This is a genomic window from Wenjunlia tyrosinilytica (genome assembly GCF_014646055.1).
Classification (GTDB): domain Bacteria; phylum Actinomycetota; class Actinomycetes; order Streptomycetales; family Streptomycetaceae; genus Wenjunlia; species Wenjunlia tyrosinilytica.
In genome coordinates, this window is the sequence record NZ_BMMS01000001.1 from 455,437 (window position 1) to 513,107 (window position 57,671).

General features: G+C 71.4%; 43 protein-coding genes and 2 tRNA genes (1 of these 45 running past the window's edge). 24 read left to right on the forward strand and 21 right to left on the reverse strand.

Annotation, left to right across the window (positions count from 1 at the left end; all coding sequences use genetic code 11):
- Positions 1–6: 6 nt before the first annotated feature.
- The 4 genes from IEY86_RS01985 to IEY86_RS02000 all read right to left on the reverse strand — a co-directional run bounded on the left by IEY86_RS01985 (position 7) and on the right by IEY86_RS02000 (position 3,563).
- Complete coding sequence (locus IEY86_RS01985) at positions 7–666, reverse strand: ATP-dependent Clp protease proteolytic subunit (RefSeq protein ID WP_189129661.1); 660 nt, start codon at positions 664–666, stop codon at positions 7–9.
- 69 nt (positions 667–735) lie between these two features.
- On the reverse strand, positions 736–1,338 hold the full coding sequence (locus tag IEY86_RS01990; protein ID WP_189129662.1) for an ATP-dependent Clp protease proteolytic subunit: 603 nt from the start codon (positions 1,336–1,338) through the stop codon (positions 736–738).
- 333 nt (positions 1,339–1,671) lie between these two features.
- On the reverse strand, positions 1,672–3,120 hold the full coding sequence (tig, locus tag IEY86_RS01995; protein WP_189129663.1) for a trigger factor: 1,449 nt from the start codon (positions 3,118–3,120) through the stop codon (positions 1,672–1,674).
- Positions 3,121–3,486: 366 nt separating this feature from the next.
- Positions 3,487–3,563 (reverse strand) — tRNA-Pro (locus IEY86_RS02000).
- 132 nt (positions 3,564–3,695) lie between these two features.
- On the opposite strand from IEY86_RS02000, the gene IEY86_RS02005 reads away from it, so the two are divergent.
- Positions 3,696–3,769: transfer RNA gene (locus tag IEY86_RS02005), tRNA-Gly, on the forward strand.
- An 89-nt stretch (positions 3,770–3,858) separates the two neighbouring features.
- Here the strand turns inward: IEY86_RS02005 and IEY86_RS02010 are convergent.
- The 3 genes from IEY86_RS02010 to IEY86_RS02020 all read right to left on the reverse strand — a co-directional run bounded on the left by IEY86_RS02010 (position 3,859) and on the right by IEY86_RS02020 (position 5,980).
- Positions 3,859–4,053, reverse strand: coding sequence for a hypothetical protein (locus tag IEY86_RS02010; RefSeq protein WP_189129664.1), 195 nt, complete (start codon positions 4,051–4,053; stop codon positions 3,859–3,861).
- Between the two features lie 168 nt (positions 4,054–4,221).
- The gene (locus tag IEY86_RS02015; RefSeq protein ID WP_189129665.1) at positions 4,222–4,641 is read right to left on the reverse strand and encodes an ATP-binding protein; all 420 of its coding nucleotides are present in this window, start codon (positions 4,639–4,641) and stop codon (positions 4,222–4,224) included.
- A gap of 181 nt (positions 4,642–4,822) precedes the next feature.
- A complete protein-coding gene (locus tag IEY86_RS02020; RefSeq protein WP_189129666.1) occupies positions 4,823–5,980 on the reverse strand; it encodes a PP2C family protein-serine/threonine phosphatase in 1,158 nt (385 codons plus the stop codon).
- A 175-nt stretch (positions 5,981–6,155) separates the two neighbouring features.
- On the opposite strand from IEY86_RS02020, the gene IEY86_RS02025 reads away from it, so the two are divergent.
- A complete protein-coding gene (locus IEY86_RS02025) occupies positions 6,156–7,424 on the forward strand; it encodes a GNAT family N-acetyltransferase (protein WP_229698079.1) in 1,269 nt (422 codons plus the stop codon).
- Positions 7,425–7,560: 136 nt separating this feature from the next.
- Here IEY86_RS02025 and IEY86_RS02030 read toward each other — a convergent pair whose 3' ends face one another.
- Both IEY86_RS02030 and IEY86_RS02035 read right to left on the reverse strand, forming a co-directional pair.
- Positions 7,561–8,376, reverse strand: coding sequence for an Fpg/Nei family DNA glycosylase (locus IEY86_RS02030; protein ID WP_189129667.1), 816 nt, complete (start codon positions 8,374–8,376; stop codon positions 7,561–7,563).
- Between the two features lie 48 nt (positions 8,377–8,424).
- A complete protein-coding gene (locus tag IEY86_RS02035) occupies positions 8,425–8,910 on the reverse strand; it encodes a ribose-5-phosphate isomerase (protein ID WP_189129668.1) in 486 nt (161 codons plus the stop codon).
- 152 nt (positions 8,911–9,062) lie between these two features.
- Between IEY86_RS02035 and IEY86_RS02040 the strand changes: the two genes are divergently transcribed.
- The gene (locus IEY86_RS02040; protein WP_189129669.1) at positions 9,063–10,517 is read left to right on the forward strand and encodes an amino acid permease; all 1,455 of its coding nucleotides are present in this window, start codon (positions 9,063–9,065) and stop codon (positions 10,515–10,517) included.
- Between the two features lie 97 nt (positions 10,518–10,614).
- Here IEY86_RS02040 and IEY86_RS02045 read toward each other — a convergent pair whose 3' ends face one another.
- On the reverse strand, positions 10,615–11,262 hold the full coding sequence (locus IEY86_RS02045; protein WP_265803533.1) for a mycothiol-dependent nitroreductase Rv2466c family protein: 648 nt from the start codon (positions 11,260–11,262) through the stop codon (positions 10,615–10,617).
- Between the two features lie 153 nt (positions 11,263–11,415).
- Between IEY86_RS02045 and pepN (IEY86_RS02050) the strand changes: the two genes are divergently transcribed.
- Both pepN (IEY86_RS02050) and IEY86_RS02055 read left to right on the forward strand, forming a co-directional pair.
- Positions 11,416–14,010, forward strand: coding sequence for an aminopeptidase N (gene pepN / locus IEY86_RS02050; RefSeq protein ID WP_189129670.1), 2,595 nt, complete (start codon positions 11,416–11,418; stop codon positions 14,008–14,010).
- 113 nt (positions 14,011–14,123) lie between these two features.
- Positions 14,124–15,122, forward strand: coding sequence for a hypothetical protein (locus IEY86_RS02055; protein WP_189129671.1), 999 nt, complete (start codon positions 14,124–14,126; stop codon positions 15,120–15,122).
- Between the two features lie 70 nt (positions 15,123–15,192).
- Here IEY86_RS02055 and IEY86_RS02060 read toward each other — a convergent pair whose 3' ends face one another.
- Positions 15,193–16,467 (reverse strand): LPXTG cell wall anchor domain-containing protein, encoded by a 1,275-nt coding sequence (locus tag IEY86_RS02060; RefSeq protein WP_189129672.1) that lies wholly within the window; start codon positions 16,465–16,467, stop codon positions 15,193–15,195.
- 101 nt (positions 16,468–16,568) lie between these two features.
- On the reverse strand, positions 16,569–18,326 hold the full coding sequence (locus IEY86_RS02065) for a TIGR03767 family metallophosphoesterase (protein ID WP_189129673.1): 1,758 nt from the start codon (positions 18,324–18,326) through the stop codon (positions 16,569–16,571).
- Between the two features lie 412 nt (positions 18,327–18,738).
- Here IEY86_RS02065 and IEY86_RS02070 point away from each other — a divergent pair, with 412 nt between their 5' ends.
- Positions 18,739–22,029 (forward strand): S8 family serine peptidase, encoded by a 3,291-nt coding sequence (locus IEY86_RS02070; protein WP_229698080.1) that lies wholly within the window; start codon positions 18,739–18,741, stop codon positions 22,027–22,029.
- A gap of 95 nt (positions 22,030–22,124) precedes the next feature.
- Positions 22,125–24,701 carry an aminopeptidase N gene (pepN, locus tag IEY86_RS02075; RefSeq protein ID WP_189129675.1) on the forward strand — a complete coding sequence of 859 codons (2,577 nt, stop codon included), beginning with the start codon at positions 22,125–22,127 and terminating at the stop codon, positions 24,699–24,701.
- A 93-nt stretch (positions 24,702–24,794) separates the two neighbouring features.
- Here pepN (IEY86_RS02075) and IEY86_RS02080 read toward each other — a convergent pair whose 3' ends face one another.
- From IEY86_RS02080 to IEY86_RS02095, 4 genes are all read right to left on the reverse strand, one after another.
- Positions 24,795–25,019, reverse strand: a complete 225-nt coding sequence (locus tag IEY86_RS02080) for a hypothetical protein (protein WP_189129676.1) — start codon at positions 25,017–25,019, stop codon at positions 24,795–24,797.
- A gap of 55 nt (positions 25,020–25,074) precedes the next feature.
- On the reverse strand, positions 25,075–27,153 hold the full coding sequence (gene malQ / locus IEY86_RS02085) for a 4-alpha-glucanotransferase (RefSeq protein WP_189129677.1): 2,079 nt from the start codon (positions 27,151–27,153) through the stop codon (positions 25,075–25,077).
- Positions 27,153–27,377 (reverse strand): hypothetical protein, encoded by a 225-nt coding sequence (locus tag IEY86_RS02090; protein ID WP_189129678.1) that lies wholly within the window; start codon positions 27,375–27,377, stop codon positions 27,153–27,155. Before IEY86_RS02090 ends, malQ begins: the two co-directional genes overlap by 1 nt.
- Positions 27,378–27,554: 177 nt before the next feature.
- The gene (locus tag IEY86_RS02095) at positions 27,555–28,964 is read right to left on the reverse strand and encodes an amidase (RefSeq protein WP_189129679.1); all 1,410 of its coding nucleotides are present in this window, start codon (positions 28,962–28,964) and stop codon (positions 27,555–27,557) included.
- 142 nt (positions 28,965–29,106) lie between these two features.
- Between IEY86_RS02095 and IEY86_RS02100 the strand changes: the two genes are divergently transcribed.
- Positions 29,107–32,214, forward strand: a complete 3,108-nt coding sequence (locus IEY86_RS02100; RefSeq protein WP_189129680.1) for a glycoside hydrolase family 84 protein — start codon at positions 29,107–29,109, stop codon at positions 32,212–32,214.
- A gap of 126 nt (positions 32,215–32,340) precedes the next feature.
- Here IEY86_RS02100 and IEY86_RS02105 read toward each other — a convergent pair whose 3' ends face one another.
- Positions 32,341–32,877 carry an HNH endonuclease gene (locus IEY86_RS02105; RefSeq protein ID WP_189129681.1) on the reverse strand — a complete coding sequence of 179 codons (537 nt, stop codon included), beginning with the start codon at positions 32,875–32,877 and terminating at the stop codon, positions 32,341–32,343.
- Positions 32,878–33,129: 252 nt separating this feature from the next.
- Here IEY86_RS02105 and IEY86_RS02110 point away from each other — a divergent pair, with 252 nt between their 5' ends.
- The 14 genes from IEY86_RS02110 (at position 33,130) to IEY86_RS02175 (ending at position 52,416) form a co-directional block, all read left to right on the forward strand.
- Entirely contained in the window at positions 33,130–34,227 is a 1,098-nt protein-coding gene (locus IEY86_RS02110) for a mechanosensitive ion channel family protein (protein WP_189129755.1), read from the forward strand.
- Between the two features lie 285 nt (positions 34,228–34,512).
- Entirely contained in the window at positions 34,513–35,730 is a 1,218-nt protein-coding gene (locus IEY86_RS02115; RefSeq protein ID WP_189129682.1) for an ROK family transcriptional regulator, read from the forward strand.
- 188 nt (positions 35,731–35,918) lie between these two features.
- A complete protein-coding gene (locus tag IEY86_RS02120) occupies positions 35,919–37,253 on the forward strand; it encodes an ABC transporter substrate-binding protein (RefSeq protein ID WP_189129683.1) in 1,335 nt (444 codons plus the stop codon).
- A gap of 23 nt (positions 37,254–37,276) precedes the next feature.
- On the forward strand, positions 37,277–38,272 hold the full coding sequence (locus tag IEY86_RS02125) for a carbohydrate ABC transporter permease (RefSeq protein WP_189129684.1): 996 nt from the start codon (positions 37,277–37,279) through the stop codon (positions 38,270–38,272).
- Between the two features lie 17 nt (positions 38,273–38,289).
- On the forward strand, positions 38,290–39,186 hold the full coding sequence (locus IEY86_RS02130; RefSeq protein WP_229698096.1) for a carbohydrate ABC transporter permease: 897 nt from the start codon (positions 38,290–38,292) through the stop codon (positions 39,184–39,186).
- Entirely contained in the window at positions 39,183–40,436 is a 1,254-nt protein-coding gene (locus tag IEY86_RS02135; RefSeq protein ID WP_189129686.1) for a 6-phospho-beta-glucosidase, read from the forward strand. The genes IEY86_RS02130 and IEY86_RS02135 overlap by 4 nt, the downstream gene beginning before the upstream one ends.
- Before the next feature lie 38 nt (positions 40,437–40,474).
- Positions 40,475–41,488 carry an N-acetylglucosamine kinase gene (locus IEY86_RS02140; RefSeq protein ID WP_189129687.1) on the forward strand — a complete coding sequence of 338 codons (1,014 nt, stop codon included), beginning with the start codon at positions 40,475–40,477 and terminating at the stop codon, positions 41,486–41,488.
- Positions 41,489–41,790: 302 nt separating this feature from the next.
- Positions 41,791–43,224: a GlnX family signal transduction membrane protein gene (locus IEY86_RS02145; protein ID WP_189129688.1), complete on the forward strand. Its 1,434-nt coding sequence runs from the start codon at positions 41,791–41,793 to the stop codon at positions 43,222–43,224.
- A gap of 14 nt (positions 43,225–43,238) precedes the next feature.
- Positions 43,239–44,210, forward strand: a complete 972-nt coding sequence (locus tag IEY86_RS02150; protein ID WP_189129689.1) for a glutamate ABC transporter substrate-binding protein — start codon at positions 43,239–43,241, stop codon at positions 44,208–44,210.
- A gap of 203 nt (positions 44,211–44,413) precedes the next feature.
- Entirely contained in the window at positions 44,414–45,712 is a 1,299-nt protein-coding gene (locus IEY86_RS02155) for a hypothetical protein (RefSeq protein ID WP_189129756.1), read from the forward strand.
- Entirely contained in the window at positions 45,709–48,429 is a 2,721-nt protein-coding gene (locus IEY86_RS02160; protein WP_189129690.1) for a serine/threonine-protein kinase, read from the forward strand. Before IEY86_RS02155 ends, IEY86_RS02160 begins: the two co-directional genes overlap by 4 nt.
- A 3-nt stretch (positions 48,430–48,432) precedes the next feature.
- Positions 48,433–49,734 carry a PP2C family protein-serine/threonine phosphatase gene (locus IEY86_RS02165; protein ID WP_189129691.1) on the forward strand — a complete coding sequence of 434 codons (1,302 nt, stop codon included), beginning with the start codon at positions 48,433–48,435 and terminating at the stop codon, positions 49,732–49,734.
- 105 nt (positions 49,735–49,839) lie between these two features.
- Positions 49,840–51,183 carry a vWA domain-containing protein gene (locus IEY86_RS02170; protein ID WP_189129692.1) on the forward strand — a complete coding sequence of 448 codons (1,344 nt, stop codon included), beginning with the start codon at positions 49,840–49,842 and terminating at the stop codon, positions 51,181–51,183.
- A gap of 45 nt (positions 51,184–51,228) precedes the next feature.
- A complete protein-coding gene (locus tag IEY86_RS02175) occupies positions 51,229–52,416 on the forward strand; it encodes an FHA domain-containing protein (protein WP_189129693.1) in 1,188 nt (395 codons plus the stop codon).
- 102 nt (positions 52,417–52,518) lie between these two features.
- Here IEY86_RS02175 and IEY86_RS02180 read toward each other — a convergent pair whose 3' ends face one another.
- A complete protein-coding gene (locus IEY86_RS02180) occupies positions 52,519–53,709 on the reverse strand; it encodes a methyltransferase domain-containing protein (protein ID WP_308425092.1) in 1,191 nt (396 codons plus the stop codon).
- A gap of 92 nt (positions 53,710–53,801) precedes the next feature.
- Here IEY86_RS02180 and IEY86_RS02185 point away from each other — a divergent pair, with 92 nt between their 5' ends.
- Positions 53,802–54,206 (forward strand): globin, encoded by a 405-nt coding sequence (locus IEY86_RS02185; protein ID WP_189129694.1) that lies wholly within the window; start codon positions 53,802–53,804, stop codon positions 54,204–54,206.
- Between the two features lie 290 nt (positions 54,207–54,496).
- On the forward strand, positions 54,497–55,744 hold the full coding sequence (locus tag IEY86_RS02190; protein ID WP_229698082.1) for a cytochrome P450 family protein: 1,248 nt from the start codon (positions 54,497–54,499) through the stop codon (positions 55,742–55,744).
- Here IEY86_RS02190 and IEY86_RS02195 read toward each other — a convergent pair.
- The 3 genes in view from IEY86_RS02195 to ettA are tightly spaced (each overlapping or abutting the next) and all read right to left on the reverse strand, a layout consistent with a single transcriptional unit that may run on beyond the window.
- A complete protein-coding gene (locus tag IEY86_RS02195) occupies positions 55,728–56,435 on the reverse strand; it encodes a DUF8185 domain-containing protein (protein ID WP_189129695.1) in 708 nt (235 codons plus the stop codon). The genes IEY86_RS02190 and IEY86_RS02195 overlap by 17 nt on opposite strands.
- Entirely contained in the window at positions 56,432–56,890 is a 459-nt protein-coding gene (locus IEY86_RS02200) for an acyl-CoA thioesterase (RefSeq protein ID WP_189129696.1), read from the reverse strand. The genes IEY86_RS02195 and IEY86_RS02200 overlap by 4 nt, the downstream gene beginning before the upstream one ends.
- Positions 56,890–57,671 carry the final stretch of an energy-dependent translational throttle protein EttA gene (gene ettA, locus IEY86_RS02205; protein WP_189129697.1) on the reverse strand. 883 nt of this gene lie beyond the right edge of the window, so only the last 782 of its 1,665 coding nucleotides appear in the window; its start codon lies off the right edge, out of view; the stop codon is at positions 56,890–56,892. The genes IEY86_RS02200 and ettA overlap by 1 nt, the downstream gene beginning before the upstream one ends.

Below are 57,671 nucleotides of genomic sequence, written 5' to 3' on the forward strand. Positions count from 1 at the left end.
CATGTGTCAGGCGACCGTGGAGCTGCTCTTGCGGGTGGAGACGATCTGGTCCACCAGACCGTACTCCAGGGCCTCCTCGGCGGTGAGGATCTTGTCGCGCTCGATGTCCTCGCGCACCACCGCGATGTCCTTGTTCGAATGCTTGGCCAGCATCTCCTCGAGCTGCTCGCGCATCCGCAGGATCTCCTTGGCCTGGATCTCCAGGTCGGACACCTGCGCACGCCCGGTCTCGCTGTAGGGCTGGTGAATCAGGATACGGGCGTTGGGCAGTGCCATCCGCTTGCCGGGGGTACCGGCGGCGAGAAGCACCGCCGCGGCGGACGCCGCCTGGCCCATGCACACGGTCTGGATGTCCGGCTTCACGAACTGCATCGTGTCGTAGATCGCGGTGAGCGCGGTGAACGAGCCGCCGGGGCTGTTGATGTAGATCGAGATGTCGCGGTCGGGGTCCATGGACTCCAGGCAGAGCAGCTGGGCCATGACGTCGTTCGCGGAGGCGTCGTCGATCTGCACGCCGAGGAAGATCACGCGCTCTTCGAAGAGCTTCGCGTACGGGTCGTACTCGCGGATGCCCTGCGAGGTGCGCTCGACGAAGCGCGGGACGACGTAGCGGCCCTCGGGGCGCATGCCCTCGTACAGGGAGCTCGGCTGGTTCGGGTTGATCATCGGTGGTTCACCGTCCTGATGGTGAGCGGGCTGGGAGCGGGTGGGTTGGGATGCGGGAGCCTTGCCGGCTCACGCACCTGTGCCGCCCCCGCCGGGAACGCCTGCGGCGGAGTGCATGACCTCGTCGATCAGGCCGTAGGACCTGGCCTCCTCCGCCGAGAACCACCGGTCGCGGTCGGAGTCGCGGGTGATCTGCTCGACGGACTGCCCGCTGTGCTGGGCGATGAGCTCGGCCATGCGGTTCTTGGTGTGCAGAAGCTGCTCCGCCTGGATGCGGATGTCGCTCGCCGAGCCGCCCAGACCGGCCGACGGCTGGTGCATCAGGATGCGGGCGTTGGGGAGCGCGAAGCGCTTGCCCTTGGCTCCCGCGGTCAGCAGGAACTGGCCCATGGAGGCCGCCAGGCCCATTCCGATCGTCACCACGTCGTTCTTGATGTACTGCATGGTGTCGTAGACGGCCATGCCGGCGGTCACGGAGCCGCCCGGGGAATTGATGTAAAGGAAGATGTCCTTGTCCGGGTCCGCGGCCAGGAGAAGCATCTGGGCGGTGATCCGGTTGGCGATGTCGTCGTCGACCGGCTGGCCGAGGAAGATGATGCGCTCGTTGAGCAGTCGGTTGTAGACCTGGTCGCCAAGCCCGCCGATGTTCGGCTCAGTGCTGGCAGTGGGCATCGGGCGCGGAGTCGTCAACTAATCCACCTGCTCGATCTCGGACGGCGGCAGGCCGTCTCAGCGTCTTTATCGAAGGGCCTCGAAGGGCGCGTAGTGCGCGCATGGACTTCGATGCCCTCGTACAAAGGACCCTAACGCGCGGGTCCTGCACTGCCATCCCCCACGCTGAACTGTTCGCTGTGAGCGCAGGGTCCCCGGACAGCGCGGCGGGCCCGGACAGGGCACCTCCCGCCCATCGGGGGGGGTGGGAGGGTCCGTCCGGGCCCGCCGCGCTCAGGCTCCTGCGGTTCGGCGTCCGTACATGGGGCTACCGGCCGCTCGAGGACCGCTGGATCAGGCCTCGTCCGCCTTGCCCTCGGCGTCCTCGGCCTTGTCCTGGACCGTCTCGCCGGCCTTCTCCTCGGCGGCGGGCCCGGTGCCCTCGGAGTCGGCCCGCACGGTCTCGCCGGTCTCGCCGGTCTCGTCCTCGTCGTCCTCGTCGAGGTCGATCTCGACACCGTTGGTGTCGACGACCTTGGCGGACTCGACAACGGTGGCCAGCGCCTTACCGCGGGCGACCTCGCCCACCAGCATCGGGACCTGGCCGCCCTCGACGACCGCCTGCGCGAACTGGTCGGGGCTCATCCCGGAGCCGGCGGCGCGGCGCATGAGGTGCTCGGTGAGCTCCTCCTGGTTGACCGAGAGCTGCTCCTTGGCCACGAGCTCGTCGAGGACGAACTGGGTCTTGATGCCCTTCTTCGCCTGCTCCTCGACCTCGGCGTCGAACTCCTCGCGGCTCTTCTCCTGGATCTTCAGGTAGCCGTCGAGGTCCAGACCCATCTGGCCGAGCTGGTGGTGCTCCAGGTTGTGCTTGCGGGTGTTGATCTCGTCCTCGAGGAGCTTCTCGGGGAGCGGGACGTCCACCAGCTCCAGGAGGGCCTCGAGGACCTTCTCCTGGGCTTGCGTGGCCTGGTCGTACTTCTTCGTCCGCTCGAGGCGCTTGCGGCTGTCGGCGCGCAGCTCCTCGATGGTGTCGAACTCACTCGCGAGCTGGGCGAAGTCGTCGTCGAGCTCGGGCAGCTCCTTGGCCTGGACTGCGGTGATGTCGACCTTGACCTCGGCGGTCTTGCCGGCGGCGGAGCCGCCCTTGAGCTCGGAGGAGAAGGTGGCGGAGCCGCCGGCCTCCAGGCCGGTGACGGCCTCGTCGATGCCGTCGAGCAGCTGGCCGCTGCCGATGGTGTAGGTGACGCCCTTGGCGACACCGTCCTCGAGGACCTCGCCGTCGACCTGGGCCTCGAGGTCCAGCACGACGACGTCACCGTCGGCGGCGGCGCGCTCGACGGTGTTGACGGAGGCGAAGCGCTCACGCAGCTGGTCGATGCTCTCGTCGACGTCCGCGTCGGTGACCTCGACGGGGTCGACGGTGACCTCGATGCCGTCATAGGCCGGCAGCTCGATGGCCGGGCGGACGTCCACCTCGGCGGTGAACTTCAGCTGCTCGCCGTCGTTGAACTCGGTGATGTCGATGTCGGGCTGGCCGAGGACGTTGATCTCACCCTCGTTGACCGCGTCCGTGTAGAACTTCGGCAGGGCCTCGTTCACGGCCTCTTCGAGGACCGCGCCACGGCCGAACCGCTGGTCGATGATCCGGGCGGGGATCTTGCCCCTGCGGAAGCCCGGCACCGAAACCTGCTGGTTGATCTTCTTGTACGCCGCGTCGAGGCTGGGCTTGAGCTCCTCGAAGGGCACCTCGACAGTGAGCCGAACCCGGGTCGGGTTCAGGGTCTCCACGGCGCTCTTCACGGTTGGGTCTCCTTGGGGCTGACATTGGGGGTCTAGATGGACGGGTGAGGTCACCCGTTGAACGCGCCAACAGCCGGTACGGACGTCCGCTGCGATGGAGCAGCCGTGTACCGGTCGCCGACGAGACTCATGGCCGGGCTTGCGTCCGAGCTCGCGTCCGAAGCTTGCGTCCGAAGCCCTGCGTCGCCCCGCATATACAGGCGCGTCTTGCATAGTACCGGTACGGCGGTGAGGGGTGGCGCCCGCTGTCACATCGGCCGCACTGGTCACGTGGGCACCGGGGCCCCGGACGGCCGTACCGCTTCCCTACCTATTGAAGAGGGCGTGAAGAAGCCCCGCCACTGGAGGGCGGGGCCGGCGCTCGACTGGTCGGGGTGGCCGGATTTGAACCGACGACCTTCCGCTCCCAAAGCGGACGCGCTACCAACCTGCGCCACACCCCGTCGGGACGACACGTAGCGTACATGCCGCAGGGGGCGCTGGTCCGCCGATATCGAAGGCTGTCCGACGTGTCCCGTCGCGCCGGGAAAGGCGTGTGCCAAGGACCCGGAAGATGTGCAACAATCTTGGCCGTTGCGGGCGTAGCTCAATGGTAGAGCCCCAGTCTTCCAAACTGGCTACGCGGGTTCGATTCCCGTCGCCCGCTCCATGGGACAGGCCCGGCGCCGCGGATCCTCGCGGGCCGGGCCTGTCGGCGTTCCCGGGTCGCCGTTGCGGGTCGCCCCTCCGAGGGCCGGGTCAGAAGTTTATGTCCGCGATCGTCTTGGCGAGCGAGTCCAGGAAATTCTGGATCTCGTCCGCGGCCCCCGTCGAGGCCAGGAAGAAGCCGAAGAGAACGGCGACGACCGCCGGTCCCGCCTTCAGGGATCCCCCGCGCATGAGGACCACCAGGACGATGGCTAGCAGGAGCACCACGGAGACGGAGATGGCCACACGGATCACTTCCTCGATGGATACGTCTCGCCCGTTTCGGGGTCGTTGACGTCGCCGACCGGATGATCGCCGACATCGGGCCCCGTGCACATCGTGCCATCCCGACGCACCGGGGTGGACCCACCGTCCGCACAATCGACACGCACGGCAGCGGCGCGGGGGACTTGGTCAGCAGGCCAGTTGACACCAGACCACCTTCCCGGCGGCGGTGGGGCGCACTCCCCAACTGCCGCTCAGCGTCTGCACCAGGAACAGCCCGCGCCCGCCGGTCGCCGTCAACTCCGGCGGATGGTGGCGTGGTTGTGCCGTCAGCGGGCGGCCGACGTCGCGCACCTCGATGCGCAGCCACCGCCCGCGCCTGACCACTACGACCGTGAACGCGCCCCTGGGACGGCTGTCCGCGTGCTCGACGGCGTTCCCTGCCAGCTCGGTGACCAGCAGCGCCGCGCGGTCGGCGGTGTCCGCGAGGATCCCGTGCGCGCGCAGGTGGTCGAGGACGGCGTGGCGGCAGCGAGGTACCGAGGACGCCGCCGACGGATACGTCCAGGACCTTGCCCAGTCCCCGGCCGGTGTGATCTGCGGGCTCAACTGTTGCCCCTTGCAATCGGGTTCGCGCGCCGGGCGCGTACTGAACACTCGGGGTAATCGTGCCACCACGGTGCGTGATGACAGGTATTTCCGGCCGTTATCGGGCTCGAACGTGAATGCGCAGGGTCAGTCCCGGAGCGTCCGGTGATCGGATGCCCCCTTCCCGGTCGGCCGGGAGGGCTCAGTCGCGGCAGATCAGCAGCAGGGCCCGGTCGTCGTTGACGTCCTTGGCCACCGCTTCGATGAGCCGCCACGCGGCTCCCTTGAAGCCGCGGGTGATGAATCTCTCCGCCTCCCCGACGAGTCGGTCCATCCCCTCGGTCAGGTCCCGGTCGGGGGCCTCCACGAGCCCGTCGGTGAAGAGCATCAGCACATCGCCGGAGCGCAGTGTGCCGCGCACGCCCTCGAACTTCGCCCCCTCGTAGACGCCCAGCAAGGGGCCCTCGGCGGCCTTCTCCTCCCACCGCCCGGCCCCCGAGACCAGGTGCATGCCCGGCAGGTGCCCGGCGGAGAGCAGTTCGTACTCCCCGGTGTCCAGGTCGAGGACGAGGTGGACGGAGGTGGCGAAGCCCTCCTGCCACTCCTGGCGCAGCAGATGGCCGTTGGCGGCGGGCAGGAACTCGTGCGGCGGCAGGGAGCCCAGGAGCCCGCCGAAGGCGCCGGAGAGCATCAGGGCCCGCGAGCCCGCGTCCATGCCCTTGCCGGAGACGTCGGTGAGCACGGCTTCCAGCACCCGCCCGCCCGAGGTGCGGGAGGCGACGACGAAGTCCCCGGAGAACGACTGCCCGCCGGCCGGGCGCAGCGCCATCTCGGCGTGCCAGCCGGGCGGCAGCGCCGGGATCTTGCTCTGGACGCGCAGCCGCTCGCGCAGGTCGAACAGCATGGTCCCGCCGCGCCGCCAGGGCACTCCCACACGGCTGCGGAACTGGGCGAGCAGGAGCCCGGCGCAGGCGACCGCCCCGACGACGAGGATGCTTCCGGGCCCCATCTCCGGCCGGTCGTTGCGCACCGCTTCGTCCTGCCAGGGGCCGAGATAGGCGGAGTCCACGACGAGGGCGGCCGTGGCGCCCGCGTAGAGCAGGACGAGGCTGGAGGGCCGCAGCAGCAGCCCGCCGAGCAGGACGGGCACGACGAGGGCGCTGGGAGGGCACCACATGGGAGAGGCGACGGTGCACAGTGTGAGCAACGGCACGAGCAGGAGGAGGGCCGCGAAGGCGATCCAGTCGGAGCCGTCGCCCCGGAAGTAGTCCACGGCGGAGCGGCGCAGCGTACGGCGGACCCGGTACAGCGCCCTGCGCGCCCGGGTCCTGGGGCTCTCCGCCGCCGCTTCGCCTGCCATGGAGGGCGACCCTATCCACCTCGGGCCCCGGTCCGCACGGGGTGCCTTCGCGCACACGTCGATTCACGACCCGCTGTGAGCAGCGCCGTTCGCCTCCGATCGCACTCGGACACACTCATGGTGGCTCGGTGTAAATGCGGTCGCAGGCCGCAGGCATCCCTGGTAGGGAGGAAAGATGACACTTGAGGTGACGGACGGCGTTTCCGGTGTACCCGCGGGCCTGAGCATGCGCGTGCTCGAACCGGAGGGCTGGGACGCCTTCTACGACGCGCTGGAGCGGGCCTTCGGCGGTGGTGCGGAATCTGCCGAGGAGCGCGAGGTCTGGCGGTCCGTGAGCAATTGTGACCGGTTCATAGGCGTCTATGACGGAAACGATGTCGTGGGGACCGCGGGTGTGTTCTCTTTCCGGCTCACCGTGCCCGGCGGGGAGTCGGTGCGGGCCGGCGGGGTCACCATGGTCAGCGTGCAGCCCACGCACCGCAGGCGCGGGGTGCTCCGCTCGATGATGCGGCGCCAGCTCGACGACATCCGTGCGGCCGGTGAGCCCCTGGCCATGCTGACCGCCTCCGAACCGCCGATCTACGGGCGGTTCGGCTACGGGAACGCGTCGGACCAGCTCAGCGCCACGATCGACACCGGCAGGGTGCGGCTGGCCCTGCCGGAGGGCACCGACCGGGTGCGGCTGCGGATCGCGGAGCCGGTGGAGGTACGTGGGGAATGCGAGCGGATCTACGCCGCCCGGGTGCCGTCGCGGCCGGGGATGCTGGCCCGGCAGCCCGGGTGGGAGGCGGTCCCCATCCTCGATCCCCCGTCGGGACGCGAGGGGGCCAGTCCATTGCTGTGCGTAACGGCGGAGCTGGACGGCAAGTTGTCCGGATACGCGCGGTACTCGGTGAAGTCGCGGTGGGACAGCGCGGGCCCCAACGGCTCGGTGGTGCTCCGGGACCTCGAGGCCCTGGACCCGGTCTCCGGCGCGGCGCTGTGGGACTTCCTGTTCGGTATCGACCTGACCTCGACGCTGGTCGTGCGCAACCGGCCCTCGGACGACCCGCTGCTGCACCTGGTCTCCGACATCCGCCGCTGCCGGGTGGCGATCCGGGACTCCTGCTACATCCGCCTGGTCGATGTGGGGCGTGCGCTGGCGGCTCGTACGTACACGGCTCCGGTGGACGTCGTCCTCGATGTGGCGGACTCCTTCTGCCCGTGGAACGAGGGGCGGTGGCGGCTGTCCGGCGATGCCAAGGGAGCGGCCTGCGAGCCCTCGAAGGAGCCCGCGGATCTCGCGCTGTCGGTGCGGGAGTTGGCCTCGGTGTACCTCGGCGGTGTGCCGCTGACGGCGCTGGCGGGCGCCGGCCGGGTACGGGAGTTGAGACAGGGTGCGCTGGCGGAGGCCTCCGCGGCCTTCCGCGGGCTCGCGGAGCCCTGGCTGCCGCACGGCTTCTAGGCCGCTACGGCACACGGGAGTCGAGGGGCCCGCCTGCTCGGTTCTTCGGGCGGGTCGGTCGTCCGGCAGGTCGGTTCTTCGGGCAGGTCGGTCTTCCGGCGGGCAGGTCTTCCGGCAAGCCGGACGTTCCGGCAGGTCAGTTCTTCTGGCAGGCGGGGCACCAGAAGAGGTTGCGCGCGGCGAGTTCCTCCCGGCGCACCTCGGTGCCGCACACCAGGCAGGCCGCGCCCGCCCGGCGGTAGACGTAGACCTCGCCGCCGTGGTCGTCGACGCGCGGGGGGCGGCCCATCGCCTCCGGGGTGTGCTCGGGGCGCACGGTGTCGATGCGGTTGTTCCGCACGCCCTCCTTCATCAGGCCGACCAGATCGGCCCAGATCGCCTCCCACTCCTCACGGTCGAGGTCCCGCCCGGCCCGGGTGGGGTCGATGCCGTTGCGGAAGAGGACCTCGGCCCGGTAGACGTTCCCGACCCCGGCGACGACCTTCTGGTCCATGAGGAGGGCGGCCACGCTCGTACGGCTGAGCCGTATCCGCCCCCAGGCCTTCTCCCCGTCGTCGCTGTCGCGCAGCGGGTCGCAGCCGAGGCGGGCGTGGAGGGCGTCCTTGCCCTCCTGGGTGATGAGCTCGCAGGCGGTCGGGCCGCGCAGGTCCGCGTAGGCGTCGTCGTGCGCCAGGCGCAGACGGACGGCGCCGACCGGCGCGGGTGCCGTTCCCTCACCGAAGCCGAACTTCCCGTAGAGGCCGAGGTGGATGTGCACCCAGTCGGCGCCGGGAGTGTCGAAGCCGAGGAAGAGGTGCTTGCCGTGGGCGTCCACACCGTCGAGGACCCGGCCGTCCAGCGCTCTGGCCCCGGCGTCGAAGCGGCCCTGGGGGCTGGAGGCGCGCACGGGCCGACCGCCGAACACCGCGAGGTGGTCGGCTGCCAGGCGGTGGATCGTGTGCCCCTCAGGCATGGGTTTCCTCGGACATCGGTCCCCTCGATGCGTCCGCGCCCCAACCCTTCAGGCCTGGGGGTGCGACTCGGGCAGCGGCGGCAGCTCGCCGGTGGTCTCGTAGCGTGTGAGCATCTCGATGCGGCGGGTGTGCCGCTGCTCACCGGAGTAGGGGGTGGCGAGGAAGACCTCGACGAAGCGGGTGGCCTCTTCCCGCGTGTGCATCCGGGCACCGACGCTGACCACGTTGGCGTTGTTGTGCTCACGCCCGAGGGCGGCGGTCTCCTCGCTCCACGCGAGGGCAGCGCGGACACCCTTGACCTTGTTGGCGGCGATGGCCTCGCCATTGCCGGAGCCACCGATCACGATGCCCAGCGACTCGGGGTCCGCGGCGGTGCGCTCGGCGGCCCGCAGGCAGAACGGCGGGTAGTCGTCGAGGGCGTCGTAGACGAGGGGACCGCAGTCGACGGGCTCATGGCCATTGCTGGTCAGCCACGCGACGAGGTGGTTCTTGAGTTCGAGGCCGGCATGGTCGGAGCCGAGGTACACGCGCATGCCCCAGAGTGTGCCATGGGCCACCGAGAGTGCTGTGCGCGGGCTCGGCCGGGCGCCGCGTTGAGGCTTACTTGAGCGTAGAGCAACGAAACGGACTCATTCATTCGGGGCGTCGTTCCGTTCCCGCGCGGGCTCGGGTTTGATCCGTTTCCATGAGTGCACACCCCTCCCCTCAGTTGACCAAGGACGCCGCCCCGGGCACCCCACCGGGCGGAGAACCGGGTCTCAAGGCCGGTCTCAAGAACCGGCACCTGTCCATGATCGCCATCGGCGGAGTGATCGGCGCCGGCCTGTTCGTCGGCTCCGGCGCGGGGATCAAGGCCGCGGGCCCCGGCATCCTCATCTCCTACGCGCTGGCCGGTGTGCTGGTCGTCCTGGTCATGCGGATGCTGGGCGAGATGGCCGCCGCCAACCCCACCAGCGGTTCCTTCTCGGCCTACGCCGACCGTGCGCTCGGCCGCTGGGCGGGCTTCACCATCGGATGGCTCTACTGGTTCTTCTGGGTGGTCGTCCTGGCGGTCGAGGCGACCGCGGGCGCGGCGATCCTCACGGACTGGATCCCGGCCGTGCCGCAGTGGGCGTTCGCGCTGATCGTGATGGCCCTGCTCACCGCGACCAACCTGTCCTCCGTCGGCTCCTACGGTGAGTTCGAGTTCTGGTTCGCCGGAATCAAGGTCGTGGCTATCGCCGCCTTCATCGTGATCGGCGGCCTCGCGGTCTTCGGTGTGCTCCCCGGTACCGACGCGGTGGGCACCTCCAACCTGCTCGACCACGGCGGCTTCCTGCCCAACGGCTTCGGCGCCGTCCTGTCCGGCATGCTGCTCGTGGTCTTCGCCTTCATGGGCAGCGAGATCGTCACCCTGGCCGCCGGTGAGTCCGAGGACCCGGAGAAGGCGGTCAGCAAGGCGACCAACAGCGTGATCTGGCGGATCGGCGTCTTCTACCTGGGCTCGATCCTGCTCGTCGTGACCCTGCTGCCGTGGGACTCCAGCGCGGTGCTCAAGAGCCCGTACGTGGCGGTGCTCGACACCGTCGGCATCCCGCACGCCGGCCAGGTGATGGACGTGATCGTGCTCACGGCTGTCCTGTCGTGCCTGAACTCCGGCCTCTACACCGCCTCCAGAATGGCGTTCTCGCTCGGACAGCGCGGTGACGCGCCCAGGGCGTTCGCCAAGGTGAACAGCCGTGGGGTGCCCGCGGTGGCGATCCTGTCGTCCGTCGTGTTCGGCTTCATCGCGGTGATCTTCAACTACACCTCGCCCGACAAGGTGTTCAGCTTCCTGCTCAACTCCTCCGGCGCGGTCGCGCTCTTCGTCTGGCTGGTGATCTGCCTGTCCCAGCTGCGGATGCGGCGGATCATCGAGCGGGAGACCCCCGAGCGGCTGACCGTGAAGATGTGGCTCTTCCCGTACCTGACCTGGGCGACGATCGGCATGATCGCCTTTGTCATCGGCTACATGTTCACCGACGCCGACGGGCGCAAGCAGATGATCCTCTCGGTGCTGGTCGGTGCGCTGGTCCTCGCCGTCGCACTGGTCAAACAGCGCCGGGACGCCGCCGCGAAGCTCTCGTCGGACAAGGCCGCCGTGGACACGACCTCCGCCTGAAGTCCCCGGAACTGCGGAGTGCCGGCCCCGCCCAAGGGAGCGGCCCCGCACGGCGGTACCGTGCGGGGCCGCTTCGAGGAGGAGCCAGAGGCGGTCGTCAGTCGAAGACAGGCGGCGAGGTGCGCGTGCGCTTGATCTCGTAGAAGCCCGGTATCGAGGCGACCAGCAGGGTCCCGTCCCACAGCTTCGCCGCCTCGTCGCCCTTGGGCGCCGGGGTGACCACGGGCCCGAAGAACGCCACCCGCTCGCCGTTCGCACCGTCCACGGCGATGACCGGCGTGCCGACCTCCTGGCCGACCAGGTCGATGCCCTCGGCGTGCGAGCGGCGCAGCTCGGTGTCGTACTCGTCGGTGTCGGCGGCGTCCGCCAGCTCCGCGGGCAGCCCGGTCTCCTCCAGCGCGGCCAGGATGGTCTCGCGGGTCTGCGGCTGCTGTTGGTTGTGGAAGCGCGTGCCCAGGGCGGTGTACAGCTTGCCCACCACCTCGTTGCCGAACTTGCGCTCGGCGGCCGTCACCACGCGCACCGGCCCCCAGGCCGTCGTCCGCATCATCTCCTGGTACCTCTCGGGGAGCTGGTCGAGCTTGTTCTCGTTCAGCACCGCCAGGCTCATGACGTGCCAGCGCACGGACACGGGACGGACCTTCTCGACCTCGAGCATCCACCGCGAGGTCATCCAGGCCCACGGGCACAGCGGGTCGAACCAGAAGTCGGCGGTCTTGGTCTGCTCGTCGGCGCTGCCGCTCACGGCCACTCCTTGTGCGTCTACCGATGGTCGCCGGACAGCTGTCCGGCCCTGCCGGGGCAACGCTCACCCGGGTGCGGCGCATTCCCCGGCGCGACGCCGACGGCGGAAGATGTCAGCATTGCAACCCCACCAGCGAAAACACGGGAGCCACGAGTGCCGGGACAGAACCTGACCATCGACGAGGCCCGCGAGCGAGCGCGCCTGCTCGACGTCGAGGCGTACGACGTCGCTCTCGATCTGAGGTCGGCGGCGCGGCCCGAGCCGGACGGGTCGACGGGCACGTTCCGGTCGGTCACGACGATCCGCTTCCGCTGCTCGCAGCCGGGGGCGTCGACGCATGCGGACCTGCTCGCCCCGGCCGTGCACGCGGTCACCCTCAACGGGCGCGCGCTCGACCCGGCCGAGGTCTTCGACGGCTCGCGGATCGCGATCGACGGCCTCGCCGAGTCCAACGAGCTCGTGGTCGACGCGAGTTGCGCCTACAGCCGCACCGGCGAGGGCCTGCACCGGTTCCACGACCCGGTGGACGACGAGACCTACCTCTACACCCAGTACGAGCCCGCCGACGCCCGCCGGGTCTTCGCCAACTTCGAGCAGCCGGATCTGAAGGCCCCGTTCACCTTCACGGTCACCGCACCCTCCCACTGGACGGTGCTGAGCAACGAGGCCGCCACCGGTGAGCCGGAGGACGTGGGCGAGGACGCCGCCGTCCGGCGCTTCGCTCCCACCAAGCCGATCTCGACGTACCTCACGGCGATCGTCGCGGGCCCGTACCACTATGTGCGCGACAGCTACGCGCGTGCCCTGCCCGACGGCTCACGGCTGGAGATCCCGCTGGGCGCGCTGTGCCGGGCCTCGCTGGCCGAGCACTTCGACGCCGACGACATCTTCACCGTCACCAAGCAGGGCCTGGACTTCTTCCACGACAACTTCGACTACCCTTACCCGTTCGGGAAGTACGACCAGGCGTTCGTGCCCGAGTACAACATCGGCGCCATGGAGAACCCCGGCTGCGTCACCTTCCGCGAGGAGTTCGTCTTCCGCGGCAAGGTCACCGACGCCTCCTACGAGGGCCGGGCGGGGGTCGTCCTGCACGAGATGGCGCACATGTGGTTCGGCGACCTGGTCACCATGCGGTGGTGGGACGACCTGTGGCTCAAGGAGTCCTTCGCCGACTTCATGGGCGCACTGGCGACGGTGGAGTCCACCCGGTTCAAGGACGCCTGGATCACCTTTGCCAACCGCCGCAAGGCCTGGGCCTACCGGCAGGACCAGCTGCCCACGACGCACCCGATCACGGCGGACATCCGGGATCTGGAGGACGCCAAGCTCAATTTCGACGGGATCACCTACGCCAAGGGCGCCTCGGTGCTCAAGCAGCTGGTGGCCTACGTCGGCCGGGACGCCTTCCTCGAGGGCGCGCGCCGCTACTTCAAGCGGCACGCCTACGGCAACACCACGCTGCAGGACCTGCTCTCGGTGCTGGAGGAGACCTCGGGCCGGGACATGAGCACCTGGTCGAGGGCGTGGCTGCAGACGGCGGGGGCCAACGCGCTGACCCCCCAGGTGCTCCTGGACTCCTCGGGCCGGGTCACCGAGGTCGCCGTGCTCCAGGAGGCCACCGCCTCCCACCCCGAGCTTCGTCCGCACCGTGTGGCCGTCGGCCTGTACCGGCGGGGCACGGACGGCTCGATCACCAGGACCGGGCGGGCCGAGACCGACGTGGCGCGGCCGCGCACCGTCGTCGCCGACCTCGCGGGCGCCGAGCGCCCCGACCTCGTCCTGGTCAACGACGAGGATCTGACGTACTGCAAGATGCGCTTCGACGAGGCGTCGCTGGAGACGCTGCGCTCCCACCTGGGGGACATCGCGGACCCGATGGCGCGGGCCCTGTGCTGGTCGGCGCTGTGGAACCTCACGCGGGACGCCCTGGTGCCCGCTCGCGACTACATCGGCATGGTGCTGCGCTTCGCCGGGCGCGAGAGCGACATCGGTGTGCTCCAGACCCTGCACCAGCAGGCCCAGACGGCGCTGAACCACTACGCGGACCCGGACTGGCGCGTGGAGGGCGGGCGGCAGCTCGCGGCGGGCGCCGTGCACGAGCTGCGCATGTCCGAGCCGGGCAGCGGACACCAGCTGGCCTGGGCCCGGTTCTTCGCCGCCGTGGCGGGCTCGGAGTCCGACCTGCGCCTGCTGAACGGGCTGCTGGACGGCAGCGCGAAGATCGACGGCCTGGAGGTCGACCAGGAACTGCGCTGGACGTTCCGGGAGGCGCTGGCCTCGCGGGGGGTGGCCGACGAGGCGGCCATCGAGGCCGAGCTCGCCCGGGACGACACCGCCTCCGGCAGGCGCCACCAGGCCCGCTGCCTGGCCGCGCGCCCGTCCGCCGAGGTCAAGGCGCAGGCGTGGCGCAGCGTCGTGGAGTCGGACGAGCTGCCCAACGCGCTGGTGGAGGCGGTCATCTCCGGGTTCAACCAGCCCGGTCAGCGTGAACTCCTCGCACCCTACGCACGGGAGTACTTCGCGGTGATCGAACGGATCTGGTCCACTCGCACCATCGAGATCGCGATGCGCGTCGTCTCCGGGCTCTTCCCGTCGCTCCAGATCTCGCCGTCCACGCTCGAACTCGCGGACGCCTGGCTGGCGCAGGCGCCGCCGGTCCCGTCCCTGCGCCGGCTGGTGCTCGAGGCGAGGGACGACCTGGCACGCGCGCTGCGGGCACAGCAGTGCGATCACCCCGTCGGCTGACCGCCCCCAACTCGGCATCGAACGTTCGAACCTTTAGTTCCTCGATGTCCTGAATTGTCGACGACTGTGTAACAACGGTTCGCGGGAAGGGAGCGTGGGGCAAGTCTGCCGACATGGCACACAACACTCCCCTGCGCGCCCTCCCCCTCCAGCAGCGGCGCAATGTCCAGCGTTCCGTCCTGACCGAGCGTCAGCTCAAGGAGCACGGTGTCCCGGCGGGTCTGATCGCGGACCGCAGCCGCAACGGCGGGCCGTGGCAGCAACTGCTGCCAAAGGTGTACCTGCTCCACCCGGGTCCACCGACGAACGAGCAACGGCTGCAGGCGGCGTTGCTGTACGCGGGCCACTCCTCGAGCCGGGTGCCCGCGCAGCGGCCAGCGATGGTCACGGGACTCGCGGCGCTCGCCCTGCACCGCTTGTCCTCGGTGCCCCCGGTGGGCGAACTCGAGGTGATCGACGTCCTGGTGCCCCACCAGCGCAGGCTGCGCGACGCGGGACAGGTCAGGATCCTGCGCAGCCAGACACTGCCCAACCCGGACGAGATCATGGGCCTGGCCTGCGCGCCCATCCCCCGGGCGCTCGCCGACGCGGCGGCGGTGCTCGACGACATCGACCTCGTGCGCGACCTGCTGGTCGAGGCGGTGCGCAGCGGGCGCTGCGTCCCTTCCGCCGTGCTGCGTGAACTCGACGCGGCCGGGCTCCTGGCGCGGCCGACGATCGCCGAGGCGATGGACGCCGCCGTCGCCGCCGGCCGCGCTGTCGCCGAGGACCACGTATACGAATTGGTGAGGGCGGGCCGCCTGCCGGACCCGCTGTGGAATGTCTCGCTGTACCGGCCGGACGGCACCTTCCTCGCCGCCGTGGACGCGTACTGGCCGGACCAGGGAGTGACCCTGGAGATCGACGTACGCGCCCCCGGCTTCGGTGACGAGGACTGGCACGAGGAGTCACGCAGGCGCGAACACCTCGAAGGGCTCGGGCTGTGCGTGCTCTATGTGACACCGGAGAAACTGCGGGACGCGCCCGAACTCCAGGCGGCCGTCGTCCACACCGCCCTGCGGATCTCGGCCGACCGGCCCCCGGCCGCGCTCGTGGTGGCGCTGCCGCGGTAGGCGCGGCAGCGGACCCGCGGGCTCGGCGGCTCAGCGGCGCACGAGCTCACGGGCTCACGGGCTCACGGGCTCAGGAATCGCTGCCCTTCCGGCGGCGGCGCACCGCGAACAGGGTTCCGCCGCCGAGCGCGGTCGCGGCGGCGGCGATCCCCGCGATCAACGGCATACCGCTCGACCCGGTGTGCGCCAGCCCGCCCGAACCTCCTGAGGACGACGAGCCGGACGAGGAACCGGACGACGTGCCGGACGCCGAGGCGGAACCGCCGGTGCTGCCCGAGGCCGAGGAGCCCGACGAACCGGACGCCGATGAACCGGACGACCCGGAGCCGCCCGAGGAGTCGCCTCCCGTGGTCTGCGGATGCGGGTCGTTGCCCCCGTCGCCGCCCGAGGAGCCGCCGGTGCCACCGGAGCCCCGCACGTCGACGGACAGGAACGCCTGGTCGTTGGCGTGGTTCTTGTCGAAGGCGAGCTTCCCGCCGTACACCGTCGTGGCCCACACCTTCGCCCGCGTGTCCTCGGCGCCCTTGCCGATCTTCAGCTCGAACGGGAACGGGTAGGTCGAGCCGGCCTCCATGAAGCGGGGCAGCGCCGCGCAGATGTACTGGGGCTTGCCGGGCGCGGAGGGGCCGCCCGGGCCGTCGATGTTCCACGGGTAGCAGTCCTTGGGCACCTCGACCGCCGTGGTGCCCTTGGGGACGACGACCATCAGGGCGGGCTGGTCGTCGGTACCGCTGATGCCCACCCAGCCCGGCCCCTGGTTGCGCAGCTTCGCGGTGACGCCCACCGTGTCACCGGGCCTGCCCTTGGCGGAGTCGCCCACGGCGAGCAGGTCTGCGCTGCTGTCGGCGTCCAGGCGCTGCCTGCGGTGGTTGTCGTTGGGGTCGGGCTCACGGGGGTCGCCCTCGGCCCGCGCGTCGACGTCGAAGAGCTCCATCAGGGCGTTCGGCTCGACCTTGACCCCGACGGGGGCGAAGTCGTAGCTCCTGCCGGGCGCGAGGACGGTGTCGATGGTGCACAGCGCCTCGTCGACCATGTGGTCCTGCGGCTCCTTCACCCTGGAGTACTTGCAGCCCTCCAGCCGCTCGGTGTACTTCAGGCCCGGTGTCGTCCTGATGCGCACCACGAGGCCGTCGGCGGCCGCGGTGCCGTGGTTGGTGACGGTGAAGCGGTTCACCTGGGTGGAGCCCAGCTTCACATCGGCGTCGACGAGCGCCGAGACGGCGAGGTCCGGCACTCCCTCGTCCGCCCCGGCCGCGGAGGTGGCGGCGTGCGCCGGGAGGACGAGGAAGCCGGACATCGCGGTGGCGGCCGCGACGGCAATGCTGGTGTGTGTACGCCTGGGCAAGCGAAGCTCCTGGGACGGATTCGGGCGGAGTTGTATGCCTTGGACCGTCCGGGGGCCCATGGAGTTGTAGGCGGTGGCACCCCGGTGGGGCGCCGGCCGGATCAGGCGCGCTTGACCAGCAGTTCGGTGTTGCGGTCCTTGGGGGCGCCGGCCAGGCCCGTGCGCACTCCGGGGGCGTTGTACGACAACTCCCGGTAGAGGGAGGCCAGTCCCACGGACGACAGGTCGCCGAAGTCGGTGCGGACCGGGGCGGCGGACTCGATGAGCGTGGTGAGGATCGACAGCGTCCCGTCGCCGTTGTCCACGAGCTCGATGACGCGGGCGAGCTGCGGATAGTCGATGTGGGAGGCGGTGTTGACCTCCCAGAACGAGCGGGCCGGGTTGGCGTGCGGGTGCGCGGTGATCTGGTTCTTGTGGGTGTGGCCGTTGATCCAGGCGACGACGTTCGGGTACGCGTGCAGCAACGTCACGAGCTCCTGGCCGCCGTGGCGCTTCTCCTTCGGCCGGGCCGGGTCGGTACGCAGGTTCTTCATGCTCGTGCTGGTGTGGTGGCTGAAGACCAGGACGTGGGCGTCCTTGTGGGCCTTGAGGGTCCGCTCGAGCCAGCGCATCTGGTCGGTGCCGATCGATCCCTCGAAGTGGCCGCCCCGGTTGGTGGTGTCGAGGCTGATGCCGATGACGCCGTCGGCGACGGTGAAGGCGTAGTACAGGCGGTCGCCGTCGAGGTTGGCCGAGGTGTAGCCGTGGCCGGCCGGTCCCGCCCCGGCGAAGCGCGGGTCGAGGTGCGCCTTGAGGTAGTCGTGCGGGGTGAACGGGGCCCGGCGCGGGTCGGCGGTGACGGTGCGCGTCTTGCGGGACTTGCCGGTGAGGAAGTCCCGGTACATGGCCGACGCCTGCCTGGGGTCCTTCTTGATGGCCGCCCACAGCTGCGATGCCTCGGCGGCGGGGACGTCCTGGAGCTTCCTGTGGCCGGTGGCGCTGTCGCGGAACACCTTGCCCGCCGGGGTGAAGCAGCCGAGCGGCAGGTCGTCGTGGTTGCCGACCGTGGAGTACCAGGGCATCCGCAGGCCGGGGCTGCGCACCGGGCTGATCGCGGCGCCGAGGAAGCCCGGGATGCGCGGGAAGCCGCGCTTCTTGTCCTGGTCGCGCAGGGCGCTCTCGGGGTGCCAGTACATGGGGTTGTTGCTGTTCTGCACGCCCTCGTACGCCTTGGGGTCACCGGTGTTGGGGGTGATCCGGCCGCCGCTCATGACGGTGAGGAACCACTCCAGCTCGACGCGCGCGTTGTTGTCGCAGTTGTCGCCGGTGGTCATCACGAAGCCGATCGGGTGGCCGGTGTGCGGGCCCCCGCCGAGGGAGTTGACGCGTTCGACGAGCGAGGCCGCTCCGGCGACGGTCAGCGCCTCGTGGGGCCTCCAGGCGCTCGCGGTGTCGGCGCGCATGTACTCCAGGCGCAGCGGGTTCTGCACATCCACCAGGTGCAGGTCGGTGAACTGCACGAAGCACGCGAGGTCGCGGCGGCGGTCCTCGCGGCCCGACTTGGGGGCGGCGAGGTCGGGGCGGACGACCAGGGACCAGCCGGGGCCGGGCCTCAGCCGCCGGTATCCGCTGCCGCCGGGGAGGGTGGAGACGGACGAGAGGGTGGTCCCGGCGTTGGAGGGGCGGCTCGCGTCGAAGGCTCCCTCGACGGCCTCGCGTGCGGCGGCGGGCCGGGCGGGGACGGCGTCGGCGCGGCTGCCCGAGACGGTCTCGGCGACGGCGGCGCCACCGCCCGCGGCGAGGGCGGTGGCCCCCGCGGCGGTGAGGAAGCGGCGCCTGTTGAATGCGTTCGAGGTGCCGACAGATGTGGTGTCAGCCATGGGAAATCCCCCGGTAGCCGTGGTCGCGGACATGACGAGCGGTCACGTTCACTGGAAGGATTGGCACCGGGGGTGGCCTGCGACTGAACGCCTCCGGAACGTCGGACGCCGATCGCCTGTCGACGAACCGGACGGGTGTCCGCCCTTTGTGAAGCGTTCGCCGGGCGTCCACTTCCCCGCGGAGACCACGTCACCGAGAAGGATGAATCCGGGCATACCGGGCGGGAGTTCCCGCGGCCGTGAGCCGCCCGCCACCTCGACCGCTTCATGCGGCTATGCCGGAATCACGTGCTACGCCATTGGCGGGTTACCGCCAACCGTTCACTTCTGCACGTAAACCCCTGGCAAAGCACACGGGTCATCCATAAATGTGAGCGGTCGTCCGATGGCACTGATCCGACCAAGGATGCCGATGCTGACTAACCGAAGTGCGCGCAGACGAATATCTCGTGTCGCGCTCTGCGCCGGGCTGGTGGCCGCGCTCGGCGCGATCGCCCCCCTTCCCGCGTTCGCCCACCCCGGCAACGCCGCCCCGGCGCCCGCCGCCAAGGAGGCCGGCGACAAGCTGGGATCCTCCGACGCGGACCTGCTCGCCAAGGCCAAGGCCAAGGGCGACAAGAACATCACCATGATGATCGCCACCGCCCCCGGCGCCACCGAGAAGGTGGCCGCGGGACTGGACGACTCCGGTGCCTCGGTGGGCCGTGTGTACGACAAGCTCGGATACGTGCGGGCCACCGTCCCGACCGCCAGGGCGGACCGGGCCATCGCCGCGGCGAGCAAACTCTCCTCGGTGCACGGGATCGACCTCAAGCAGGTCATCAAGGTTCCCGACCCGACGCCCGGCGCGGACTCCACCAAGGCCGCCCGCCACAAGGGGAAGAAATCGGCCGCCTACCCCGGCCCCGGCAAGGACACCCCGGCCAAGAACCCGTACCAGCCGGCGTTCGAGACCGGCGCGGTGGACTTCGTCCACGACCACCCCGAGGCCGACGGCCGCGGCGTGACCATCGGCATCCTGGACTCCGGTGTGGACCTCGGCCACCCGGCGCTGCAGAAGACCACCACCGGCGAGCGCAAGATCGTCGACTGGGTGACGGCCACCGACCCGATCGTCGACGGTGACGCCACCTGGCGCCCCATGGTGACCGCGGTCTCCGGCTCCAGCTTCACCTTCAACAAGCGCACCTACACCGCGCCGAACGGTGACTACCTGATCTCGCTGTTCAAGGAGAGCGCCACCACCGGTGGCGACATGGCCGGCGACCTCAACCGCGACGGCGACACCACCGACTCGTGGGCGGTGCTCTACGACGCCGCCGCCGGGACCGTCCGGGTCGACCTGGACGACAACGCCGACTTCGGCGACGACACCGAGATGAAGCCGTACAAGGACGGCTACCGGATCGGGTACTTCGGCAAGGACAACCCGGACACCGCGATCTCCGAGCAGATCCCGTTCGTCGTGCAGATCCGCAAGGACGTGCCGATGGACCCGTTCGGCGGTCCCTGGGTCGGCAAGAAGGCCGACTTCGTCAACATCGGTGTCATCGAGTCCGAGCACGGCACCCACGTCGCGGGCATCACCGCGGCCAACGGCCTGTTCGGCGGCAGGATGAACGGTGCCGCGCCGGGAGCCAAGCTCGTCTCCTCCCGCGCCTGCACCTGGAGCGGCGGCTGCACCAACGTCGCGCTGACCGAGGGCATGATCGACCTCGTCGTCAACCGCGGTGTGGACGTGGTCAACATGTCCATCGGCGGCCTGCCCGCGCTCAACGACGGCAACAACGCCCGCTCCGAGCTCTACACCCGCCTGATCGACACCTACGGTGTCCAGCTGATCATCTCGGCGGGCAACAGCGGCCCGGGTGCCAACACCATCGGCGATCCCGGCCTGGCCAACAAGGTCATCAGCGTCGGCGCCTCGGTGTCCAAGGAGACCTGGGCGGCCAACTACGGATCGCAGGTCGCCAAGAAGTACGCCATGTTCCCCTTCTCCTCGCGCGGCCCGCGTGAGGACGGCGGCTTCACCCCGACGATCACCGCGCCCGGCGCGTCGATCAACACCATCCCGACCTGGGAGCCGGGCGCCCCGGTGGCCGAGGCCGGCTACCAGCTCCCGCCGGGCTACGGCATGCTCCAGGGCACCTCGATGGCCTCGCCGCAGACCACCGGCGCCGCCGCCCTGCTGCTGTCGGCCGCCAAGGCGAAGCACATCGACCTCACCCCGGCCAAGCTGCGCACGGCGCTGATCAGCACCGCGCACAAGATCCCCGGCCACCAGGCGTACGAGCAGGGCTCCGGTCTCATCGACATCAACGAGGCCTGGGACCTGATCGGCGAGGGCGTCTCCGCGAACACCTACTCGGTGCAGGCCCCGGTCAGGACCGCCCTGTCCCAGTTCCTGAAGACCCCTGACACCGGCACCGGCATCTACGACCGCGAGAGCGATCTGAAGCCGAACGAGTCCAAGTCCTACGAGGTCGCGATCACCCGTACCTCCGGTCCCGACCGCCCGGTCAGGCACAGCCTGTCCTGGGAGAACAACGACGGCTCGTTCAAGCTCGCCGGCCCCGGCTCCGTGACCCTGCCGCTGAACCAGCCGGTCAAGGTCAAGGTCACCGCCAAGGGCGGCGCGGGCATCCACAGCGCCATCCTCGACGTGGACGACTACGCCACCGGCGGCGTCGACCACCAGATCCTGGCGACCGTGGTGGTCTCCACCCCGCTGGCCAAGCCGTCGTACACCTTCACCCGGACGAGCACGGTGCAGCGCAACAGCACCAAGTCCTACTTCGTGAAGGTCCCCGCGGGCGCCAAGTCCCTGGAGATCGGCATGGGCGGACTGGCCACCGGCAGCCAGACCCGCTTCATCGCGATCAACCCCTACGGCGTTCCGGTGGACCCCACCTCCACGCCGCTGTGCTACCCGAACTACGACAACCCGGCGAACACCTGCCGTCCCGACCTGCGCTCCTACGCCTCCCCGCTTCCGGGCGTGTGGGAGATCGAGGTCGAGTCGCGCCGTACCTCGCCCGTGCTGGACAACCAGTACACCCTCGGCGCCTCCGTCCTCGGTGTGTCCTTCGACCCGGCCGTCAAGACGGTCGACGAGGCCACACCGGGCACCCCGGCTCCGGTCGGCTGGACGGTGAAGAACGACTTCGCCGCCATCGACGGCAAGCTCAAGGGCGGCGCCCTCGGCTCCGCCGCCGCGAGCCGTCCGTCCATCAAGGAGGGCGAGACCAGGACGAGCACCCTGGTCCTGGGCGCCGGCGCCTCCCGCCTGGACGTGGCCATCGGCGGCACCTCCGACTCCGGAGCGGACCTGGACCTCAACGTCTACCGCGACGGCACGCTCGTCGGCTCCTCCGCCGACGGGGACTCGGAGGAAGCGGTCAGCCTGAAGGACCCGGCCGCGGGCACCTACACCTTCGAGGTCATCGGCTACGCCGTCCCGGCGGGCAGCACCGACTACGACTACCGGGACGTGTTCTTCTCGTCCTCGCTCGGTGAGGTGAAGGTGGACGAGTCCAAGACCGTCAAGCTCTCCAACGGCCAGTCCGCCCCGGTCTCCGCCGAGGTCCTGGTCAACGGGGCGGCACCCGAGGGACGCCAGTTCTTCGGCGAGGTCCGGATCCTCAACGCTCGCGGCACCGCCGCGGGCGCGGGCAGCGTCCTGATCAAGAAGGTCAACGGCTGACCTACCTGCTGGTAGGCGGGGCGGGTGCTCTCCGAGCACCCGCCCCGCTCGCGTGGAAGTATGGCGAGCACGTCACGACGAAGGAGTTGCCGACCGTGCCAGGCACGAATCTCACCCGCGAAGAGGCGCAGCTTCGGGCGCGCCTGCTGACCGTGGACTCGTACGAGATCGACCTCGACCTCACAGGTGCCCAGGAGGGCGGTACTTTCCGGTCCACCACCGTGGTCCGGTTCTCCGCCTCCGAGCCCGGCGCGTCCGCCTTCATCGACCTGGTGGCGCCGACCGTGCTCGAGGTCGTTCTCAACGGTGCCGTGCTCGATCCGGCCGAGGTGTTCCAGGACAGCCGGATCGCGCTGCCGGGCCTGGCCGGGAGCAACGAGCTCAAGATCGTCGCCGAATGCGCCTACACCAACACGGGCGAGGGTCTGCACCGCTTCGTCGACCCGGTCGACAAGCAGGCCTACCTCTACACGCAGTTCGAGGTCCCGGACGCCCGCCGGGTCTTCGCGAGCTTCGAGCAGCCGGATCTCAAGGCCACCTTCCAGTTCACCGTGAAGGCCCCCGAGGGCTGGACGGTCGTCTCGAACTCGCCCACGCCCGAGCCGGCCGGCGGGGTCTGGCGGTTCGAGCCGACTCCGCGTCTGTCGACCTATGTGACCGCGCTGATCGCCGGGCCGTACCACTCGGTGCACAGCGAGTACGTCAACGGTGACCAGAGGGTGCCACTGGGCCTGTACTGCCGTCCCTCGCTCGCCGAGCACCTCGACGCGGACGCGCTCTTCGAGGTCACCCGGCAGGGCTTCGACTGGTTCCAGGAGAAGTTCGACCACCCGTACCCGTTCGCCAAGTACGACCAGCTGTTCGTGCCCGAGTTCAACGCGGGCGCCATGGAGAACGCGGGCGCGGTCACCATCCGCGACCAGTACGTCTTCCGTTCGAAGGTCACCGACGCGGCCTACGAGGCGCGGGCGGAGACCATCCTGCACGAGCTGGCCCACATGTGGTTCGGCGACCTGGTCACCATGGAGTGGTGGAACGACCTGTGGCTGAACGAGTCGTTCGCCACGTACACCTCGATCGCCTGCCAGGCCGACGCCCCGGGCAGCCGGTGGCCGCAGTCGTGGACCAGCTTCGCCAACTCTATGAAGACCTGGGCGTACCGGCAGGACCAGCTGCCCTCCACGCACCCGATCATGGCGGAGATCCGCGACCTCGACGACGTCCTCGTCAACTTCGACGGCATCACCTACGCAAAGGGCGCCTCGGTGCTCAAGCAGCTGGTCGCCTATGTCGGCACGGACGAGTTCTTCACAGGCGTTCAGACGTACTTCAAACGGCACGCCTTCGCCAACACCCGCCTGTCCGACCTGCTCGGCGCGCTGGAGGAGACCTCCGGCCGCGACCTGAAGTCCTGGTCGAAGACATGGCTGGAGACCGCGGGCATCAACATCCTGCGGCCCGAGATCACCACCGACGACAAGGGAGTCCTCACCTCGTTCGCGGTCCGGCAGGAGGCTCCGGCGCTGCCGCCGGGCGCCAAGGGCACCTCGACGCTGCGGCCGCACCGCATCGCGATCGGGGCCTACGACCTGAAGGACGGCAAGCTGGTGCGCACCTTCCGCGTCGAGCTGGACGTGGACGGCGAGCTCACCGAGGTGCCCGAGTTCGTGGGCAGGCCCCGCCCGGCGGTCGTCCTGCTCAACGACGACGACCTCAGCTACGCCAAGGTCCGCCTGGACCCGCGGTCCCTGGCCGCGGTCACCGAGCACCTCGGCGACTTCGAGGAGTCCCTGCCGCGCGCCCTGTGCTGGGCCTCCGCGTGGGACATGGCCCGCGACGGCGAGCTGGCCACACGCGACTACCTGGAGCTGGTGCTGCACGGCATCGGCCGCGAGTCCGACATCGGTGTGGTGCAGTCGCTGCACCGGCAGGTCAAGCTGGCACTGGACCTCTACGCGGACCCGGCCTGGCGCGAGGAGGGCCTGGCCCGCTGGACCGAGGCGTCGCTGGAGCACCTGAGGTCGGCCGCCCCGGGCAGCGACCACCAGCTGGCCTGGGCGCGCGCGTTCACCGCGTCCGCCCGCACCCCCGAGCAGCTGGACCTGGTCGCCGGCCTGCTGGACGGGTCGCAGTCGGTCGCGGGCCTGACCGTCGACGACGAGCTGCGCTGGTCGCTCCTGCAGCGCCTGGCCGCGACCGGCCACGCGGAGGAGCCGACCATCGACGCCGAGCTCAAGCGCGACCCGACCTCGGCCGGTGAGCGCCACGCCCGGACGGCCCGTGCCGCCCGGCCGACGCCGCAGGCCAAGGCCGAGGTGTGGGCGCAGGTCGTGGAGGGCGAGAAGCTTCCGAACGCGGTGCAGGAGGCGGCCATCGCCGGCTTCGTCCAGACCGACCAGCGCGAGCTGCTGGCCCCCTACACGGCCAAGTACTTCGCGGCCCTGAAGAATGTGTGGGACACCCGCAGCCACGAGATGGCGCAGCAGATCGTGATCGGTCTGTACCCGTCGTTGCAGGTCTCGCAGGAGACGCTGGACGCCACCGATGCCTGGCTGGAGTCGGCGGCGCCGGTGCCGGCGCTGCGGCGCCTGGTCGTGGAGTCCCGCGACGGCGTGGCCAGGGCGCTGCGGGCGCAGGCCGCGGACCGTGCGGCGGGCGGGCGCCCCGCCTGACGCGCGCCTGATCCATCGCGGCCGGCCGAGCCGGCGCGCGCGAAAGCCGGGCCCCGGGATCTCCTCGGGGCCCGGCCTCGTTGTCGGCGGGTGCTACTTCTTCTTGCCCATGGAGGGCAGCATCACCAGTCCGGCGATGACGGCGAACGCCAGCACCGGGATGCCCACGAAGAGGCCCAGCGTCTGGGCGACGCTCAGGCCGGAGCCCGGGTCGTCGCCGTCGTCGCGCACGAGGGCGAAGGCGGGGGACGTCATCAGCAGCATGAGCGTCGTACCGGCGGAGACCGCACCGGCGCGCAGGGCGTTCTTGTTGACCACGGTCCAAACGTAGCGAACGGGTCCGCCGGTCGCGCGGCCGGGGGCCGCATTTCGCCTATCCGGAGGCGAAGCCGCAGGTCACCGCCTCCACCAGGGAGTAGAGCCTGGGCGAGGCGGCGAGCTGTTCCAGAGTGAGGGGGCGGCCGGCCGGGTCGGCGAGGGGCAGGCGCCAGTTCGGGTACTGGTCCCAGGTGCCCGGCAGGTTCTGCGGCCTGCGGTCGCCCACGGCGTCCGGCAGCCACACCCCGACCAGGCGCGCCGGGGTCCGCAGCAGGAACCGGTGGATCGCCTTGACCACACCCTCCTCGTCGCAGGCGCCCTCGGGCAGCAGGCTCAGCCGGCCGAGCAGGGCCAGCCACTGGGCCACCTCGGTGGCGTCGTCGGCCTGCTCCTCCTCGAGCGGGCGGGTCAGCAGTCCGAGCCGGTGGCGCAGCCCCACATGCTCGCCGGTCAGCCGGGCGGCGGTGCTGGGCAGGTCATGGGTGGTGGCGGCGGCCAGGCAGTCCGCGCGCCACTCCTCCGGCAGCAGGGGCGGGCCGTCGCCGTCCGCACCCTCCGAGCCGTAGTCCCGTTCGAACCACAGCACCGAGGTGCCGTAGACCCCCCGGTCGGCGAGCTTCTCGCGCACGCCGGACTCCACCGTGCCGAGGTCCTCGCCGATGACGAGGGCGCCATGGCGGTGCGCCTCCAGGGCGAGCACACCCAGCATCGCCTCGGCGTCGTAGCGGACATAGGCGCCCTCGGTCGGTGGCCGCCCCTCGGGCACCCACCAGAGCCGGAACAGACCCATGACGTGGTCCATGCGCAGCGCGCCCGCGTTGCGCAGCCGGCCCCGCAGGAGGTTGCTGAACGGTGCGTAGCCGGTGGCCGCCAGGACGTCGGGCCGCCACGGCGGCAGTCCCCAGTCCTGGCCTCGGGCGTTGAAGGCGTCCGGGGGCGCTCCCACCGACATGCCCGAGGCGAGCACGTCCTGGAGCGCCCAGGCGTCGGATCCCTCGGGGTGGGCGCCCACGGCGAGGTCGTGGACGATGCCGACGGCCATCCCGGCGTCCCTGGCGGCGCGCTGGGCGGCGGCGAGCTGGGTGTCGGTGAGCCAGGCGAGCCAGCAGTGGAAGTCGACGCGGTCGAGGTTCTCGGTGCGGGCGCGGGCGACCTGCGGGCCCCGGGGGTCGCGCAGCCCCGCGGGCCAGGAGCGCCAGTTCGGGCCGTGGATCTCGGCGAGGGCGCACCAGGTGGCGTGGTCGTCGAGGGCCTGGCCCTGCTCGGCGAGGTAGTCGCAGTAGGCGGCGCGGCGGCCGGGCGAGAGCGGGACACGGTGTACGAGTTCGAGGGCGGCACGTTTCAGCTCCCAGACCGCGTCACGGTCGATGAGCGCGTCGTCGTGCAGCACACCGTCGCGCAACTCGGCGGCGCGGCCCGCCAGTTCATGGACCTGCCGGCGCCCGTCGGCGTCGAGGAAGGCGTACTCGGTGATCTCCTCGACCCGCAGGTACACCGGGTCGGGGAAGCGCCGCGAGGACGGACGGTAGGGCGAGGGGTCGGCGGGCGGCACGGGGACGGCGGCGTGCAGGGGGTTGATCTGCACGAATCCGGCTCCGAGGCCGCGGCCCGACCAGGCCGCCAGATCGGCGAGGTCGCCGAGATCGCCCATCCCCCAGGAGCGGGTGGACAGCACGGAGTACAGCTGCGCCATGAAGCCCCAGGAGCGGCCGTGCGCCGAGGGCACCCTGCGCGGAGCGACGATCAGCGGGGCGGCGGCCGTGCGGCTGCCGAGGCGGGCGTGCAGGATGTGGCGGCCGAGCGGGAGGCCCGCCGACAGCGGCAGGGCCCTGCCGTCCTCGGTCTCGACCTCGGCGCGGACCCCTGCGGGCAGGCTCAGCCCCGGCTCCAGGCCCTCCCGGAGCACGGTGCAGACCGGCAGCAACCGCTCCGCCGTCCGCCGCTCGTGCTGGTCGAGGGCGTGCTTGACGGCGTCGGGGGAGCTCGCGTTCACACCGAGCGCTGCCAGCACCGAGACCACGGTGTCCTCCGGCACCCGGACGATCCTGCCCGGCGAGGGCTCGTACGTGCTGTCCACACCGTGCTTGGCTGCCAGGGCGGCGACGTCGGCCGACCGCTCGCCGGGTTCGCCCATCAGATCTCCAACGGGTCCGCGGTGACTCCTACGACTGCGGGTTCACTGGTCAGCGCGGGCTCCGCCGCCATGGGGGGCTCACTGGTCAGGGGTGTGTCCTCGGCGAGGAAGGGCTCAGCCGTGAGCGGGGGCTCGGAGAACCCGGTCGTGCTGGAACCCTCGGCGCCACAGGCGTCGAGGGCGAGTTTGAGTGGCTCGGCGAGGACGGCCACGCTGGCCTCCATGAGGCTCGGCATCGGTCGGACACAGATCCGTTACCCCGTGGGGACGCCGCCAGACGTGAACGCGCCGCAGAGGTGTCGCAGATCACGCCGAAAGCGTGATTGACGTCCGGAAATCGACTCCCGGTACAGCGGGAGCACACCCGCGGTGCACCCGTGCGCGAGCGGGGTGCCACGGGGTCATCTCGGATCCGGGGCGAGCAGCGGCCAGGGACGAGCGGCCTCCAACTGGGCGGCGAGAGCCAGCAGCGGCCCCTCCCCGCCGAACCGGCCGGAGAGCATCATGCCCACCGGCAGCCCTTCGCCGGTCCGCTCCAGCGGCAGCGAGACCGACGGCAGGCCCGCGATGTTCCACGGCGCCGTGAACGGGGTGAATGCGATCTGCGCCTCGAAGTCGGCGGCCGGGTCCCGGTCGTCGCGCAGCGAGCCCACCGGAGCGGGCAACTGGGCGAGGGTCGGGGTCAGCACGGCGTCGTACGGCGCCACCGCCTCCGTGAGCTTGCGCCCCACCGCCTGCAGGGCGGCCATCGCCGTGGCGAAGCCGACCCCGGTCACCGCTGGGCCCCGCGCGCGCAGCCAGCGGGTCAGCGGCATCAGCTCGCTCTCCCGCTCCGGGGCGACGGGCGCCAGCGCGGCCAGGACCGCCCACACGGGGGTGAACGGGTCCCGGTCGCCGGGGGCGAGGGGCTGGGCGATGTCGACGACCTCGTGGCCGAGTTCCGCCAGCAGCGCGGAGGTCTTCTCGTAGGCGTCGAGCACCTCGGGGGCCACCGTGACACCCGCGGGGTCGGGTTCGGCCCAGCGCGCGATCCGCAGCCGACCGGGGGCGTGCTCGGCCCAGCGCAGGAACGGGCGGTCGGGCGCGGGCAGCGAGGTGGGCTCGCCGGGCTCCTGGCGGGCCATCACATCCAGGAGCGCCGCCGTGTCCCGCACGGTGCGGGCGATCGGCCCGTGCACCGCCAGCCCGCTCACGTCCGCGAAGGGGGCGTTGCTGATGCGCCCGCGGCTCGTCTTGAGCCCGACCAGACCGCAGCAGCTCGCCGGGATACGGATCGATCCGCCCCCGTCACTGCCGTGGGCGGCGGGAGCGAGGCCGGTGGCGACGGCGGCGGCCGCACCGCCGCTGGAGCCGCCCGCGCCACGGGAGAGGTCGTAGGGGGTCCGCGCCGGCGGCGCGAAGCCCGGCTCGGTGTAGGCGGGCAGCCCGAACTCGGGGGTGCTGGTCTTGCCGAGCATCACCGTGCCCGCCTCGCGCAACAGCTCCACCAGCCGGGTGTCGATGTCGGCCACGTGGTCGGCGAAGACGCCCGAGCCATAGGTCAGCCGCACTCCCTCGACGGGTGTCAGATCCTTCACCGGCAGCGGCACACCGAGCAGGGGCGGAAGCGGGCCGCCCTCCCTGAGCCTGCGCTGCGCCCGGCGGGCCTCGGCCAGAGCGCGCTCCCCGGTGACGGTCAGATAGGCGCCCACGGCGCCGTTGAACCGCTCGATCCGCCGCAGGTAGTGCTCGGTGAGCTCCACGGGCGACAACTCGCCCGCGCGGACGGCCGCGGCCTGCTCCAGCATCGTCAGCTCATGGGGTTCGGCCATGATTACACCTTAGTCACAGCGGGATCACGAAATCCTCAAGCTCATTTCGGGCATAGCGCACAGTCTCGTTGACACCGGGCCGGCGCGGTGGTGGGCTCGAGCCGCTTCACCAGTCCCCACGAGTACGCCGCGAGGAGGCCGTGTGCACATCCGGCGACGCAGGTCGGTGGCGGCGGCCGGTGCGACAGCCCTCGTCGCGGCCGTGATCAGCGGAACCCCGGCGGCCGTGGCGGAGCCCACGGCCGCGCCTCCCAGACCCGCCGCATCCCCGGCGACGTCACCCGCCGCACCCCCTGCCGCGTCACCCGCCGCGTCACCCGGCCCCGACGTCCGCCCGCAGCCGCAGTCGCTGCGCCGTCAGGGCGCTTCCGTGCCCGTTCCCCGCACGGCCACGGTCTTCGCGGACCCCGACGCCGACCGGTACGCCGTGGAGACGATCCGGTCCGTCCTGCGCTCGGCGGGCGCGACGAGCGTGCGCACGGCCGCACCCGATGGGCCGGTCCCCGCGAGCGGCCTCCTGGTCTACGTGGACGGCCCCGGCGCCGACCGGGTACTGCGCTCGCTGAAGGCGTCCAAGCCCGCCGACCTGCCCGCGGGCGGATACGCTCTGGCCACCGGCCGGACGGGCGCACGCGATGCGGTGGCCCTGTCCGGCGCGGACGCCGAGGGCACCTTCCACGCCGCCCAGACGCTGCGCCAACTCGCCTCGCACCGCTCGTTCCCCGGAGTCGTGGTCGCGGACTGGCCGTCAACACCCGTGCGCGGCACGGTCGAGGGCTTCTTCGGGCAGCCCTGGACGCAGGCCCGGCGCCTCGCCCAGCTCGACTTCCTCGGCCGCACCAAGCAGAACCGCTACCTCTACGCTCCCGGTGACGATCCGTACCGCCAGGCCAAGTGGCGCGCCCCCTACCCGCGGGTGCAGGCGGCGCGGCTGCGGGAGCTGGCCCACCGGGCGGCCCGCAACCATGTCGTCCTCGCCTGGGCGGTCTCCCCCGGACAGCAGCTGTGCTTCTGGTCCGACAAGGATCTCGACGCGCTCACCGCCAAGTTCGAGTCGCTGTGGCGGCTGGGCGTGCGCGCCTTCCAGCTCCAGTTCGCGGACGTCTCCTACGACGAGTGGCACTGCCGCGCCGACCGGATCGCCTACAGGACCGGCCCGGCCGCGGCCGCCGAGGCCCAGGCCCATGTGGCCAACGAGATCGCCGCACGGCTGGCCGCCCGGCACCGCGGCGCGCCCGCCCTGTCCGTCCTGCCCACCGAGTACTACCAGGACGGCAGGACCCCGTACCGCTCCGCCCTGGCCAAGGCCCTCGCTCCGGGCATCGAGGTGGCGTGGACCGGCGTGGGTGTCGTCCCCAGCACCATCACCGGCGGCGAGATCGCCAGGACCCGTGAGATCCTCGGCCACCCCCTGGTCACCATGGACAACTACCCGGTCAACGACTTCGCCGACGACCGGGTCTTCCTCGGCCCCTACACCGGCCGCGACCCGGCCGTGGCCTCCACCTCCGCCGGGCTGATGGCCAATGCCATGGAGGAGCCCCTGGCCTCCCGGGTGGCCCTGTTCACGGCGGCCGACTACGCCTGGAACCCCGGCGCCTACCGGCCGGGGCCGTCGTGGAAGGCGGCGCTTCGCGAGGTGGGCGACGGCTCCGACAGCCACCCGGGCGACGGCTCCGCAGACGCCCTGTCCGTCCTCGCCCGCAACAGCGCCTCCTCCGCCCTCGACCGGCGCGAGTCCGCCTACCTGGTCCCCCTGATCGACGACTTCTGGACCGCGTACCAGCGCCCCGGCGGCGATGTCTCCGCGCTGCGCTCGGCGTTCGAGGACATGGCCCGTGCGCCCCGGCGCCTGTCCGGCCCGCTCGCGCGCGAACTCGGTCCCTGGCTCGACCAGCTCGGCCGCTACGGCGAGGCGGGACGCACTGCCGTCGACATGCTCACGGCCCAGCGACGGGGTGACGGGGCGGCCGCCTGGAAGTCCCAGCTGGCGCTCCTGCGCGTCAAGCGCGAGCTGAACCGCTCCCGCGCCACCGTCGGCGAGGGCGTGCTCGGCCCCTTCCTGGAGCGGGCCCTGAGCGCCGCCAACCGCTGGACGGGGGTGAACGGGGACGGCCGCGCGGCGTCGAGCTCCTACGACACCGTCCGCCCCGAGGTCCGCGGAGGGCGTGGCGCGGGCGCCGCCGCGGACAGCGACCCGGCGACCGCCTACCGCCCCTCCGGACCCGGCACGCTGACCATGCGCTTCGGCACCACCCGCCCGCTGGACAAGGTGACCGTCCTCGCCGGGCCCGCCGCCGACAGCGGCACCGGCACCGGCACCGGCACCGGCACCGACCACGGCACCGCCGCCGGCCCCGTCCCGCACGCGGGAGTCGAGGCCCATGTCCCCGGACGCGGCTGGCGGCGCCTCGGCGGCCTTCGCGCCGACTGGACGGAGCTTTCCGCCCGGGGCGCCGAGGCCGACGCGATCCGGCTGTCCTGGACCTCCGAGGCACCCGCCGTCCATGAGATCGTCCCCTGGTTCGCGGACACCCCGGCGGCCCAGCTCACCCTCCAGCGGTCCCGGGTGGACGTGGAGATAGGCGGGCCTTCGCAGACCCTGGACGCCGAACTCGATGCCACCCGCGCCGACGCCTCCAAGGGCAAGGTCGCGGCCCGCGCGCCCAAGGGCATGCGGGTCGACGCCCACGGCCCGGTCACGCTGCGGCGCGGCGGCAGGGTCACCGTCCCCGTGAAGGTCACCGTGCCCAAGGGCACCGACCCCGGTGACTACTCCGTGCCCGTCCGCTTCGACGCCGGGGGCAGGACGGTCGAGGAGCATGTCCAGGTCCGCGCGTACCCGCGCACCGGCGGCCCCGACCTCGCCCGAGGCGGCAGGGCGGCATCGTCGGGCGACGAGACCCCCGACTTCCCCGCCGCCGCCGTCACCGACGGCGACCCGGGCACCCGCTGGTCCTCACCCGTCGAGAACGACGCCTGGGTCCAGGTCGAGCTGCCGAAGGCGGCACGGATCGGCAGGGTGGTCCTGCGCTGGCAGGACGCCCACGCCTCCTCGTACGAGATCCGGACCTCCCCCGACGGCCGCACCTGGACCACGGCGGCCACGGTCCGCCAGGGGCGCGGCGGCACCGAGTCCGTCCGCATGGACGCTCCCGGCACCCGCTTCGTGCGTGTCCAGGGCAAGCAGCGCGCCACCCGGTACGGCTACTCCCTCTACTCCGTCCAGGCCTACGCGGTCAGCCGCTGACGCCCGGTCGCCACGCGCCGGGGACCCCGCGAGCCCATGCGGACAGAGATCTCGCCGACCGCTGCGAGCGGGCCCCCGCCACCGCCCTGGGGCGGCCACGGGGGCCCGGACACACAAAACCCGGATCTAGGCGGATATGCCGTCGATCCGGGCCAGTGCGTGCTCGGCTCCATAAGGTTGGAGGTATGGCATCCAGCGCGGATCCCGGTGACCCGTGCCGATGATCCGCCAGGCGAGCCCGCTCGGCGGGGCGGGTTGGTGCCGCATTCGCCAGCCGATCTCGGCGAGGTGGCGGTCCGCCTTCACGTGATTGCAGCGGCGGCACGCCGCCACGACATTGTCCCAGGAGTGTTTGCCGCCTCGGCTGCGCGGGACCACGTGATCGACGCTGGTTGCGACGCCTCCGCAGTACACGCACCGGCCGCCGTCGCGCGCGAACAGCGCCCGACGGGTGAGCGGAACGGGACCACGAAAAGGGACCCGCACGAAGCGGGTCAGGCGGACGACACTTGGCGCCGGAACGGCGCAGGTGGCGCTATGCATGAAGACGCCGGACTCCTCGAGGCATACGGCCTTCTTGTTGAGGACGAGGACCAGCGCGCGTCGCATCGGCACGACGCCCAGTGGCTCGTACGACGCGTTGAGGACGAGAACATGCGGCACGACGGATGCCTCCTTTACGCCGGCGGCGCGTGGCTCGCGCCGGGACGATCTCCTCCAGTGTGTCCTTCACCCTGGTCGTGGCGCCACCATGACCGCGTAACGGATCTGGAGTGTTTTCAGCCACACCCCCGGATCCCCTCCGAGCACGGCCGGATGCGCCCCCGGACCCCGGTTAGTGTGGTTGGACGGCCGGACGGGCCACGCCCGCCGCCCTGAAAGGAAGGAAGATTTGTGTCCTGGTCCGCCCCGACCATGGTTCTCGCCGCTTCACCCTCTCCCTCGCCCTCGTCCGAGATGCCCAGTTTGGACGATGCCCACACGTCGGTGACCAATGCCGCCAGCTGGGTGGACGAGAACTGGCAGGGATGGCTGGCGGCGGGGCTGCGCATCGTGCTCATCCTCGTGATAGCGGTGGTGCTGCGGATCGTGGTCCGCCGGATGATCACCAAGCTGATAGCGCGGATGGCGCGCGGCGCCTCCTCGGCTCCCATCGGCCGGGCACTGGACGGACTGCTGGTCAACGCCGAGCGGCGGCGCCAGCGCTCCGAGGCGATCGGTTCGGTGCTGCGCAGCGTGGCCTCGTTCGTGATCCTGGGCACGGCGGCGCTGACCATCCTCTCCGTCCTGCAGATCAACCTCGCCCCGCTGCTCGCCAGCGCCGGTGTGGCGGGCGTCGCCATCGGCTTCGGTGCCCGCAATCTGGTCACGGACTTCCTCTCCGGCGTGTTCATGATCCTCGAGGACCAGTACGGCGTGGGCGATGTCATCGACGCCGGGGTCGCCACCGGAACGGTCATCGAGGTCGGCCTTCGGGTGACCAAGCTGCGCGGCGACAATGGCGAGATCTGGTACGTGCGCAATGGCGAGGTCAAGCGCATCGGCAATATGAGCCAGGGCTGGGCCACCGCCGTCGTGGACGTGCAGGTCGGCTACGGCGAGGACCTCGACCGGGTGCGCGAGGTGATCACCCGCGCGGCGGAGGAGCTGGCCAAGGAGGAGCCGTGGAACGAGGTCCTGTGGGAGCCCGTCGAGGTGCTCGGCCTGGACTCGGTGACCGGGGACATGATGATCGTGCAGGTGCAGGCCAAGACGATGCCGGGCAAGGCGCTGTCCACGGCGCGCGAGCTGCGCTGGCGGATCAAGCGGGCCTTCGACCGGGCGGGCATCCGCATCGTGGGCACCGCTGTGCAGGCCGTGCCCGCGCAGGAGCCCCCGCCGGACCCGTCGGCGGCCGTCGCCCCGCCGTCCGCGATGTCCAATCCGACGTCGCCGCAGGCCCAGTCCGTGGAGCCGCTGCCGAATGTCCCGCCCACGGGGACGCCCCCGGGCGGCGGACCCGCCACCAAGTAGCCCAACGAGCACCGTCCCAGTTCAGGGCCGTACTACAGGACGCCGTTCCGTCCCGTGGTGCGGTCCCTCGGCATTTGCGGCCCCAGCGCCTGAGCCTGGTAACGCTTCGATACAACTCGCCGTACGTCCCATTGACACGTCTCCTCCCCCCACCGTACGTTCGCTGCAACAGAATAGGAAAGTTTCCTAACAGTCCAACGTGCAAAACGCACTGTGATCAGGCACAACGGACCCGAGTGACGTAGCGTACGCGCGAGAATGCCGAGGGAGGGGAACGAACAAGCCATGGCCAGCACCCCGGGAACCCCGCGCCTGCTCAGGGCGATCAACGACCGTGCCGCGCTCGACCTGCTGCTCGAGGAAGGACCCCTCTCGCGCACCAGGCTGGGGGCGCTCACCGGACTGTCCAAGCCCACCGCCTCCCAGCTGCTCGGGCGCCTCGAGGCGGCCGGGCTGGTCGTCCCGACCGGCACCACCGCCGGCCGCCCGGGTCCCAGCGCCCAGCTCTACGAGGTGAACCCGCAGGCCGCCTACGTGGCGGGCCTCGACGTCACCCCCGCGCGCATCCGCGCCGCCGTGGCCGACATCACCGGGAGCACGGTAGGGGGGTTCGAGCTGCCCACCCCCGGCCGCCGCGCCCAGGGCACGGTCGACCGCGTGCTGAAGGCGGTGGACGGGGCCCTCGGTGAGGCGGGTATCGGACGGGAGAAGCTGCACCGGGTGGTCATCGGCACCCCGGGCGCCTTCGACCCCTCGACCGGACGCCTGCGGTACGCCCGCCACCTGCCGGGATGGCACTCCCCGCATCTGCTCGACGAACTCGCGGCCGCCCTCGGGGTGCCGCTCGAGGTCGACAACGACGTGAATCTCGCCGCCGTCGCCGAGCAGCGCATCGGCCACGCCAAGGACGTGGGCGACTTCGTTCTCCTCTGGGGGGAGGAGGGGATCGGCGCCGCGGTGGTCATCGGTGGGAGGCTCCACCGCGGCGCCACCGGGGGCGCGGGCGAGGTCGCCTTCATGCCCCTGCCCGGCACCCCCGTCGTGCGCAATGTCAGCCGGATGAACGAGGGCGGCTTCCAGGCACTCGCCGGCGCCCTGCCCGTTCTCCAGTTGGCCCGCGAACACGGCCTGTCCGCTCCGAACGCCGAGGAGGCACTCGTCGAGGCGCTCAACACCCCGGGCGCGGGTGACGCCGTGCTCGAGGAGTTCGCCCACCGCCTCGCGGTGGGCCTGGCCTCCATGGTCGCCGTCATCGACCCCCACCTGGTGGTCCTGGCGGGCGGAGTGATCACCGCGGGCGGCGAGCGCCTGCGTGCCCTGGTCCAGGCGGAGCTGGCGGAACTCGCCGTGCCCCGGCCCAAGCTCCAACTCACCGCAGTGACCGAGAACCCGGTGCTGTGCGGCGCCCTGCAGAGCGCGTTGTCCACGACCCGGGACGAAGTATTCGACACCACCCTCACCACAGGCGCCACAGGCGTCTCGAAGGCCAGCAGTACCGACTGACCCGCCGGACAAGACCTCTTCACCTCCGACCGCACCGCTTCACCTCGCAGCACCTCGCAGCACCTCGTCACATCCCTCCATATCGCACGGCATCGGAACGGACGGGCCGCCATCCAGGTGGGCGGAACCCGCGCCGTCGGCCTCTCACACCCCGAACAGTCCGAACAAATACCCCGTAGGAGATCGGAATGCCGCGAATTCACCGGGCTGCCGCAGCCGCTGCAGCGGCCACCGCCATAGCCCTGCTCGGCAGCGCGTGTACCGGCAGTAGTAGCGGCAGCGCGACGGACGACGCCAGCAAGGAGACCACCATCACCTTCTGGCACGGCTGGAGTGCCGCGAACGAGGTGAAGGCGATCAACGACAACATCGCGGCCTTCGAGAAGGCGCACCCCAACATCCACGTCAAGGTCGTCAAGAACATGAACGACGAGAAGATCCAGCAAGCGCTTCGGGCCGGCGGCCCCAACGCCCCCGACGTGGTCTCCTCCTTCACCACCGACAACGTCGGCAAGTTCTGCGACTCCAAAGCGTTCGCCGACCTCGACCCCTTCCTGAAGAAGTCGCACGTCGACGTCGTCGACACCTTCCCGAAGCCCATGGCGGACTACACGCAGTTCGAGGGCAAGCGCTGCACCCTGCCCCTGCTGGGCGACGCCTACGGCCTCTACTACAACAAGGACGCGTTCCGGAAGGCGGGCATCAAGGCCCCGCCGAAGACGATGACGGAGTTCAAGAAGGACATCCTGAAGCTGACCAAGGCCAAGGGGGACTCCTTCGAGCAGCTCGGCTTCATGCCGAACTTCCACGGCTACGAGTCCACGGCCACGCACCTCGCGGCGCAGTGGAACCCCACGTACTTCACCCAGGACGGCAAGGCGAACACCGCCAAGGACCCCGCGTTCACCAAGATGTTCAGGTGGCAGGCCGACGTGGTGAAGTCGCTCGGCGGGTACCAGAAGCTGGAGAAGTACCGCAGCACCTTCGGTGACGAGTGGGGGGCGAAGAACCCCTTCCACACCGGCCAGGTGGCCATGGCGATCGACGGCGAGTGGCGCGCGGGCATGGCCAAGTCCGCGGGGGTGAAGTTCGACTTCGGTGTCGCCCCGTTCCCCGTCCCCGACGACCAGTTCGACACCTACGGCAAGGGCTACCTGTCGGGCACGATCATCGGCATCTCGAACACGAGCACCAAGCAGAACGCCTCGTGGGAGCTGCTGAAGTACATGGCCCTCAACACCGAAGCGGTCGTCAACTTCTCCAACGCCATCCACAACGTCCCCTCGACGCTGGCGGCGCTGAAGTCGCCCGCGCTGAACAAGGACCCGGACTTCCAGACGTTCGTGAAGATCGCTCAGCACCCGTACAGCAGTTCCACGCCCGCCAGCATCAACGGCGGCACGTACCAGCTCACCCTCCAGGACTTCGGCTACGCCTTCGAGAAGGGCAAGGAGCCGAACCTGGCCGACGGTCTGAAGGCCGTGGACAAGCAGATCGACAAAGACATCGCCCAGGCGAAGTGACGAGCGGCAACTGGTGAACTGACATGGCATCCGTCCTCGGCACGGCACAGGCGGACGCGACCGTCCCGGCGGCGCCTTCCCCGCAGTACACACTGCGCAGGAAGCGCCGCCGGGAGCGGGTGCGCAACCTGGCCTTCCTGTCCCCCTGGCTGATCGGCTTCAGCGTCTTCTTCGTCTACCCCCTGGTCTCGACCGTCTACTTCTCCTTCATGAAGTACGACGGCTTCAAGCCACCGGTGTGGAACGGGGTCGACAACTGGAAGTACGTCTTCAGCGACTACCCCTTCTTCTGGCCGGCCCTGTGGAACACGCTGTGGCTGGTCGTGGTGATGGTGACCCTGCGGGTGGCCTTCGGCCTCGGCATCGGCCTGCTCATCACCAAGATCAAGAGCGGCGCGGGCTTCTTCCGCACGGCCTTCTACCTGCCCTACCTGGCCCCGCCGGTCGCCGCCACCATGGCGTTCGCGTTCCTGCTCAACCCCGGCACGGGCCCGGCCAACAACATCCTGCACAAGATCGGCCTGCCGCAGCCCGGCTGGTTCAACGACCCGGCCTGGTCCAAGCCGGCACTGACCGTGCTCGCCCTGTGGGGCATCGGCGATCTGATGGTCATCTTCATGGCGTCACTGCTCGACGTGCCCAAGGAGCAGTACGAGGCGGCCGAGCTGGACGGCACGGGACCGTGGCAGAGGTTCCGCTACGTCACCCTGCCGAACATCTCCCCGATCCTGATGTTCGCCGTGGTCACCGGTGTGATCCAGACCATGCAGTACTACACCCAGCCCCTGGTCGCCGGAAAGGTCGCCAGCGGTGTGATCGGCGGCTCCGGCCAGCAGTTCGAACCCGGCTACCCGGACAAGTCCACGCTGACCCTGCCCCAGCTCGTGTACAACCTCGGCTTCCAGCGTTTCGACACCGGATCGGCGTGTGTGATCGCCCTGGTGCTGTTCGCCCTCGCCATGGTGTTCACGGCGCTCCTGATGCGCCGCCGCAGCGGCTTCCTGTCGGCGGAGGACTGAGCGACATGACCGATGTGATGACCCCCGCCACCACCCCCGCGCTCGGCGAGCGCCCGGCCCACAGGTCTGCCGCGGCCCGGACCGCCCGCCGCAGGTCGGCGCTGCACTGGATCGCCGTGCACTCGCTCGGCATCGCCGCCGCGCTGTTCTTCGTCCTGCCGTTCGTCTTCGTCCTCCTCACGGCGCTGATGAGCGATCAGCAGGCGCTGACCCGCGACCTGTGGCCCAGGACCTGGGAGTGGAGCAACTTCTCGACCGTCTGGGACACCCCGGGCTTTCTGACGTGGTGGCGCAACACCCTGCTGTACGCGGGAGCGGGCACGCTCTTGACCGTGGTCTCCAGCATCCCGGTCGCCTACGCGCTGGCGAAGTTCCGCTTCCGCGGCAGAAACGTTGCTCTCATGCTCGTCATCTCCACGATGATGCTGCCGCCGCAGGTGATCATTGTTCCGATGTACTTGTTCTGGGCGAAGCAGCTGCACCTGTCGGGGACGCTGTGGCCGCTGATCATCCCCATGGCCTTCGGCGACGCGTTCACGATCTTCCTGCTGCGGCAGTTCCTGCTCACGATCCCCAAGGAGTACGTGGACGCGGCGAAGGTCGACGGCTGCGGGGAACTGCGCACCCTGGTGCACGTCATCCTGCCGATGGCCAAGCCCGCGATCGCCGCGGTCGCCCTGTTCCAGTTCTTCTACTGCTGGAACGACTACTTCGGACCGCAGATCTACGCCAGTGAGAACCCTGGCGCCTGGACGCTCTCCTACGGCCTCGAGTCGTTCAAGGGCGCCCACCACACCAACTGGAATCTGACGATGGCCGCCACCGTGCTGGTCATGGCACCGGTCATCGTCGTCTTCTTCTTCGCGCAGAAGGCCTTCATCGAAGGCGTGACTCTCACGGGGGTTAAGGGATGAAACTCGCAGTCGTCGGCGGTGGCTCCACCTATACGCCCGAACTCATCGACGGCTTCGCGCGCCTGCGCGAGTCGCTGCCCATCGAGGAACTGGTCCTCGTCGACCCGGCCGCCGACCGCCTGGAGCTGGTCGGGGGCCTGGCCCGGCGGATCTTCGCCAAGCAGGGCCACACGGGGAAGGTCGTCACCACCTCCGACCTGGACGCCGCGGTGGCCGACGCCGACGCCGTGCTGCTGCAACTGCGGGTCGGCGGGCAGGCGGCACGCAACCAGGACGAGACATGGCCGCTGGAGTGCGGCTGCGTCGGCCAGGAGACCACGGGCGCGGGAGGGCTGGCCAAGGCCCTGCGGACCGTCCCGGTGGTGCTCGACATCGCCGAGCGGATCGCCCGCGGCAACCCCGACGCGTGGATCATCGACTTCACCAACCCCGTCGGCATCGTCACACGCGCGCTCCTGCAGGCCGGGCACAGGGCCGTGGGCCTGTGCAACGTCGCCATCGGCTTCCAGCGCAGGTTCGCCGCGCTGCTGGGGGTGACCCCCGACCAGGTCACGCTCGACCACGTGGGGCTCAACCACCTCACCTGGGAGCGGGCCGTCCGCCTCAACGGGGAGGACGTCCTGCCCAAGCTGCTGGTCGAGCACGGCGACGCGGTCGCCGAGGACCTGCGCATGCCGCGCTCCCTGCTCGACCGGCTCGGCGTCGTACCGTCCTACTACCTGCGCTACTTCTACGCGCACGACGAGGTGGTGCGCGAGCTCAAGGTCAAACCGTCGCGCGCGGCCGAGGTCGCCGCCATGGAAAGGCAGTTGCTCGACCTGTACGCCGACCCGTCCCTGGACGAGAAGCCGGAGCTGCTGGCCCAGCGGGGCGGCGCCTTCTACTCGGAGGCCGCGGTGGCGCTGGCGTCCTCGCTCCTGCGGGACACAGGCGACGTCCAGGTGGTCAACACCCTCAACAACGGCACCCTGCCCTTCCTCCCGGACGACGCGGTCATCGAGGTCCCCGCCACGGTGGACGGCTCCGGCACCAAGCCGCTGCCCGTCGCCCCGCTGGAGCCCCTGTACTCGGGCCTGATCGCGAATGTGACCGCGTACGAGCACCTGGCGCTCGAGGCCGCCCTGCACGGGGGCCGCGACCGGGTCTTCAAGGCACTGCTCGCCCATCCGCTGATCGGCCAGACCGAGTACGCGGACGCCCTGACCGACCGGCTCATCGCGCACAACCGCGAGCACCTGGCATGGGCGTGACCCGCTTGACCGCCGCCGTCCAGCAAACCCACGAGGCCATGCCACCCACTCCTCTGCTCCCGCGAGGCGTCCTCGCCGTGGACGCGGGCAACAGCAAGACCGACGTCGCCCTGGTCGCCCCGGACGGCTCGCTGCTCGGCACCGCCCGGGGCGGCGGCTTCCAGCCCCACGAGACGGGCCCGGAGGCCGCGGTCGCCACTTTGGTGCCCCTGGTCACGTCGGCCGCCGCCCAGGCGGGCCTGGCCGTTTCGCGGGCGGTCCCGCTGGTCGAGCACGTCTCGGCGTGCCTGGCCAACGCCGATCTGCCCATTGAGGAACAGCGACTCGAACAGGCCATCAGAAGACATGGCTGGGGCCGTACTGCGCGCGTCGCCAACGACACCTTCGCCCTCCTGCGGGCGGGCGTCGAGGAGCCGCGCGGAGTGGCCGTGGTCTGCGGAGCGGGCATCAACTGCGCGGGACTGCTGCCCGACGGGCGCACGGCCCGCTTCCCCGCCCTCGGCAAGATCTCCGGTGACTGGGGCGGCGGCGGGCATCTCGCCGAGGAGGCCATGTGGTGGGCGGCGCGAGCCGAGGACGGGCGCGGTCCCGGGACATCCCTGGCCACGGCCATGCCGAGGCACTTCGGGCTGACCTCGATGCAGCATCTCATCGAGGCCCTGCACTTGGGGGAGATCGCCTCCGTACGCCGCCACGAACTGACACCCGTGCTGTTCGAGGAGGCGGAGGGGGGTGACCCGGTGTCCGTGGCGCTCATCCACCGGCAGGCGGAGGAGATCGTCGCCCTGGCCGTGGTTGCGCTGCGCCGCCTGGACATGCTCGACGGCCCGGCCGACGTCGTCCTCGGCGGAGGCGTGCTGGCGGCCCGCCGTCCGCTGCTGATGAGCGCCGTGGAGGAACTGCTCAAGGAGCGGGCCCCCCACGCCGTCACCCGGGTGGTCACCACTCCCCCGGTCGTGGGCGCGGCCCTGCTGGGCCTCGACCACACCGAGGCGACACCCGCGGCCCGCGGACGGCTGCGCACCGCCTACGAGAGCGGGCTGACGGCGTAGCCGGGCGCCGCGAGACCGGGGAGGGGCCCCCACCGTCCGGGGGCCCCTCCCCTTCCCCATGTTCCTCGCCCGCTCGGGTGGACGCCGGTAGGGAACCAGTGGGGGCCGTCGGGCGTGGAAGGTACTGAGAGGCCGCTGACTTCGGGTGTTGCCCGTCGTCAGTGCCTTTCGCGCGGCGCAGAAGAAGATCGCGCCATATCGGGTGTGGATGTCGGTCCGTGCGGCGATACTTCTCGCTGACACAGTCAGGCACCCAAGGGGGAGGGGCAGTGGCTGGAGCTCCAACGACAGGCGGGCCGACCATGGGCGGACCCACCGCGGTGCTGCCTGCCCCCGGACCGCAGGCACCCGCAGGGCCGCCGGGAGCCGCCGGACCACCGCGGTCGCCCCGGCCGCCGCGCCGCCCCGCGTACCAGGACGGCCTCGACCGGTTCAAGGACGCCGCGACGACCGAGCCCGGGAGGCTGCGGATCATCGGCGCCGCACTGGTCGTGCTCGTGCTGGTCTTCGGCGCGATGACCGCCTGGCAGGTGATGGACCGGGCATCGTCCGCGAGGGACGTGGTGGAGCGCAGCCAGCCGCTCACCGCGAACGCCGCCGACATCTACCGGTATCTCGCGGACGCCGACGCCACGGCGGCCAGTGGGTTCCTGGCGGGCGGACAGGAGCCCAAGCGGATCCGCGACCGCTACAACGACGACATACGGCGGGCCTCCGGCCTGCTGGCCGAGGCCGCCGCCAACAGCGAGGGGTCCGGCACCGGCAGACGCCAGATCGCCCAGCTCAACCGCGATCTGCCCGTCTACACCGGCCTGGTGGCCTCCGCCCGCGCCAACAACCGCCAGGGGCTTCCGCTGGGCGGCGCCTATCTGCGGTACGCCTCCGAGAAGATGCGCACGCGGCTGCTGCCGGCGGCCGAGAAGCTGTACACGGCGGAGTCGGACCGCCTCGCCGCGGACTACGACGCAGCCGAGGCACTCCCCTGGGCGGCGACGGGCCTCGGGGTGGTGGCGCTGGGCGGACTGCTGTGGGCGCAGCGCAGGATGTTCCGGCGTACCAAGCGGGTGTTCAACGTCGGTCTGCTGGGCGCCACCGCCGCCCTTGCCACCGTGCTGGTGTGGCTGGTCGTGGGGCACACGCTCGCCCGAGGCGGGCTCACCGAGAGCAACGACCACGGAGCCAAGTCCCTCCAGGTGCTCAGTGAGGCGCGGATCACCGCGCTCAAGGCCCGTGGCGACGAGGGCCTGACCCTGGTGGCCCGCGGCTCCGGCGCGGTGTACGAGGAGACGTACAAGGCGGACATGAGGCAGCTCAGCAGCGGAGGCTCGGACCTGCGCGACGGGGCCCTGCTCGAGCGGGCCCTGCTCCTCGCCGACGACACGTCGGGCAGCGGCCCGGTGAATCTGGCGATCGGCGATGTGCGGACCTGGAAGAGCGTCCACGCGCAGGCCCGGCGCAGCGACGACAGCGGCAGTTACGACGAGGCCGTGGCCTACGTCATCGGCGGCAAGGACCGCGACGGCAAGCCCGTTCGGCAGCCCACGGCCACGGTGTTCGACGCCCTCGACCGGAATCTGTCCCTGGCCGCCCGGCAGGAGCAGGCCGAGTTCGAGAAGGCGGCGAACGACGGGCGGGACGCGCTCGGCGGCCTCGCGGTCGGCGCCGGGGTGCTGGCGGTGCTCGCCTCGGCGGCCGTGGTGCTCGGCATCGGCAGACGCCTGTCGGAGTACCGGTGAAGGGGGGAGCACGGATGAGGTCCACGGTGGTGGGTGCGCTGGCCGCCTGCGCGGTGGGGCTGGGCGCGTTCGCCCTGCCCCTCGTGACGGGCGGAACCGGCTCGGGGGAGGGCACCGGCCATGGCGCCTCCTCGTCCGCGGCGAAGAGCGCGTCGGCGCGGCAGGCGGCGGCGGGCACGTGCGATCCCACGGCGAGCCTGCGCCCGTCGGGTGGCTCGGAGGGCTCGGGACCCGGGGTCGACCGGATCAAGAAGCGCGGGAAGCTGGTCGTGGGCGTCGACCAGAACAGCTACCTGTGGGGGTATCGCGACCCCGGCACCGGCCGGATCGAGGGCTTCGACATCGACCTCGTCCGCGCCATCGCCAACGACATCCTCGGCAGCCCCGACAAGGTCACCTACAAGACCGTGCCCACGGACCAGCGCATACCGGCGATCCGGAACGGGACCGTGGACATGGTGGTGCGGACGATGACGATCACCTGCGAGCGGCTGGACCAAGTGGCCTTCTCCACCGTCTACTTCGAGGCCGGGCAGCAGTTGCTGGCCCCGAAGGACTCGGCCGTCACCGGCTTCGACGACAGCCTGTCCGGCAAGCGGGTCTGCGTCGCCAAGGGCTCGACCAACGAGGCGCTGCTGGCCAAGGACAGCCACGGCTCCAAGGCGGTCCTGGTGCCCAACCAGCTGGACTGCCTGGTGCGCGTCCAGCTCGGCGAGGCGGACGCGGTCCTGACCGACAACGCGCTGGCGGCGGGCCAGGCCGCACAGGACCCCTCCATGCACCTCGTGGGCAAGAAGCTCACCGACGAGCCGTACGGCGTCGCGATGAAGAAGGGGGACGACGGCCTCGTCCGCCGGGTCAACAAGGTCCTCGAGGACTACCGCTCGGGAGGCGGCCGCAGCCCCTGGATGCGGTCCTTCGACAAGTGGTTGGGGCACGACCTGGACAAGCCCTCGGCGCCTCCGTCCGCGAAGTACAAGGACTGACAGGACCCGACGGGGACTGGCAAGGGCTGCGGGGAGGACCGGGGGACGGAAGGCCGGGGAGACCGAGGGAGCACGGAAAGCACAGGAGTACGGGCAGAGGGGCGACGGCGGGGTCGGCGAGGGCCGAGACTTGAGCCGACACTTGAGCCGACGGCCGGCGGGGGCGGATCGGCGTCCATGTCTGGGAAAGGGGTTCCATGGCGATGAGCCGGGAGGAGGTGGACCGTGCGCTGGCACGGCTCGGCTCCGAGCACGAGGCGATCGAGAGCTCGCTGCTCACGCTGCAGGACCACGCGGGCCGCAGGCTGCTCGAAGGCGCCCAGCTGACCGGCCTCACCAAGGAACGCTGGACCGCCGCGGAGCAGGCGGTCTCCCTGCTGTGGGCGCACTTCGAGGCGTACACGGTGGCGTTGGACACCGCGAGGGAGCTGCGCGGCCGACGCAACCGCTCCTCGGCGGGAGAGCTCGCCGAGCTGACCGAACTCCTGCGCGGGAGCGGTGTCACCGTTGCGGGTGGCCGTGTGCCGGATGCCGCCCGTTCGCTCACCGGACCTGCCAGGCTCACGGAGCAGTTGAGCCTCGAGGAACTGGTTGACCGGATGAACGGCTGGTACGCCCAGGTGATCGAGGTGGTGACCGCGGCCGACTCGGTGTGGACCGCGCTCCCCGCCAGGATCGACCTGCTCTCGGCGGAGGTGGGACGGGTCCGCTCGCTCGCCCTCTCGGTGGGCGTGCGCCCCGGTGAGCATCCGGCGGGTGACGAACTGGAGCGGATCACCGACGACCTCGGGACGCTGCGTGCCCAGGTCATCGCCGATCCGCTGGAGTTCTGGACCCCGGCCACCGGCAGTGGCCCCGCGGCGCGCGGCGGCCTGGCGGACACCTCGCGCTACGATCGCGCCGCCCGCGCCCTGGAGGAGACCCGTCGCGAGGTGGAGGCGGTGATGCGCGTCCGCGACGAGGCCGACGAGCGTCTCTACCGGCTCCGCGATGTGCTCTCGCGGGCCGACGCCACACTCTCCGAGGCGCGCAACGCGCGTGGAGAGGTCCTGGCGAAGATCGCCGCCTCCGAGGTGCCCGCGGTCAGCGGCCCCGCGAGCCGGTTGCGCGAGCAGATCAGCGCCGCCGTGGACTACCGCAGGACCGGCCAGTGGCACCGCCTGTCACCACTGCTGGATGTGCTGGAGCAGGGCGCGGACGAGGAGTTGGTCAGGGCCCGCGAGTCGCTGACCGCCGTGACCGAGCCACTGGCGGTGCGCGCGGAGCTGCGCGGGCGGCTGGACGGATACAAGGCCAAGGCGGCACGCCTGGGCTACGCCGAGGATCCGGAGATCCTCGAACGGTACGACCACGCCCGCCGGTTGCTGTGGAGTGCGCCCTGTGATCTGCGGGCGGCCGAGCAGGCGGTGCGGCGCTACCAGCACGCCGTCACCGACGCGCTGGCACAGCCGCAGGAGCAGGGCGCGGCGCAGCGGGACACGAACCAGTGGGGGAGAACATGAGCCAGTGCGGGCGTCCGGGCTGCGCCGGGACCGTCGAGGACGACGGGCTGGGCAATCTGTACTGCGACACATGCGGCCTGGCGCCGGTCGGCGGGGGCGCGGCGGGCAGGGGCGCGGCGGGCAGGGGTGCGGGCGGCGGTGGTGCGGGCGGCGGTGGTGCGGGGGGCGGTGGTGCGGGCGGCAGCCGTTCGGGCGCCGGGTCGGGCAGCGGTGGTGCGGGGGGCAGCGGTGCGGGGGGCAGCGGTGCGGCGGCGGGCGGAGCCTGCGGCTCCTCCGGCTCGCGATTGCCCGGTCCGGCTTCCCCGGGGTCGTCGCGGTCGTCGTCCTCCTCCGTCCGTTCCTCGCGGTCGTCCACCCGCTCGTCCCGGTCCACCAACTCGTCCCGCTCGGTGTCGGGCAGGCTGTCGCGCTCGTTGTCCGGCCGGTCCTCCACCTCGGTCTCGGTGCGCAGTTCCCGGTCCGGCGGCAGCGGGGCGACCCGCGGGCGGCTGGGTGTCGGCCTGGTGTCCGTTCCGGCCGTGCCGAGCGCGGATCCCCGTGCCGCGGTGCTGGCCGATCCGCAGGTGCCCGAGCGCAAGCGGTTCTGCAGCAGATGCGACGCCCCGGTGGGACGCGGCCGGAGCGATCGTCCGGGCCGCACCGAGGGTTTCTGCACGAAGTGCGGCAACGCCTACTCGTTCAGCCCGAAGCTGCGCCCCGGTGACGTGGTGCACGGGCAGTACGAGGTCGCGGGCTGCATCGCCCACGGCGGCCTCGGCTGGATCTATCTCGCCGTCGACCACGCCGTGGACGACAAATGGGTCGTGCTCAAGGGCCTGCTGGACACCGGTGACCAGGACGCGCTCGCCGCCGCCGTGGCCGAGCGCCGCTTCCTCGCCCAGATCGACCACCCCAACATCGTCGGCATCATCAACTTCGTCGAGCACCTCGATCAGAGCACCGGCACCATGGACGGCTACATCGTCATGGACTACGTCGGCGGCAAGTCGCTCAAGGACATCGCCAACGAGCGGCGCGGCCCCGACGGCCGCCGCGAGCCGCTCCCGGTCGAGCAGGCGATCGCCTACGCGCTGGAGTCCCTGGACGCCCTGGGATATCTGCACAGCCGGGGCCTGGTGTACTGCGACTTCAAGGTCGACAACGCGATCCAGCAGGAGGACCGCCTCAAGATCATCGACCTGGGCGCGGTCCGCCACGTCAACGACGAGGACAGCGCGATCTACGGCACGGTCGGCTACCAGGCCCCCGAAGTCGCCGAGATCGGCCCGTCCGTGGCCTCGGACCTGTACACGGTGGCGCGCACCCTCGCCGTGCTCACCTTCGACTTCCAGGGGTACACCACCACATACGTGGACAGCCTCCCGGACCCCGGGGGGATCGAGGTCTTCTCGCGGTACGAGTCGTTCTACCGGCTGCTCGTGCGTGCCACCGACCCCGATCACGAGCGGCGCTTCTCCTCGGCCGAGGAGATGTCGGAACAGCTCACCGGCGTGCTGCGGGAGGTCGTGGCGCTCCAGACCGGGCGGCCCCGCCCCGCGCTGTCCACGCTGTTCGGTCCCGAACTGCGGGTGGTGGACACCGAGCTGATGCCGCCGGACTCCGGGGGCACGCGGGGCGCGCTCGGGGCGCTCCCGAACTCGAACGGCACGTCGGGCACGGGCTCCGGGACCGCGGCCAACGCATCGCTGCCCGCGCAGCGGACGGGCGCCGGGCCGGCCGGCCGGCCGGCGGGGGCTCCCACTGTCGTCGAGCTCGACACCGCGGCCGCCGCGCTCGCGCTGCCGGTCCCCCGTGTCGACCCCGACGATCCCAACGCGGGCTTCCTGGCCGCCCTGATGACCACCGCCCCCGCCGAACTGATCACGGCGCTGCGGTCCGCGCCGGCCAACTCCCCCGAGAAACGCCTGCGCGAGCTGCGGGCCAGGATCGAGCTGGGCGACCTGCCCGCGGCCCACCGCGCCCTGGAGTCCCTGGAGGCCGACCGGGGCGAGGACTGGCGGGTGGTCTGGTACCGGGGTCTGCTGGGCCTGGTCTCCGGCGACAAGGAGACGGCCGCTCTCGCCTTCGACGCGGTGTACGACGCCTTCCCCGGTGAGCCCGCGCCGAAGCTGGCCCTCGGTGTGTGCGCCGAGCTCCTGGGCCAGTTGGACAACGCCGCCGAGTACTACCGCCTGGTGTGGACGACCGACCAGTCCTATGTGAGCGCGGCGTTCGGGCTGGCCAGGGTCCGGCTCGCCACCGGCGACCGCGCGGGCGCGGTGCAGGTGCTGGAGTCGGTCCCCGACTCCTCGATCCACTACACGGCGGCCCGGGTGGCGGCCGTACGGGCCCGGCTGCGTGAGCGGTCGGCCGAGGAGCGCTTGCTGGACGACCTCCGGGCGGCGGCCGAGCAGACGGAGCGACTGGGCCTGGACCAGCAGCGGCGTGAACTGCTCGCGGTGGAGGTGCTCGGCAGCGCGTTGCGGTGGGTGCTGGCCGGGCGCAATGGGGCGGCTTGGTCCTCCGGGGTTTCGGGGCCGCCCGGCTCCTCGGCGTCGTCGGGCTCCTCGGGCTCCTCGGGCGGGCAGTCGCTGCTGGGCAGCGAGCTGTCCGAGCGGGGGCTGAGATTCGGGTTGGAGCGCTCGTACCGCGTGCTGGCTCGCCTGGCGCAGCAGGGCCGGGAGAGAATCGAACTGGTGGAGAGGGCGAACCTGCTGCGTCCCAGGACGTGGGTGTAAGCGATGCGACAACTGACCACCTGCCCGGCGTGCGCCGAGCCGTGCGAACCGGACGACAAGTTCTGCGGGGCCTGCGGCGGGGATCTGTCCGCGGCGTCCGCCCCCGTGGCTCCTGCCCCTGCCCCTCCCCATGCCCCTGTCTCCGTCCCTGCCCCTGCCGCTGTCCCTGCCTCGACGCCCGTGCCCCGTCAGGCACCCGCCGAGGGCTCCGGCGGCGCGACACCGCCGGACTGGACGCTCGCCCCACCGGACTCGTCCGCCCCGCCACCTGCCCCGGCGGCGCCCGCGCAGCCCGTTGCGCCGCCCTCGCCGGCTCCCCCGGTGGCACCTCCGGCGAGCGGACCGGCCGCGGCTGCCCAGGCGGATCCCCGTCAGCCCGCCGGGCAGCCGGCCACCGACGGACCCTGGGCGGGCAGGCTGTGCGTCGCCTGCGGCACCGGCGGCATCGACCGCGACGGGTACTGCGAGAACTGCGGACACGCCCAGCCACGGGAGCGGGACCACATGGAACGCCAGTTGGACGGGGTCGCCGCCGTCAGTGACCGGGGTCTGCGGCACCACAGGAACGAGGACGCGTTCAAGGTGTCCGCGACCACCCTGCCCGACGGCGGTCCCGCGATCGTGGCCGTCGTGTGCGACGGCGTCTCCTCGGCCACCCGGCCCGACGAGGCGTCCGCGGCCGCCTCCGAGGCCGCCACGGACGCGCTGTTGGAGGCACTTGAGGCGGGCACCAGTCCCAAGGCGGCCATGCACGACGCCCTGCTGTCGGCGGCCGACGCGGTGGACGCGCTCTCCGACGGCCCGAGCCGGGATCACAACGCCCCCGCCTGCACCTGCGTCAGCGCCATCGCCGCGGGCGACGCGGTCACGGTCGGCTGGATCGGGGACAGCCGCGCCTACTGGATACCGGACGACCGCCGCGAGCCGCAGCGCCTGACCGAGGACGACTCCTGGGCGGCCCGGATGGTGGCCGCGGGCCTGATGTCCGAGCAGGACGCCTACGCGGACGAGCGAGCCCACGCCATCACCGGCTGGCTGGGCGCCGACGCCGTCGAGATCGACCCGCACACCTCCTCGTTCCGTCCGGACCGCCCCGGCGTGGTGGTGGTGTGCACGGACGGGCTGTGGAACTACGCCGAGTCCGCGCGGGAGATGGCCTCGATCGTCCCCAAGGACGCCCGCGCCAAGCCGCTGCGCTCGGCCCAGCACCTGGTGGGCTTCGCCCTGGACGGCGGCGGGCACGACAACATCACCGTCGCCGTGCTCCCGTTCCCGCCCGCCACGGGACGGCCGCCGGAGAGCTGAGCGGCGGCCGGCGCCGGGGCCGGCCGCTTCCCGTACGCGTAGCCGTGCAGTTCACAGATCACCGGGGGCCGTCGCGCTTCCCGCCCATGCTAAGGAGCTCCCACGATGGCCAGGCTGGCGAAGTCGAACCTGCCCACGTTCAGCGTCGACGTCTACCAGAACGAATTCCTGCCCGAGGGTGGCCGCGAGGTCAACGCCATCGTCACCGTCACCTCCACGGGAGGCGGCACCAGCGGCGGGGCACCGCTGACGGCCGCAGCCCCGCGTGACTCGGGCGTCACCGACGCCGGTGTCGTCATCATGGTCGACTGCTCGGGTTCGATGGACTACCCGCCGACCAAGATGCGCGCCGCGCGCGAGGCGACCGCCGCCGCCATCGACACGGTGCGGGACGGTGTGGCGTTCGCGGTGGTGGCGGGCACCCACCAGGCACAGGAGATCTACCCCGGCGGTGGGCGGCTCGCCGTCGCCGACGCCACCAGCAGGAGCCAGGCCAAGGAGGCGCTGCGCCGCCTCGGCGCCAGCGGCGGCACGGCGATCGGCACCTGGCTGACCCTGGCCGACACCCTGCTGCGCTCGCGCGATGTGTCGATCCGCCACGGCATCCTGCTCACCGACGGCCGCAACGAGCACGAGAGCCCCGCGGACCTGCAGTCCACGCTGAACGCGGTCAGCGGCCGGTTCACCTGCGACTGCCGTGGCGTGGGCACCGACTGGGAGGTCCAGGAGCTGCGCCGAATATCCTCCGCGCTGCTCGGCTCCGTCGACATCGTGGCCGACCCCTCGGGGCTGGAGGCCGACTTCCGGTCCATGATGGAGACGGCGATGGGCAAGGAGGTCGCTGATGTCCAACTGCGTCTGTGGACACCCCAGAACGCCAGGATCAAGTTTGTGAAGCAGGTCGCCCCGACCGTTGAGGACATCACGGCACGACGGACCCAGGCGGCGGCGCAGGCGGGCGACTACCCGACCGGTTCGTGGGGCGACGAGAGCCGCGACTACCACGTGTGCGTCGAGGTCCCGGCCGCCGACGTGGGCAATGAGATGCTGGCCGCCCGCCTCAGCCTGGTCCTCCCCCAGCCCGACGGGACGGTGCAGGTGCTCGGGCAGGGGCTGGTGCGGGCGCTGTGGACCGACGACATGGCGATGTCGACGCGGATGAACGCTCAGGTGGCCCACTACACCGGGCAGGCCGAGCTGGCCCAGATGATCCAGCAGGGCCTCGAGGAGCGGAAGGCGGGGCGGCTCGACTCGGCCACCGCCAAGCTCGGCCGGGCGGTCCAGCTCGCGAACGCCTCCGGCAACGCGGACACCGCGAAACTGCTGGCGAAGGTGGTGGACGTCGTCGACGCCGCTGAGGGTACTGTTCGACTCAAGTCCGGCGTGACCGAGGCGGACGAGATGACGCTCGAGACGCGTTCGACGAAGACAGTTCGGGTCAAGAAGTGAACCGGTTGAGCAGCGCTGAGCAGCACAAAGGCGGAGGGGGAGCCCATGCCGACCTGTCCCATCGGCCATGAATCGGGGACGGACGACTACTGCGAGGTGTGCGGGCGCCTGATGTCGGGCGGACCGCCGTCGACCCCGCGGCCGTTCCCACCGCCGTCGGGGAACCCGTACCCCTATGCGGCTCCCTACACGGCCCCGGACCAGTCCGAGCCGTCGGGCCCCGAGCTGCTGGGGCCCGACCCGGACGCCACGGCCGCGGTCGAGCTGTGCCCCCGGTGCAAGACACCGAGGGAGGGCAGCGAGCCGTTCTGCGAGGGGTGCCGCTGGCACTTCGCCTCCGGCTCCGGTGCCGGTGTTGGTGGCGCCGACGGCGGGCAGGCTCCCGCGCCGGGCCCGCACCAGCAGCACCACCCGCTCGCCCCGCCGTCGTGGACGGCAGCGCCCCAGGGCCCGCTCCAGGCGCCCCCGCCGCCACCGGCACCGCACATGGCTCCGGCGCCTGCGCCTCCTGTATCCCATACGCCGCACGCGCCCCACGCACCCCATGCACCTGGACCCCACGAGCCCCACGCACCCCAGGGGATGCCGCACGGCGGGCCGCAGGCAGGGCCGTACCACCAGGGCCCGGCAACGCCTTCGGCGCCCGTTCACCCGCAGTCGGCCGCTCCGGCGGCACCGGCCGTCTCCGGTGCTTCCGGTGCTTCGGTGGCTTCGGGGTCTTCGGGGGTCTCGGGTGCGGACTTCCAGCTGGCGCCGCCCGCGCCGCCGCAGCCGAGCGCGCAGACGCAGCCGCCCGCCGGCTCGCGGAGCGAGCACGGGCGCAGGAACAGCTGGTACATAACGGTCGCCGCCGACCGCGAGTACTTCACGGCGATGATGGGCCGCAGCGGGCCGGAGGCGCAGAGCCTGTTCTTCCCGCCCTACTGCCCCGAGCGCCGCTTCGAACTGACCGGCAACCAGCTGCGCATAGGACGCCTGCGGCACCGTCCGGGCGAGGAGACCCCGGACATCGACCTGTCCAAGCCGCCGGAGGACCCGGGTGTGTCGCACAAGCACGCCGTGCTGGTGCAGCAGCCGGACGGCACCTGGGCGGTTGTCGACCAGGACTCCATGAACGGCACCACGGTCAACGGAGGAGAGGACCCGATCTCCGCCTTCGTCCCCGTGCCGCTCAAGGACGGCGACCGCATCCACGTGGGGGCATGGACCACCATCACCGTCCACGAGGCCTGACCTCCGTCCACCGGCCCGGCCCGGGAGAGCGGCCGCCACCGCCCCGGGCCCACCGCCGCGTGTCCACCATCCCGGGCCCACGGCCGCGGGTCAGGTGGCGGGTCAGGTGGCGGCTCCGTCGCTGGGCCGGCTTGCGCCGGTCAGCGGCCAGGAGTCGCCGCCCGGATCGTCCAGCCAGATCCACTGGCGGCCGCCCTCCACGGTCAGACCGAATCGTGACCGTTCCGGGCGGCGGCGGCGCTCCCACAGGTCGTACGCCTCCTCGACCAGCGCCCAGAGATCACGTCGGCCTTCGAGCAGGACGGTGCCGCCCCGGTCCGCGCTCGCCGTCGAACCGTCGGGGGCGCTCAGGTCCACCCCGCTCAGGCGCCGGGTCTCGTCGTAGGACCAGCGCACGCCCAACTCCCCGGCGGCCAGCCCGAGGACGAACCGGAAGCTCTCGCTGTCCAGCGCCCTCGGCCCGGTCCGTGTCTCGCGCTCACGGATGTCCTCGCCCTCCCCCTCACCGGGGGACTGCGGCGGCTGGGCGCGCCGTAGCTGGACGAAGTACGCGGGGGTGTCGAGGAAACGCCCCTCGGCCCGTCCGGTGGGCGACACCCGCAGCTTGATCAGGCTGTTCGCCATGGGGGCCAGGATCAGCGCACCCGCCCGGCACTGGGCCGGCCAGCTCGGCGGGATGAACGGCATGGCGCACGTCGCCATGATCCGGTCGTACGGTGCGCGGTCCGGGCAACCGAGGGCACCGTCCCCGGTGACGACGGCGACCGTTCTGGGGCCGTACCCCGCGGCGGTCAGGTGGTCACGGGCGGAATCCGTGATCGCTTCCTCCAGGTCCATGGTCGTCACGCGGCCGTCGTCGCCGAGGCGGTGGGCGATCAGGGCGGCGTTGTACCCGGTGCCCGCGCCGATCTCGAGCACCGAGTCGGCGTCCCGCACCTCCAGCGCCTCGAGCATCGAGGCCATGAGGGAGGGCTGGCTGCTGGAGGAGACGGCGCTGCCCGCGCGCAGGTGGGTCACCAGGGGGACGTCCTCGTAGGCGCCGCTCAGCCACCGCAGGCGCCTGCGGGGGTCGGGGTCGTCGTGGCGCAGCGTCTCGAAGCCGCCGCCGCGCACCGGGTGGTAGTAGCGGGGCACGAACAGATGCCGGGGAACGTCCTCGAACGCCTTGCGCCACACCGCGTTCTCGAGTCCTCCGGCGTCGGCGATGCGCTGCACCATGCGCCAGCGCAGCCGGGCCCCGGCATCGGCCATGGGGTCGGCTGCCCGGACGGGAGGATCGAGGCTGCCGGTCATGAGGAGCTCCTTTTCCAGTATGGGCGATGTCCGGCCGCCGGCGATCGCACGGGCCTTCCGGGAACGGTCGCCGCGTCTGAGACCATGGACGGGTGAATGAGATCCCGCGCGGCACTTTGGAGCAGCAGACGTTCTTCGAGTCGGTGGGCGGCGAAGAGACGTTCCGCCGCCTGGTGCACCGCTTCTACGAGGGTGTGGCCGAGGACCCGGTGCTGCGGCCCATGTACCCCGAGGAGGACCTCGGCCCGGCCGAGGAGCGGCTGACCCTGTTCCTCATGCAGTACTGGGGCGGCCCGCGGACCTACAGCGACGAGCGAGGGCACCCTCGGCTGCGGATGCGGCACACGCCCTTCCGGGTGGACCGCGCGGCCCACGACGCGTGGCTGCGGCACATGCGGGACGCGGTGGACAGCCTGGGACTCGCCCCCGAGCACGAGCGGCAGCTCTGGGACTACCTCGTGTACGCCGCCGCTTCGATGATCAACACGGCCGAGTAGGCGGGCCGGGCGTTCGGGGCGCGGGGGTCCTTCGCCGGGTCCCGGGGGCCTTCACCGGGGCGCGGGTCCCTCGCGGGGGCGCGGCCTCGGCCGGGGGCGCGGGCGGTCGCCGGGGCTGGGGCGTTCAGCGGGCGTTCAGCGGCGCGGGCATCGGCCGGGGGCGCGGACGTGGGCCGGGGCGCCGGCGTTCGCCGGGCGCGTGGCACTTGTAGAAGGCGTACAACCCGAGGCGGCGATCACGGGACGGGGCCGCATGCGGGGCGGCCGAGTGTCCCGGCGACAATGGCCCGGTGACCACGACGCCCAGCACCTGCCCCTACACCGCCGGGACGGCGCTGGACCCGGCGGACCCGGGGTTCGCCCTGGACCCGGCCGACCCGGCGTTCGCCGCCGATCCCTACCCGTTCTACGCCGCCCTCCGCGGGAGCGGCCCGGCGGCCGAGGTACCGCTCGTCAACGGTTCCTCCGCCTGGCTGGTGACCGGGTACGACCAGGTCCGGGCGGTGCTCGCCGATCCCCGTTTCTCGAACGTCCCTCCCCAGGGCGCCGGGCGTCCCAAGGCGGACTCCCCCGCACAGCGGGCCCGCGCTCTGCTGGCCCGCCACATGCTGAACACCGACGCTCCCGACCACACCCGCCTGCGGCGGCTGGTCACGGCCACCTTCACTCCCCGCCGCGTGGACGCGCTGCGTCCCCGTATCGAGGAGCTGACCGCGGGGCTGCTGAGGCGGATCCCCAGGCGCGCGGAGGTGGATCTGGTCGATGCCTTCGCGTTCCCGCTGCCGGTGCTGGTCATCGGTGAGGTGCTGGGGGTGCCGACGCGGGACCGGGCGGCGCTGCGGGAGTGGACCTACCGCGTGGGCTCGCCGGCCGACGCGCTGGAGCCGGGGGCGCTGGACGACGCGTGGTCGTCGCTGCACGGGTACTTCTCGTCGTTGATCGAGGACAAGCGGCGTGCTCCCGGCGAGGACCTGTTCAGCTCGCTGGTGGGGTCGGGGCTGAGCGGCGAGGAACTGCTGGCCATGGCGTTCCTGCTGCTCTTCGCGGGCTACGAGACCACGATGAATCTGCTCGCGTCCGCGGTCCTCCTCGTGCTCGGCCACGCCGAGGAGCCCACCGGGCGGCACTGGCCGCATGTCGTCGAGGAGACACTGCGGCACGCCAGCCCGCTGGAGGGCACAACGTGGCGGCGGGCCGTGGAGGACGTCGAGGTGGAGGGCGTGCGCATTCCCGCGGGGGCGTCCGTCCTGGGGGTGCTGGCGGCGGCGAGCCGTGACCCGGGGCGGTACCCGGACCCGGACGCGTTCCGGCCCGAGCGGTGGGAACAGGAGGATGTGCCGCCGAGCCTGGCGTTCGGGCACGGCCCCCACTACTGCGTGGGGGCGCGGCTGGCCCGGCTGGAGGCGCAGATCGCGCTGCCCGCGCTGTTCGAGGCTCTGCCGGGGCTGCGGCTCGCCGAGGATCCGGCGCTCCTGCCCTACCGGCCCGGTCTGCTGGTGCGGGGTCCGCGCCGACTGCCGGTCAGGACACCGGGGTGACGGGCAGGCCCGGCCCGGTCGAGCGGCGCAGCGCGATGGAGCCGTGCGGGGTGCGCACGCGCAGCCAGCCTCCGGAGGCGAACACCGCCACGTCGCCCTCACCGGCGGTGTCATCGTCCGGCCGCTGACCGGGCAGTCCCGGCGTGCGGATGGGCGTGAGGAAGCCCAGGGCGTGCGCGGCGTGAACGGCGCGAAGCGGCAGATCGGCGGCGCCCGCGGTGTCCAGCGGGCGGGACCAGATGTCCGCGGCGATGCGGTCGAGCTCCACACGGGTGCGCCGGTCCGGGCCCAACTGCTCACTGCGGGCGCGGAATTCGGAGATCCCCCGGGCCACCGCCTGCTGGACCGTGGCCAGCGGGAGTTCCGCAGTGCGCTGCCAGCCTCCTCGCGGGGGCATCACCCCGGCCCACGGGGGACCGGTCACGGCGGGCGGCACGGGCGCGATGCCGGTCCGCTCGTCGAGCCCTTCGAGGAACTGGCCGGCCGACACCGTGGTGTCCAGCAGCACCTCGTCGGCGAGCTGGGCGGAGCGGACCGCGAGCACGTCGAACGGCGGGTGCACAAAGACCGCGAGAGTGCTGCCCAGCGCCTGGAGGCGGGCGGCGGCGGCCTTGTCGTAGTGCAGGAGCCGGGCCAGGAAGGCGGCGAGGTCCGCCGCCTCCCGGGCGTCGGCCAGTTGCAGCGAGGTCATGCGGCGGCGGCCCCTGCCTCTTCCTGTTCGTCCGGCGCCTTCGCGTCGGGGAGCTCCCAGTACTGCTCGAGGAAGCCCCGCTCCTCCGGGGTGATCCGGCGCGGCCGCCCCGCGGCGAGGTCATAGGGGACGACGACGGTGGCCGCGCGGACGTACACCTGGTCCTCGTCCTTGATCTCGTAGGCGACCGTCATCGAGGCGGCTCCCAGCTTGGTGATCCACGCCTCGACCGTCACCGGGGCGTGGCGGTGCACCAGCGGCTTGAGGTAGTCGATCTCGTGCCGGGCCACCACGCTGCCCCCGGAAAGGGCCTTGCTGCCGTTTCCGGGAGCGAGGCGGAACATGAAGTCAATACGTGCCTCTTCCAGGTACCGGAGGAAGACGACGTTGTTGACGTGCCCGAAGGCGTCCATGTCCGACCAGCGCAGTGGGCACTCGTAGATGTGGCGTGCCATCAGCCTCGGGTCAGCTTCTTGTAGGTGGCGCGGTGCGGGCGGGCCGCGTCGGCGCCGAGACGGTCGACCTTGTTCTTCTCGTACGACTCGAAGTTCCCCTCGAACCAGTACCACTTGGACTCGCCCTCGTAGGCGAGGATGTGCGTCGCCACACGGTCGAGGAACCACCGGTCGTGGGAGACGACCACGGCGCAGCCCGGGAACTCCAGCAGCGCGTTCTCCAGCGAGGACAGGGTCTCGACGTCGAGGTCGTTGGTCGGCTCGTCGAGGAGCAGCAGGTTGCCGCCCTCCTTGAGCGTGAGCGCGAGGTTGAGGCGGTTGCGCTCGCCGCCGGACAGCACGCCCGCGGGCTTTTGCTGGTCCGGGCCCTTGAAGCCGAACGCGCTGACGTAGGCGCGCGAGGGCATCTCGACCTGGCCGACGTTGATGTGGTCCAGCTCGTCCGAGACGACCGCCCACAGTGTCTTCTTGGGGTCGATGTTGGAGCGGTTCTGGTCGACGTAGGAGATCTTGACCGTCTCGCCGACCCTGATGCTGCCGGAGTCCGGCTGCTCCGTGCCGGTGATCATCTTGAACAGGGTCGTCTTGCCCGCGCCGTTGGGACCGATGATGCCGACGATGCCGTTGCGCGGCAGGGTGAAGGAGAGGTCGTCGATGAGGACCTTGTCACCGAACGCCTTGGAGAGGTTGTTGACCTCGACCACGACGTTGCCCAGACGCGGGCCCGGCGGGATCTGGATCTCCTCGAAGTCCAGCTTGCGCATCTTCTCGGCCTCGGCGG

Coding starts and splice junctions, on each gene's coding strand:
- IEY86_RS01985 (WP_189129661.1), bottom strand. CDS start 666: ATGATCAACCCGAACCAGCCGAGCTCCCTGTACGAGGGCATGCGCCCC.
- IEY86_RS01990 (WP_189129662.1), bottom strand. CDS start 1,338: ATGCCCACTGCCAGCACTGAGCCGAACATCGGCGGGCTTGGCGACCAG.
- IEY86_RS02020 (WP_189129666.1), bottom strand. CDS start 5,980: ATGGCAGGCGAAGCGGCGGCGGAGAGCCCCAGGACCCGGGCGCGCAGG.
- IEY86_RS02025 (WP_229698079.1), top strand. CDS start 6,156: ATGACACTTGAGGTGACGGACGGCGTTTCCGGTGTACCCGCGGGCCTG.
- IEY86_RS02030 (WP_189129667.1), bottom strand. CDS start 8,376: ATGCCTGAGGGGCACACGATCCACCGCCTGGCAGCCGACCACCTCGCG.
- IEY86_RS02035 (WP_189129668.1), bottom strand. CDS start 8,910: ATGCGCGTGTACCTCGGCTCCGACCATGCCGGCCTCGAACTCAAGAAC.
- IEY86_RS02040 (WP_189129669.1), top strand. CDS start 9,063: ATGAGTGCACACCCCTCCCCTCAGTTGACCAAGGACGCCGCCCCGGGC.
- IEY86_RS02055 (WP_189129671.1), top strand. CDS start 14,124: ATGGCACACAACACTCCCCTGCGCGCCCTCCCCCTCCAGCAGCGGCGC.
- IEY86_RS02065 (WP_189129673.1), bottom strand. CDS start 18,326: ATGGCTGACACCACATCTGTCGGCACCTCGAACGCATTCAACAGGCGC.
- IEY86_RS02070 (WP_229698080.1), top strand. CDS start 18,739: ATGCTGACTAACCGAAGTGCGCGCAGACGAATATCTCGTGTCGCGCTC.
- malQ (WP_189129677.1), bottom strand. CDS start 27,153: ATGGGCGAACCCGGCGAGCGGTCGGCCGACGTCGCCGCCCTGGCAGCC.
- IEY86_RS02090 (WP_189129678.1), bottom strand. CDS start 27,377: ATGGAGGCCAGCGTGGCCGTCCTCGCCGAGCCACTCAAACTCGCCCTC.
- IEY86_RS02095 (WP_189129679.1), bottom strand. CDS start 28,964: ATGGCCGAACCCCATGAGCTGACGATGCTGGAGCAGGCCGCGGCCGTC.
- IEY86_RS02110 (WP_189129755.1), top strand. CDS start 33,130: ATGGTTCTCGCCGCTTCACCCTCTCCCTCGCCCTCGTCCGAGATGCCC.
- IEY86_RS02115 (WP_189129682.1), top strand. CDS start 34,513: ATGGCCAGCACCCCGGGAACCCCGCGCCTGCTCAGGGCGATCAACGAC.
- IEY86_RS02120 (WP_189129683.1), top strand. CDS start 35,919: ATGCCGCGAATTCACCGGGCTGCCGCAGCCGCTGCAGCGGCCACCGCC.
- IEY86_RS02125 (WP_189129684.1), top strand. CDS start 37,277: ATGGCATCCGTCCTCGGCACGGCACAGGCGGACGCGACCGTCCCGGCG.
- IEY86_RS02130 (WP_229698096.1), top strand. CDS start 38,290: ATGACCCCCGCCACCACCCCCGCGCTCGGCGAGCGCCCGGCCCACAGG.
- IEY86_RS02135 (WP_189129686.1), top strand. CDS start 39,183: ATGAAACTCGCAGTCGTCGGCGGTGGCTCCACCTATACGCCCGAACTC.
- IEY86_RS02140 (WP_189129687.1), top strand. CDS start 40,475: ATGCCACCCACTCCTCTGCTCCCGCGAGGCGTCCTCGCCGTGGACGCG.
- IEY86_RS02145 (WP_189129688.1), top strand. CDS start 41,791: ATGGGCGGACCCACCGCGGTGCTGCCTGCCCCCGGACCGCAGGCACCC.
- IEY86_RS02150 (WP_189129689.1), top strand. CDS start 43,239: ATGAGGTCCACGGTGGTGGGTGCGCTGGCCGCCTGCGCGGTGGGGCTG.
- IEY86_RS02155 (WP_189129756.1), top strand. CDS start 44,414: ATGAGCCGGGAGGAGGTGGACCGTGCGCTGGCACGGCTCGGCTCCGAG.
- IEY86_RS02160 (WP_189129690.1), top strand. CDS start 45,709: ATGAGCCAGTGCGGGCGTCCGGGCTGCGCCGGGACCGTCGAGGACGAC.
- IEY86_RS02165 (WP_189129691.1), top strand. CDS start 48,433: ATGCGACAACTGACCACCTGCCCGGCGTGCGCCGAGCCGTGCGAACCG.
- IEY86_RS02170 (WP_189129692.1), top strand. CDS start 49,840: ATGGCCAGGCTGGCGAAGTCGAACCTGCCCACGTTCAGCGTCGACGTC.
- IEY86_RS02175 (WP_189129693.1), top strand. CDS start 51,229: ATGCCGACCTGTCCCATCGGCCATGAATCGGGGACGGACGACTACTGC.
- IEY86_RS02180 (WP_308425092.1), bottom strand. CDS start 53,709: ATGACCGGCAGCCTCGATCCTCCCGTCCGGGCAGCCGACCCCATGGCC.
- IEY86_RS02195 (WP_189129695.1), bottom strand. CDS start 56,435: ATGACCTCGCTGCAACTGGCCGACGCCCGGGAGGCGGCGGACCTCGCC.
- IEY86_RS02200 (WP_189129696.1), bottom strand. CDS start 56,890: ATGGCACGCCACATCTACGAGTGCCCACTGCGCTGGTCGGACATGGAC.